Genomic DNA, 45,529 nt, shown 5'->3' with positions numbered 1-45,529 from the left:
GATTCGCGAGTTTGGCGGACAACGCGCGCATGTCGGCGCGCACGCCTTCGATGGCAGTCTTGAACAGCCCCAGCTCGGCGGTGATGTCGGTGATGGTCTTGTCCGGTACCACGTCCAGATCGGCCGGCGGCAACATGACCACCGCAGTACCGACCGCCGCACCCGGCGAGCCCGGTACGCCGACAAACTTTGCTTCCTGAATGCCTTTGCCCTGACGGCCCAGACCGCGGATCGAACCGGTGGCCTCGGCGTGGGCGATAACGCCGGCGAGCTGTGCGCTCATGGTCACGAGGAAGGCTTCTTCACCTTCATCGAACTGGCGGCGTTCTTTTTGCTGAATGACCAACACGCCGACGACGCGGCGGTGGTGAATGATCGGCGCCCCGAGGAAAGACGCGTAGCGTTCCTCACCGGTCTCGGCGAAGTAACGATAGCGCGGGTGACCCGCTGCGTTTTCCAGGTTCAGGGGTTCTTCACGGGTACCGACCAGACCGACCAGACCTTCGTTCGGCGCCATGCTGACCTTGCCGATCGAGCGCTTGTTCAGGCCCTCGGTGGCCATCAGCACGAAGCGATTGGTCTCGGGATCGAGCAGGTAGACCGAGCAGACCTGACTGCCCATTGCCTCTTTGACGCGCAGCACAATAATGCCCAACGCCGCCTTGAGATCCTTGGCGGAGTTAACTTCCTGGACGATCTTGCGCAGCGTATTGAGCATGGCTCGGGGTCGAACTCCGTCGTCAGTCGCGCGATAAAAGGCGCGGGGCAAGCTCTTTGAGAGCGCGTCGATAAACCTCGCGCTTGAATGTCACCACCTGGCCCAACGGATACCAATAACTGACCCAGCGCCAGCCATCGAATTCCGGTTTACCGGTCAAATCCATCCGCACCCGCTGCTCGTTGGAGATCAGGCGCAGGAGAAACCATTTCTGCTTCTGGCCAATGCACAGCGGTTGGCTGTGGGTGCGGACCAGACGTTGCGGCAAACGATAGCGCAACCAGCCCCGGGTGCAGGCGAGTATTTCAACATCCTCGCGCTCCAGCCCGACTTCTTCGTTCAACTCGCGGTACAAGGCGTCTTCCGGCGTCTCCTGGGGGTTGATCCCTCCCTGTGGAAACTGCCACGCATCTTGATTGATACGGCGAGCCCATAGCACCTGTCCGGCATCATTCGTGAGAATGATCCCGACATTGGGGCGGAAACCATCGGGGTCGATCACGGCAACAACCTCGCAAACGCATGTCGTCGCATTGTTCCACAAAGGTTGTGAAGGCAGCAACGAGGCTGCCTACCTTATGTGCACTCTTGTGAAAAGTCCGTATTCTGGACGCCTTTCTACAGACTTTTCAGCGAGTAACTGCAATGCGCCTGGCTTTATTCGACTTGGACAACACGCTTTTGGGCGGCGACAGTGACCACGCCTGGGGCGATTACCTGTGCGAGCGCGGCTTCCTCGACGCCGTGGCCTACAAGGCACGCAACGATGAGTTCTATCAGGATTACCTGGCCGGCAAGCTGGACAATGACGCGTATCTGAATTTTTGCCTGGAAGTGCTCGGCCGCACCGAGATGGCCACGCTGGAGCAGTGGCACCTGGATTACATGCGCGACTGCATCGAGCCGATCGTCCTGCCAAAAGCCATGGAGCTGCTGGCCAAGCACCGCGACGCCGGCGACAAACTGGTGATCATCACTGCCACCAACCGTTTTGTGACGGCGCCGATCGCGGTGCGCCTGGGCGTCGACACCCTGATCGCCACTGAATGCGAAATGGTCGATGGCCGTTATACCGGGCGCAGCACCGACGTTCCGTGCTTCCGTGAAGGCAAGGTGACCCGGCTGAATCGCTGGCTGGAGGAGACCGGGTATTCGCTGGAGGACAGTTATTTCTACAGCGACTCTATGAACGATTTGCCGTTGCTGGAACAAGTGGCGAATCCGGTGGTGGTGGATCCGGATCCGAATCTGCGCGCTGAGGCACAGAAGCGTGGCTGGCCGGTGATGACTCTGCGCGACTGACATCACCTGTAGCAGCTGCCGAGGTACGAGGCTGCGTTGCGGTCCGCAGGAACGCCCATAAGGGCCGCTTCGCAGCCCATCGCAGCCTCGTACCTCGGCAGCTGCTACAGAGTCTGTGCTAAACCGGTTTTGCGCCCATCAACCCGGCAATGGCGACAAAACAAACGAAGCTGATCAGTGCAAGGGCAAAGGTGAACTTGCCGTTCCCTCCCGTCGCCTTGCGCAACTTGTTCAGCCGCACCAACAGCCAGAACCAGCCCAGCGCCGCCACCGCGTAGAGCACGCTTGAAGCGAGCAACCACGTCTGCCCCAATGGCCAGCCCACCAAATGCACCATCCACCAACCGGTGAACGGCATGCTCAGCAAGGCAATGCCCATGAACAGCCAGGCGAACAACCGTGGACCCTGCAGCGTGCGCTGCGCAGCAGTCGCATCGCCACTACGCCGCGTTTGCCAGACCCATATACCCAGCCCCAGCGCACAGGCGAACATGATTGCCGTCGCCGCGGTGTGTGCCATTTTCAGGGCGGTTAACGTTTCCATTGTGCGATTTCCTTAAGGGCTGTCCATCAGCGTAGCCTTTCAGCCGAGAAACAGCTGATACGCCGGGTTGTCGCTTTCATCCCAAAACGGGTAGCCGATTTCCTCAAGTGCTGCAGGAACCATATGACGCTCGTCGTGAGGCACCTGCAACCCAGCCACCACGCGACCGTCCGCCGCGCCGTGATTGCGGTAATGGAACATCGAAATATTCCAGCGCCCGCCAAGTTTGTTGAGGAAATTGAACAACGCGCCCGGACGCTCCGGGAATTCGAAACGCAGCACCACCTCATCGACAACGTGCGCCGCACGCCCGCCGACCATGTGGCGAATGTGCAATTTGGCCAATTCGTTGTCGGTCAGGTCGAGCACCGGAAAACCCTGCTCGGTGAGACTGGCCAGCAATGCACTGCGCGGGTCGTTGTCCGGGTGCGTCTGCACGCCGACGAAGATGTGCGCCTCGCTGCCGGTGTTGTAGCGGTAGTTGAATTCAGTGATCTGGCGTTTGCCGATGGCTTCACAGAACGCCTTGAAGCTGCCCGGTTTTTCCGGGATGGTCACAGCGATAATGGCTTCGCGACCCTCGCCCAGTTCGGCGCGCTCAGCGACATGGCGCAGGCGGTCGAAGTTGACGTTGGCACCGGAATCGATCGCGACGAAAGTGTGGCCGGTGATCCCGTGCTGCTCGACGTATTTCTTGATACCCGCGACGCCGAGCGCGCCCGCAGGTTCGGTGATCGAACGGGTATCGTCGTAGATATCCTTGATGGCCGCACAGATTTCGTCGGTGCTGACGGTGATCACTTCATCGACATGATCTTTACAGATCTCAAACGTATATTGACCAATCTGCGCCACCGCAACGCCGTCGGCGAAGATGCCCACAGTGGGCAACACCACACGCTCGCCGGCCGCCATGGCCATCTGCAGGCAGTTGGAATCGTCCGGTTCGACGCCGATGATCTTGATCTCGGGGCGCAGGTATTTCACGTACGCCGCGATACCCGCGATCAGCCCGCCGCCGCCCACCGGAACGAAGATCGCATCCAGGCGCCCCGGGTGCTGACGCAGAATCTCCATCGCCACCGTGCCCTGCCCGGCAATGGTGTGGGGATCGTCGTAGGGGTGAATGTAGACGTAGCCTTTTTCATCGACCAGTTTCAGCGAATAGGCCAGCGCTTCCGGGAACGAATCCCCGTGCAGAACCACTTTGCCGCCGCGTGAGCGCACGCCTTCAACTTTGATTTCCGGGGTGGTCTTGGGCATGACGATGGTTGCTTTCACGCCCAACACTTTCGCTGCCAGCGCGAGGCCCTGCGCGTGATTGCCTGCAGAAGCGGTGACAACGCCACGGGCACGCTCTTCGTCGCTCAACTGAGTGAGCTTGTTGTAAGCTCCGCGAATCTTGAAGGAGAACACCGGCTGCAAGTCTTCGCGCTTGAGCCAAATGCTGTTGCCCAGCCGCTCGGAGAGCTGGCGAGCAGTCTGCAACGGGGTTTCTACGGCAACGTCATAAACGCGCGATGTGAGGATCTTTTTGACGTACTGTTCGAGCATCGGAAAGCATCACTGAGCGGGTTGGGCAGGGCCAAGGAGTCTAACCCGGCTTTCGGCCGGGCGACCACACTAAACCGGTGGTTTTAACCACAGCAGATCCCGTGTGGTGGTGGAATATCTTTGTGATGGAGGTATTTCTGTGGCGCGGGGATTTATCCCCGTTCGGCGGCGCAGCCGTCGTAAAACCGTAGAACGCGGTGCAGCCTGAAAGAATGCTGGGGAGTGCTTCGCACTCCAACGGGGATAAATCCCCTCACCACAGATAAACCCCCTCACCACAGATAAAATCCTCTCACCACAGGGTGTTTCCCCCTGCACTATGGCCAAGCCTATAATGCCGGCCTTTCCGCCCCCCTTGCCCGCCTTCGGAGCCCGCATGAACCAGGATCAACTCAAACAGGCAGTGGCTCAGGCCGCCGTCGACCTCATCCTCCCGAAACTCGATGACAAGAGCATCGTCGGGGTTGGCACTGGCTCCACCGCCAACTGTTTCATCGATGCCCTGGCGCAGCACAAAGGTGCGTTCGACGGCGCGGTCGCCAGCTCCGAAGCCACTGCCGCGCGCCTGAAGGGACACGGCATTCCGGTGTACGAGCTGAACACCGTCAGCGACCTTGAGTTCTACGTCGACGGCGCCGATGAAAGCGATGAGCATCTGAATCTGATAAAGGGCGGCGGCGCTGCGCTGACTCGCGAGAAGATCGTCGCGGCCGTGGCCAGGACTTTCATCTGCATCGCCGACGCCAGCAAACTGGTGCCCGTCCTGGGCGCGTTCCCGCTACCGGTCGAAGTGATCCCGATGGCTCGCAGCCACGTCGCTCGCGAACTGGTAAAGCTGGGCGGCGACCCGGTTTACCGTGAAGGCGTGCTGACCGATAACGGCAACATCATTCTGGATGTGTTCAACATGCAGATTACCAATCCGAAAGAGCTGGAAACACAGATCAATGCGATCGTCGGCGTGGTCACCAATGGCCTGTTCGCCGCACGTCCTGCGGATGTGCTGTTGTTGGGGACGAGTGAAGGTGTGAAGACCCTCAGGGCCTGATCGGCCGAGCACCCGTAGGAGCAAGCTTGCTCGCGATCAACGATAACGCGGTGTGCCATTTAAACCGCCATCGCGGGCAAGCTTTGCTCCCACGGATGAGAGGTGCGACTCAGGGTTGCGCAGGCTTTTTGAACACATAGAAAAGGTTCGGCTCGCTCACCAGGTACATCGTTCCGTCGTCATCCATGGCAATACCTTCCGCTTGCGGCACAGTCTTCTGCAATCCCTGACGCCCCTTGCTCAATGACATGGTGCTCAGGGGCCGCCCGTCCACATCCAGTTCCAGAATCAGCCGCGACTCATCCGACAGCGCCAGCAAATGCCCGCTGCGCTCGTCGTATTGCAGGCTGGACAGATCGCGCACGAACATTCCGGCATCGCGCTTCGGGTTGTTCACCACGTGCACCGCGTAGGATTTTTCTGGATTGTAATGAGGAAAACCCTGAACTTCATAAATCAGCATCGGGTCGCGTTCTTTGGCGACAAACAGACGCTTGCCCACCGAATCGTACGCCAGCCCTTCAAAGCCTTTATTGCCGTTCATATGCACACCCAGCGTCATCTGCTCGGCATCGGCTGCGTCCAGGAACGTCGTGTCTTCGTCCAGATGAATCTTGATCAGTCGTTGCTGATGTTCATCGGTGATTACGTAAGTATCGGCGCTGATGAACTCCACGGCCTCCGGATCGCCGAAACCGATTAAAGAAATTCGTCGGATAATCTGACCTTCCAGCGACAGCTCAACCAGTTCAGAGTCTTTGTTGGTCACGGTGAACAGGCTTTTGCGCACCGGATCGTAAGTCAGCGCCGAGACATTGTCGTTCAGCCCATCAATGACCCGCGCCTCGACCATGACCCTGTAGTGATCGAGACCGATGGACTGGGCGCTTTCCGCCTGCCAGAGCGTGTGCACATTGAACCAGGCGCGCTCGAACAGGCGCATGAACTGGCCAATCGCAATCAGCGCGATCAGGGCAATGACCCCGAACATCAGAATCAGGGGTTTGGGACGGGCAAGTCGGCGCATTCAGGGAAGCTCGGAATCAGGACGGGCGGATGAAATACCACGGCAGTCTGAATTGAAGCTTAATGGCCATTAGCCTTGGCCTACAACCAGGAGTAAGCATTCCTACACGTTAGTCGATCAGTGCTGCTTTTCGAATCGATAAAACAGGTTCGGCTCACTGACGATGTACAGTGTGCCCGCCTCGTCCATGGTCACGCCCTCGGCGCGCGGGATGGTCTTTTTCAACCCGTTGAAACCGCCAAGCAAGGTCATGAAACTGACCTGCTCGCCCGTCTCGTCAAGCTCCAGCAGCAGGTGTGAATCGGCAGACAGCACCAGCGTGTGACCCGTGCGAGGGTCGATGGCCAGCGCCGACAGGTTACGGATATCCAGTTCGTCGCTGGCGAGCTTCTGCTTGTCTCCGGTGAGCGTCTGGCTGCCGTCGCTTTTCCAGCTAAACAATGCCGGTGGACGTTCTTCGCCCAGCAGGATCTGCTGACGCCCTGCGTCCCAGGCAATCGCTTCAAACGCCTTGTTCTGGTTTTCGGATGGACCGAGGTCGTATTTCGGGAAGCTGGCGATATTCAGCTCACGGGTCGCGGCATCGACTTTGACGATGGACAAGACGTGCGCGCGTTCATCGACGATCGCCAGCAAACCGTTGCCCATCGCCGTCAGCGCTTCCGGATTGCTCCAGCCCACCAGCGGCATTTTGCGCAACACATCGCCCTGCAAAGTCAGCTCGACCAGAAACTGATTCTTGCCCATCACCGAGAACAGGGTTTTGGTTTGCGGGTTGTACGCAAGGTCGGACGCTTCGTCCTCTTCCATGCCAGGCAGTGCTTTCGCGTCGATGACCGCCTTGTAATCCGGCAGCCAGATGCTGTCCTTACGCTCCGTCTTTGATTCGAAACGCTCTTGCAACCACAACACACCACGGTCGTCCCAATGCATCGCGAAGGCCAGGCCATAGGCGGCTGCGACAATCAGCACAAACCAGACATACCAACGCATGGAGAAGCGCGGGCGGCGGGCGTTTACAAACTTTGCAGTTGGCTGGGGGGGCATGGAGAAAACGTTCCAGAAATTCAGGCCAGAGGTAATAGCACAAGCGCGAGCGCGGAAGATGTCGACCGCTGCAGAATTATCCAGACAAAATGTGAAAAAAACGGGAAACGGCGGGACTGCCCATCTCCATGATCGTTCCCATGCTCTGGACGGGAACAATCAAATGACCAATCTCTATCGCCAGCAAGCTGGCTCCTACAGAAGTTGCAGTGACTCAGCGGACGCTGCTGTTGAAGCTGCTTGCGCCCGGCAATTCGATCACCAGTTCGTCGCCGACATTCAGCGGGCCAACGCCCACCGGCGTACCCGTCAGAATCACATCACCGGCCTGCAGCGAGAAGCAACCCGCCATGTATTGGATCATCGGCACGATCGGGTTGAGCATGTCCTTGCTGTTGCCATCCTGGCGCACTTCGCCGTTGATGGTCAGGCGAATGCCGATGTCGGTCAGGTCGGCAAAATGGCTGCCGGAAACGAACGGGGCGATCACTGCGGCGCCGTCGAAGGACTTGGCGATTTCCCACGGCAGACCTTTGGATTTCAGCTCGGCCTGCTTGTCACGCAAGGTCAGGTCCAGCGCCGGAGCAAAACCGGAAATGGCGTCGAGCACTTCTTCACGGCTCGGTTTGGTCGACAACGGCTTGCCGATCAGCACCGCGATTTCCGCTTCGTAATGCACAGAGCCGCGTTCGGTCGGAATGCTGAAACCACCTTCCAGCGGCACCACGCAGCTGCCCGGCTTGATGAACAGCAGCGGTTCGGTAGGCACCGGATTGTCCAGTTCCTTGGCATGTTCGGCGTAGTTGCGGCCGATGCACACCACTTTGCCCAGCGGGAAGTGAATACGGGTACCGTCGACATACTGGTGCTGATAGCTCATTGACCGACTCCTGATTCGTTGCACTTAAGGTCGAAAATCAAACTGCGAAGATCTTGCCCGGGTTCATGATGCCGTTCGGGTCGAACACCGCTTTGACGGCTTTCATGTACTCGATCTCAACCGGCGAGCGGCTGTAGGTCAAGTAGTCACGCTTGGTCATGCCCACGCCGTGTTCGGCAGAAATTGAACCGTTGTATTTCTCGACGGTTTCAAACACCCACTTGTTGACGGTCGCGCACTTGGCGAAGAATTCGTCCTTACTGAGGTTTTCCGGCTTGAGAATATTCAGGTGCAGGTTGCCGTCGCCGATGTGGCCGAACCAGACGATTTCGAAATCCGGGTAGTGCTCGCCGACAATCGCGTCGATTTCCTTGAGGAATGCCGGGACTTTCGACACGGTGACCGAAATGTCGTTTTTGTAAGGCGTCCAGTGGGAAATGGTTTCGGAGATGTACTCGCGCAGCTTCCACAGATTCTGCAGCTGGGTTTCACTCTGGCTCATGACACCGTCCAGCACCCAGCCCTGCTCGACGCAGTGCTCGAAGGTTTCCAGCGCATGGTTGGCGACTTCTTCGGTGGTCGCCTCGAATTCCAGCAGCGCGTAGAACGGGCAATCGGTCTCGAACGGCAGCGGCACGTCACCACGGCCCATGACTTTGGCCAAGGCTTTGTCGGAGAAGAATTCGAACGCGGTCAGATCGAGTTTGCTCTGGAAGGCGTGCAGCACCGGCATGATCGCGTCGAAGTCGGCGGTGCCGAGGACCATGGCTGTGAGATTTTTCGGAGCGCGGTCCAGGCGCATGGTCGCTTCCACGACGAAACCGAGCGTCCCTTCGGCGCCGATGAACAGCTGGCGCATGTCGTAGCCGGTGGCGTTTTTGATCAGGTCGCGATTGAGTTCGAGCACATCGCCCTTGCCGGTGACCACTTTCATGCCGGCGACCCAGTTGCGGGTCATGCCATAGCGAATCACCTTGATCCCGCCGGCATTGGTGCCGATATTGCCGCCGATCTGGCTGGAACCTGCCGAAGCGAAATCCACCGGGTAATACAAGCCTTTTTCTTCAGCAACGTTTTGCAGCTGCTCGGTGACCACGCCCGACTGGCACACCGCAGTGCGATCAGTCAGGTTCACCTCGAGAATCTGGTTCATGTAGTCGAAAGACACAACGACTTCGCCATTCGCCGCGACGGCGGCGGCGGAAAGCCCGGTGCGTCCGCCCGATGGCACCAGCGCAACCTTGTGCGCGTTGGCCCAACGCACGATGGCCTGGACCTGTTCGGTGGTTTTCGGGAACACGATCGCAGACGGTGCCGGGGCGAAATGCTTGGTCCAGTCCTTGCCGTAAGCATTGAGGGAGTCGGCGTCGGTCAGCACCTTGCCAGGCTCAACCAGGGTCTTCAGCTCATCAATCAGCGCAGGATTGGTCATCGACAGAACTCTCGAACAATTCATGGTCATCCTGAGAACGCTTCACGTCGCAGGAATGAGTGTTTAGCGGGGCGCCTATGCTAGCATATCGACCCCGCAGGATAGTGCCCAACGGCTATTCTGCGGCGACGGTTTGTTGCCGTCCGGGTCAGCGTCTGCTGGCTATTTCCTGCCATTTTTCTCCGGGATACAGGTTTACGCAGATGAGCAAGACTTCTCTCGATAAGAGCAAGATCAAGTTCCTTCTTCTTGAAGGCGTCCACCAATCGGCTGTCGACGTCCTCAAGTCGGCTGGCTACACCAGCATCGAGTACCTCACCGGTTCTCTGCCGGAAGCCCAGCTGAAGGAAAAGATCGCTGATGCCCACTTCATCGGCATTCGCTCTCGCACGCAACTGACCGAAGAAATTTTCGATCACGCGAAGAAGCTCGTGGCGGTCGGCTGTTTCTGCATCGGCACCAACCAGGTCGACCTCAACGCAGCGCGCGAACGCGGCATTGCGGTGTTCAACGCGCCCTACTCCAACACCCGCTCCGTAGCGGAACTGGTGCTGGCCGAAGCGATCCTGTTGCTGCGCGGCATCCCTGAGAAAAACGCATCCTGCCACCGTGGCGGCTGGATCAAGAGCGCAGCCAATTCCTTCGAGATCCGCGGCAAGAAGCTGGGTATCGTCGGGTACGGCTCGATCGGCACGCAACTGTCGGTGCTGGCCGAAGGCCTGGGCATGCAGGTGTATTTCTACGACACCGTGACCAAGCTGCCCCTGGGTAATGCGACCCAGGTCAACAATCTGCACGAGCTGCTCGGCATGTCCGACATTGTCACCCTGCACGTGCCGGAAACCGCGGCCACCCAGTGGATGATCGGCGAGAAAGAAATTCGCGCGATCAAGAAGGGCGGCATCCTGATCAACGCCGCTCGCGGCACCGTGGTCGAGCTGCAAGCGCTGGCGGATGCGATCAAGGACAAGCACCTGATCGGCGCGGCCATCGACGTTTTCCCGGTGGAACCACGCTCCAACGACGAAGAGTTCGAAAGCCCGCTGCGTGGCCTGGACAACGTGATCCTGACCCCGCACATCGGCGGTTCCACCGCTGAAGCGCAGGCCAACATTGGTCTGGAAGTGGCGGAAAAACTGGTCAAGTACAGCGACAACGGTACCTCGGTATCGTCCGTGAACTTCCCGGAAGTGGCCCTGCCGGCTCACCCTGGCAAGCACCGTCTGCTGCACATCCACGAGAACATTCCGGGTGTGATGAGCGAGATCAACAAGGTCTTCGCCGAAAACGGCATCAACATCTCCGGTCAGTTCCTGCAGACCAACGAGAAAGTCGGCTACGTCGTGATCGACGTCGATGCCGATTACTCGGAAATCGCCCAGGAGAAGCTGCAGCACATCAATGGCACCATTCGTTGCCGCGTGTTGTTCTGATTACTGTGTGAGCAACAAAAAAGGGAGCCTTCGGGCTCCCTTTTTCATACCTGCTAAAATCTCACTTCACATTGACCGTTATCTTTTCCGACACAATCGGCGGATCGAACGGCATGTGGCCCGCATCGCCCAGTTCGAGCTGCAAGGTGTGCTTGCCCGGCGCCAGTTTGATGGTGGCTTCGGTTTGCGCCTTGCCGAAGTGCATGTGGTTGGCGTCGGTTGGAATCGGCGCGCCTGCAGGTGGCAGTTTGTCGACGTCGATCAGCAAGTGATGGTGGCCGGTGTTTTTGGTGACGTCGCCCGCTGGAGCCAACGAGATGTGTTTCACGCCGAACTTGACCTTGAACTCCTGCGGCACGGTGGCGCCATCTTCAGGGGAAACAATGAACGCTTCTGCCCCTTTGGGCGCAGGCGTCGCAGCCGTCGCCAACATCGAAGCACTCAGCAACAGGCCAGCGAAAGCGGCTCGTGACATAAAGGTTTTCATTTTCTTCTCCAGTTTTTCCGTAAAATCCGCTCGGTCATGACAACTTCATGACCATTCGTTGTCGAAGGCACGCATAACCATAGCAAAGCGAGCCTGATCCTGAGCCTCGCGATAATGAATTCAAAGGAGTGACCATGCGCTTTCTGCCTGGCCTGATCTGCCTGCTACCCCTTCTGAGCCCGCTGGCTCATGCCGAACTGATCGACGACGTCAACGACCGCGGTGAACTGCGCATTGCCCTTGAGGCTAATACACCGCCCTTCAATTACAAGGACGACGGCAAACTCGCAGGCTTTGAAGTCGAGCTGGGTCAGATGCTGGCCAGTGAACTGGATGTGCGCGCCGACTTCGTCGTCACTGATGCCAATGATCTGCTGGCCGGCGTCGAGAGCGGCAAGTACGACGTCGCCATCAATCACATAGCACTGACCCCGGATCTCAAGGATCGTTTCGACTTCAGCGAGCCTTACACAATCGCCGACGGGCAATTGATCGCGCAGAAGGAAGAACAACCGCGGCCGATGGTGCTGGTGCAGTCGCTGCAGGACGCCGCACCCAAAGCAGTGCAGAAAGTAAGCCTGGCGATACCGTTTCAGAAAGGTAACCCGGCGTTTCACGCCAGTCTGGAGAACGCGTTGCAGCGGATCAAGGCAGATGGACGCCTGGAGGCGCTGGAGCAGAAGTGGTTGAAGGCGGATGCGGGTACGGCGCAGAAACCTTGAGCCTTACGCGATCAACTGTAGGAGCCGGCTTGCTGGCGATTGCGATTTAACATTCAACCTCTCGTCGACTGTTATCAAGCTATCGCCAGCAAGCCGGCTCCTACAGGGGTATGTGGGGCTTTAGATTTTCAGTGCGGCGCCGGCTTCGGCCAGTTCCAGCTCACTGAAGACTTGCACGCCATGGCGTTTGAGCAACGCAGCGGTGACGCCTTCGCCGCTGACCTTCACGCCACTGAACGTCCCGTCATAGGTGAGCAAATTACCGCACGACGGGCTGTTGGCCTTCAGCACGGCAACTCGAATACCGTGCTCGCGCACTAACGCCAGCGCTTGGTGAGCACCGCTAAGAAACTGCGCACTGACATCTTCGCCATCCGTCGTGATTACCGCGGCCTGCCCATCCAGCACTTCACTCCCCTGCCCGCCGGGAATCTCCGCCGCCGCCCGCGGTGTCGGCAAACCGCCGGCCACTTCCGGACACAGCGGCACCACGCGGCCTTCATCAAGCCACTGCTGAAGCAGATCAAACGGCCCGCTGGCCCCGCCGTCGTAGCGAACGCGGTGCCCCAGCAGACAACGGCTTACCAGAATCTTTTGCATGATCAGAACGGCTCGTTGCCGCGACGCCGGAACCAGCCCGTCAGAGACAGGCGATCACGCGTTGCCGGCAAAACTTCGTGGGGCACTCCGCCCGAGAGGAACACCACCAGGCAGCCTCCGGTCGGCACCACATCGTATTCAACGCCATCCTTGAGGTACATGCGCAGCTGACCGCCGTGTTCCGGCAACCAGCCGTCATTGAGATAGACCACCGCCGAGACCATGCGCCGGTCATCATCGCGGAAACGGTCGACGTGCTTGAGATAAAAAGCCCCGGGCGGGTACATCGCAAAATGGCTTTCGAAGTCTTCAAGGCCCAGGTACAAACCGCGATTCATCGCCTCGCGCAGGCTGTCCATCAGCTGCAGGTAGCTATCACACGCCGGTGCCTGACCCGGCTCGATCCACTGAATGTGGTCGCCACGAATGCCTTCGCGCACTTCCGAGGTCGCCCCGCGCCCCACTGCAGCCGGGGCCAGTTCACCTTCGGCAGCACGTTTACGGCACTCGCCCGCCAGTGCTCCGGTCAGATCCAGAGGCAGGAAGATATTCTGCTGCGACCAGCCCTGTTCGGCCAGGTCGTCGACGATACGTAACAGCAGCGGGTGATCAGAGGGTATTTGCATGGCGCGCATAGTATTCCTGTGTCCGAAAATCCGACAGAGCCGCGCAGCGCCTTGATACGAATTCTCGACAAGTCCGGATGCCACACGGAGAATAGTCGCCTGCTGACAGGAGTCCCTATGCGCCGTTTGCTTTTCTCACTGCTGATATTCTGCGTAATGCCTGCCTGGGCAGACGGCTACGACCAGCTGTACAAGGTTGCCGGCTGGCCGGAACAACGCGCGCATTTCAACGACGCCCTCTCGGCGGCGCAGCAGCGCTATCAGAACAGCCTGCCGCCGGCGGTATTTCAGGCGCTGTTGAACAACAGCAACAAACGCTTTGCATCACAGGCTGTGGATCAGCGTGCCGAAGCGCAACTGCGCAAGACCCTCGCCGACCCCCAACCGGCCCTGGCATTTTTTCAGTCGCCCTTGGGCAAGAAAATCGTCGCGGCTGAATTGCTCGCGACCCGGCGCGATCAACTGGCGAAAAACGCCCAGGGTCTGCCGAAGATGCAGGTCAGCGATAACCGCCAACTGATCATCGGCCACTTGGCCCAGGCATTACCGGCGCGCGAAGCGGGTGCGGAAGTCAGTCTGGCAATCGCCGGTGTCGCGGCCGACAGCCTGAGTTCGATGATCCCCGGCCTGCTCGGTGGCGGTCAGGCGCAAGGCATGTTGAACGGGCAACGCCAGCGTTTGATGGATCAGATCGGCAGCGATGTGAATAACACGCTGCTGTACGTTTACCGCGACCTGTCGGATAACGAACTGGAAGAATTCGCCACGTTTGCCGAGTCGACTGAAGGCAAGGCTTATTACCAGGCAGCACTGGCGGCGATTCGGGCGGGGTTGGCGGTGGGGCAGAATCCTTGAGTACTACTCGGTCAACTGTGGGAGCGAGGCTTGCCCGCGATAGGGCCGAAACTGCCACTAAAGACCTCAGCCATTAATCCGCTTCGTCAAAAACCCGAAATACTCCTGCCGCATCGCCAACGTCTCGTTCGCCAGATGATGTCGCCCTTGCGGCAACATCAACACCTGCGGTCGATCGAACTTGGCTTTCAATATCTGCAGGTTATGCACCCAATCCACCGTCATGTCCGCCTGCCCCTGCACAATCAGCGGGCGCCGAGTGCTGGCCGGCGCGGCTTCAATTCGCTTGATCCACCGCGCCAATGCACCAACCCACGCCGTCGGTAAACGCCGCGGCTGTAGCGGATCGGCCTGCAGGAACGGTAAAAAATCCGGATCGTTGGAGTTTTCGCTAAAGCGCCGCGCGATGCCTTTGACGAAAGGCTTGAGCACGTAATAGCTGAGCTGCGACCAGCCCCAGGCGCGCGGTCGCACCAATGGCGACAAGAGGATCACCTGACCTTGGGCCGGACTGTCCGCACCCGCGTTCAAGACGTGATCAATCACAATCGCACCGCCGGTGCTTTGTCCGCACAGGTGCCACGGTTTCGGTAAGTCCAGCGCCTGCGCCTCGACAAACAGTCCTTGCAGCGTGTCCTGATACTCGGCGAAATCCTTGATACTCGCCCGCTCACCGCTGGAAAGCCCATGCCCCGGCAAGTCGCAGGCAAGCACCGCAAAACCCTGATCCAGCGCCCACTCGATCACATGACGATACAGCCCGGTGTGATCGTAGAAACCGTGGAACAACAGCAGCGTCGCCTTCGCCCGCGCTGGCCACCAGACCTGGCTGACCACTTGGTAACCGCCCACCTCGAAACGACCCAGACCACTGCGCAATTCCCGCCCGGGGAAATCCACACCGTAGAAGCGCTGGTAAGCCTGCGCTTCTTTCGACAGCGACTGCCACCCGGCCAAGGGCCGCAAGCTGGCACGCAGAACATCAGGGTCGAAGTTGGCAGGCATGGATGATTCCAAATCATGAAACAGACTTTATGGGCCTGCGATATTCATCTGTCGCGGCAAGCATGGCAAGCTGGGCGACCTTCGAGGACACCGACCCATGCGTTCGCCTTACCGCACCCCACTGCCCGCCACCCTGCTCGTTCTCGTGTGTGCCGGTGTTTTGTGGGCGGCGTATGACTGGTTTCAGGGCCGCTACCTGCGCGCATTCAGTTCGCATACGGCGGTGTTCTCCGGCGATCCCTTGCGCCTGCCCGATCAGCTCGCCGGCGCCGGCGCGATCCGCCTCGTGCACTTCTGGGATCCAGCCTGCCCGTGCAATGTCGGCAATCAACAACACCTCACCGAACTGGTCGCCCGCTACGCGCCGCAAGGCGTGGAATTTTATGCCGTGCAAAAAACCGGCAGCCACGGGCAATTGCCGGACAGCCTGGGCGATCTGAAAACCATTACGGTTTTACCCGGCGCAGAACAGATCCCCGCCAGCCCCGCCGTGGCAATCTGGGATCGCAGCGGCAAACTGGCGTACTTCGGCCCGTACAGCGAAGGCCTGACGTGCAATTCCAGTAACAGTTTTATCGAGCCGATTCTGCAGGCGCTTAACGAAGGTCGCGCGGTGAACGCCACGCACACGTTGGCGGTGGGGTGTTACTGCCCGTGGCAGGCCCACACCGCGAAGCGTGACAAACCCGGCAATACGAATCCCTCCTAAGGGTGATGGGCCGGGCCGGCAAGCCGTGTTAAACAGTGGCGCCAGGGAACTGCTGCCTTACATAACAAGAACAAGGAATTCTCATGAAGCGTCTGCTGACCGTACTTGCCCTGCTGATCGTCGTGCTCGCCGCCGGGGTCGGTTGGTACGTCTACAGCAAGCAGCCGACACGCCAGGGCATGGTCGAATTGCAGCATCTGCAAGGTTCGGTCACGGTGCGTTACGACGAGCGTGGCGTTCCGCATATTCGTGCTGAAAACGAACCCGATATGTACCGAGCCCTCGGCTACGTGCACGCCCAGGACCGCTTGTTCCAGATGGAAATCCTGCGCCGTCTCGCCCGCGGCGAACTGGCGGAAGTGCTCGGCCCGAAACTGCTCGACACTGACAAGCTGATGCGTAGCCTGCGCATTCGCGAACGCGCTGAAACCTACCTGGCGAATCTGGACAAGCAGTCGCCCACGTTCATCGCCATGCAGGCTTATCTCGACGGCATCAACCAGTATCAGGACAGCCACGCGAAGCCTGCCGAGTTCGATGCGCTCGGCATTTCCAAGCGCCCGTTTACCGCGCAGGACACCATCAGCATCGCCGGCTACATGGCCTACAGTTTTGCTGCAGCGTTTCGCACCGAACCGTTGTTGACCTACGTGCGCGATCAGCTCGGCCCCGAGTACCTGAAAGTCTTCGATCTGGAATGGCAGCCCAACGGCGTACTGGCGAAACACCCTGGCAGCACTGTGCGGCACCTTGCCAACGTGGACTGGCAAGACCTCAATGCCCTCGCCCGCCTGAGCGAACAGGTATTGGCCGACAACGGCCTGCCGCAGTTTGAAGGCAGCAACGCCTGGGTGGTCGCTGGTAGCCGCACCAAAAGCGGCAAACCGCTGCTGGCCGGTGATCCACACATTCGTTTCTCCGCGCCATCGGTGTGGTACGAAGCTCAGCTCTCGGCGCCGGGCTTTGATCTGTACGGCCACTATCAGGCGCTGATGCCATTCGCTTCCCTCGGGTTGAATAGCCATTTCGGCTGGAGCATCACCATGTTCCAGAACGACGATCTGGATCTGATTGCCGAGAAGGTCAATCCGGACAATCCAAACCAGGTCTGGTATCGCGGCAATTGGGTGGACATGGTTACCACCGAACAGCAGATCGCAGTCAAGGGCCAGGCACCGGTGACGCTGGTGCTGCGCCAGTCGCCGCATGGCCCGATCGTCAATGACGCACTGGGCAAGAACGCCGGCAAAACACCGATTGCCATGTGGTGGGGTTTCCTCGAAAGCCAGAACCCGATCCTTGAGGGCTTCTACCAGCTCAACCGCGCCGACACCCTGGCCAAGGCTCGCAGTGCAGCTGCCAAGGTCCAGGCGCCGGGCCTGAACATCGTTTGGGCCAATGCCAAGGGCGACATCGGCTGGTGGGCGGCAGCGCAACTGCCGAAGCGTCCGGCGGGCGTGCGGCCGTGGTTCATCCTCGATGGTGGTAGCGCTGAGGCGGACAAGGATGGTTTCTACCCGTTCAGCGCCAATCCGCAGGAAGAGAACCCGGCGCGCGGCTATATCGTCTCGGCCAATTTCCAACCGGTGTCACCGGCGGGCATCGAGATCCCGGGCTATTACAACCTGGCCGATCGCGGGCAGCAGCTCAACCGCGAACTCAGTGACAAGACCATCAAATGGGATCTGGAAGCGAGCAAGCAACTGCAATTGGGCACCACAACCGCGTACGGCCCGCGTTTGCTCGCGCCGTTGTTGCCGGTACTGCGCGACGTGACGAGCGATGCGGCCGAGCTGAAAATGATCGAGCAATTGGCGCAGTGGAAAGGCGACTATCCGCTGGATTCCACCAGCGCTACGCTGTTCAACCAGTTGCTGTTCAACCTGGCCGACGCGACGATGCACGACGAACTGGGCAATGACTTTTTCGAAACGCTGCTCTCGACCCGGGTGATCGATGCCGCGCTGCCTCGCCTGGCCGCAGATGCGAAATCGCCGTGGTGGGATAACCGCAACACCCTCGGCAAGGAAACGCGCGCCGATACGGTCAAGCTGGCGTGGCAAGCGAGCCTTGCGCACCTTCGGTCCACACTGGGTGGCGATACTGCGCAATGGCAGTGGGGCAAGGCGCACACGCTGACGCACGGCCATCCGCTGAGTCAGCAGAAGCCGCTGGACCGTGTGTTTAACGTCGGACCGTTCGCCGCGCCCGGCAGCCATGAAGTGCCGAACAACCTGTCATCGAAAATCGGCCCCGCGCCGTGGCCCGTTACTTACGGCCCCTCGACCCGCCGTCTGATCGACTTCGCCGACCCGGCGCACAGCCTGACCGTCAACCCGCTTGGCCAGAGCGGCGTGCCGCTGGACAAGCACTATGAGGATCAGGCCGAGGCGTATATCGAAGGAGTGTATTTCCAGGCGTACCTCAATGATGAGGAAGTCATGGCCAATACGCGGAGTACGTTGAAGATTTTGCCGGCGCGGTAAAACTTGTCGCCTGAGCTGCAGCAATCGTCGGATCGCCGCCCGGAGCATGCTCGCTCCCACAGGGTGGAATGCGTTCCAGATGTGGGAGCGCGCTTGCTCCGGGCGGCGATCCGACGATGAGGCACTGACGGGCACTCTAAATACCCGCTCAAACCATCGCCGAAAAATTCAGCCTGAACTGCTTCGGCGTTATCCCGAGTCGGCGGTTGAAGACACTGCGCATGTGCTGGGCATCGCGAAAACCGCATTGGTAGGCCACGGTTTTCAATGGCGACCGGGTGCTCTCAAGCAGCACCCGCGCCGCATCCACCCTCGCCCGCTCGACAAACTCCGCCGGGGTGATTTTCACGTCCTTGGCAAACACCCGGGAAAAGTTGCGCGCGCTCATGTTGGCCGCATTGGCCAGGTCGGCAATTGTCAGATCGCCGGTGAGATTGGCCAGCACGTAATGCTGGACCATCGCCACCGCCGACGTCGGTTCGGCATGGGGCGTGAGGAATGGACTGAACTGCGATTGTCCACCCGAGCGCTGCGTGAACACTACTAGCCGTTTTGCCACGCTCAGCGCAACTTCCGCTCCGTGATCGCGGGCCAGCAGGTACAGCGACAAATCAATGCCTGCCGTGACCCCGGCCGAGGTGTACAGCTCGCCGTCCTGCACGTACAGCCGATCCGCTTCAACCTGCGTGCCAAGGCACAACGCCGCCAACGCCGCTGCATCGCCCCAATGAGTAGTCACCGTCCTGCCCTGCAGCAACCCGGCCCGGGCGAGCGTGAAAGCGCCGTTGCAGATCGAGCCGAAACGCTGCGCCCGGGCGCAAGCCTCGCGTAGCCAGGCATCGAAGGCCATTCCGAAGTCCATGAAAGGCAACTGCGGGCCACCCGCAACCAGCAACAAGTCATACGCATCGAGCGCTTCGCTGAAATGCCGATGGGCATTGAGCGACAAACCGTTGGAACAGGCCATGACTCCGCGCTCGACGCCGATCACTTCCAGGCGATAGTGATCCTGCGAGGGAAGGAAACGATTGGCTTCGGAAAACACATCCATGGGGCCGGTGACATCCAGCGACTGGACGCCTGCGAAGACCACGATGGCGATGGTTTTGGTCATTTGACTCGCCTCAATGGATCGGTATGCACCCTACACCTGTAGCAGCTGCCGAGCCTGCGAGGCTGCGTCCGGCTGCGAAGCAGTCGTAAATTCTGCACGCACGGTTTAATGGAGAGACCGCTGGGTAAGATTTAACGACTGCTTCGCAGCCGGACGCAGCCTCGAAGGCTCGGCAGCTGCTACAGGGCGCGCTTAATCTGGGTTCCAACTTAGCCAATTCAAGCCTCACAAGCGAGGCTGGCGCGATATGCAGGTTGATTGGCATGGATCGCCGCCATGGTCCGATTGTCCGCGTTGAGGGTGAAGAACAGACTGATTCCATCAGCGCCGTTATGGCGTTTTTCACGAGGTAAGGCCCATGAACAACACCATCGCCGGCATTAAAATTCCCGACAGCGCTTTGGCCAAGGCCACCACCGAATACATACGCGACGTCGAATCCGACCTGCTCTACCACCACTCTCGCAGGGTATTTCTGTTCGGCGCGTTGAGCGGTGAACGCAAGCAGCTGACCTACAACCCGGAGCTTTTGTATGTGGGGGCAATGTTCCATGACTTGGGTCTGATGGAAGGCCATCGTTCAGCAGGCGAGCGCTTTGAAGTCGACAGTGCCAATGCCGCCAAAGCGTTTCTCACACCTTATGGATTGAGTGATGACGACATCGAGCAGGTGTGGCTGTCGATCGCTTTGCACACAACGCCGGGCGTGCCGCAACACCTGCGCCCGAACGTAGCTCTGGTGACTGCCGGGGTGGAGATGGATGTGCTGGGCATCGATTACGCCGCGTTCCCTGACGATCAGCGTAACGCTGTCGTGCATGCGCACCCACGCGGTGACGGGTTCAAGGAATGCATTTTGTGTGCGTTCGCCAATGGCTTCAAACACAAGCCTGATACCACGTTTGGTACGGTCAACGCCGATGTCCTGGTGGACAGCGAGCCGGGGTTCAAGTCGATGAACTTTGTCGAGATCATCCGCACATCACCTTGGTTGGCCTAGAACCCTTGTAGGAGCCGGCTTGCTGGCGATGGTGGATCAGCAACATTTTTGTCGACTGACACACCATCGCCAGCAAGCCGGCTCCTACAGGGGATGGGGGTTGATCACAAAGATGTGGCAACCATCAGGTTCAAACTGCTTCCGGCGCCTGCTGCGCCCGACGCACATCCGGCTGCTTCCACGAATCCGCCGCGCTTTCTTCGATCGCTTGCTGAATCGCGCGCTTGCGCGCTTCTTCGGCACGGCGGCTGAAGAACCACACCAAAAACGTCATCAGCGACACCGCCAGCAGAATCAGGCTGGCCACAGCGTTGATCTCCGGCTTCACGCCCAGACGCACCGCCGAGAACACTTCCATCGGCAGCGTGGTCGAGCCCGGCCCGGAGACGAAGCTCGCCAACACCAGGTCATCCAGCGACAGGGCGAACGACATCATGGCGCCCGCACCCAGCGACGGCGCGATCATCGGAATGGTGATCAGGAAAAACACTTTCCACGGGCGCGCGCCAAGGTCCATGGCCGCCTCTTCGATGGACAGGTCCAGCTCACGCAAACGTGCCGATACCACCACCGCCACATACGCAGAACAGAACGTGGTGTGGGCAATCCAGATAGTGATGATGCCGCGTTCCTGTGGCCAACCGATCATCTGCGCCATCGCCACGAACAGCAGCAACAGCGACAGACCGGTGATCACTTCCGGCATCACCAGCGGCGCGGTCACCAGGCCACCGAACAGCGTGCGCCCCTTGAAGTGGCTGATCCGCGTCAGCACGAATGCCGCCAGGGTGCCCAGCGCAACCGCCGCCACCGCCGTGTAGCAGGCGATTTCCAGCGAACGCAGCACCGAACCCATCAGCTGCGAGTTGTCCATCAAGCCGACGTACCACTTGATCGACCAGCCGCCCCACACCGTGACCAGTTTCGAGGCGTTGAACGAGTAGATCACCAGGATCAGCATCGGCAGATAGATGAACAGCAAACCCACGACCAGCATGAAACTCGAGAAACGGAAGCGCTTCATTATTTGCCCTCCATTTCTTTGGCCTGACTACGGTTGAACAGAATGATCGGCACGATCAGGATCGCCAGCATCACCACCGCCAGGGCAGAGGCCACCGGCCAGTCACGGTTGTTGAAGAATTCCTGCCAGAGCACTTTACCGATCATCAACGTTTCCGGCCCGCCGAGCAGTTCCGGGATTACGAACTCACCCACAACCGGAATGAACACCAGCATGCAGCCGGCGATGATGCCGTTCTTGGACAGCGGAATGGTGATTTTCCAGAAGCTGTTGAAGGTACTCGAACCCAGGTCGGACGCGGCTTCCAGCAAGCTGTTGTCGTGTTTCACCAGGTTGGCATAAAGCGGCAGGATCATGAACGGTAGATAGGAATACACAACGCCGATGTAGACCGCCAGGTTGGTATTGAGGATCTGCAGCGGCTCGTCGATCCAGCCCATGGTCATCAGGAAACCGTTGAGCAAACCGTTGTTGCTGAGGATGCCCATCCACGCATAAACGCGGATCAGGATTGCGGTCCAGGTCGGCATCATGATCAGCAGCACCAGCACCGTCTGCATCTCTTTACGTGCGCTGGCGATGGCGTAGGCCATCGGGTAACCGATCAGCAGGCAAAGCACGGTGCTGATCAGCGCCATCTTCAGCGAGCCGAGGTAAGCGGCGATGTACAAATCGTCGCCGGCCAGCAAGGCGTAGTTGCCAAGGTTCAACAGCAACTGCAGTTTTTGCTCGGCGAATGTGTAAATTTCGGTGTACGGCGGAATGGCGACATCGGCTTCAGCAAAGCTGATCTTCAACACAATGAAGAACGGCAGCATGAAGAACAGAAACAGCCAGATGAACGGAACCCCGATGACCAGCTGACGGCCACCGGGAATTATTCGGTTGAGTCGGCGTTTGAACTTGCGCATGTTCATGAGCGAAGCACCACGCCGCTATCGTCTTCCCACCAGACGAACACTTGATCGCCCCAGGTCGGGCGCTGGCCGCGACGTTCGGCGTTGGCGACGAACGACTGCACGACTTTGCCGCTCGGCAATTCAACGTAGAACACCGAATGGCCGCCGAGGTAGGCGATGTCGTGGACCTTGCCGCTGGACCAGTTGTATTCACAGGTAGGCATGTCGGCGGTGACCAGCAGCTTTTCCGGCCGAATCGCGTAAGTGACCGACTTGTCCTGCACCGAGGTACTGATGCCGTGACCAACGAAAATGTTGCGGTCCAGATCCTTGCAGGTGATCACCGCATGGCCCTCGGCATCGTCCACCACTTCGCCTTCGAAAATGTTGACGTTGCCGATGAATTCGCAGACCAGGCGACTGGTCGGCGTTTCGTAAATGTCGATCGGGCTGCCAATCTGCGCGATCCAGCCCAGGTGCATGATCGCGATGCGCTCGGCCATGGTCATGGCCTCTTCCTGATCGTGCGTCACCATCACGCAGGTGACGCCAACGCGCTCGATGATCTCGACCAGTTCCAGCTGCATCTGCGAACGCAGTTTTTTATCCAGTGCGCCCATCGGTTCGTCGAGCAGCAACAGCTTCGGCCGCTTGGCCAGCGAGCGGGCCAGCGCGACACGCTGACGCTGACCGCCAGACAGTTGATGCGGCTTGCGCTTGGCGTATTGGCTCATCTGCACCAGCTTGAGCATTTCGGCCACACGCGCGTCGACTTCAGCGGCGGAAATCTTGTCCTGCTTGAGGCCGAACGCGATGTTCTGCGCCACGGTCATGTGCGGGAACAAGGCGTAGGACTGAAACATCATGTTGATCGGCCGCTCGTACGGCGGCATGTCGGTGATGTCTACGCCATCGAGGAAAATGCGCCCCTCCGTGGGCCGCTCGAAGCCTGCGAGCATGCGCAGCAACGTGGATTTGCCCGATCCCGAGCCGCCGAGCAAGGCGAAGATTTCGCCTTTCTTGATCTCCAGGGACACATCGTCCACCGCAATCGTCTCGTCGAACTTCTTCGTGACCCGGTCGATTTTGACCAGCACCTGCTTCGGTGTCTGGTCGCCCTCGAGGGCTTTCTTGTAGGCGCCGGAGGCAACTGCCATTTACGAAACTCCCAACAAAATTGCAGTTCGCCTCAAGCGGGCGAACCTTGGATAGTTTGAGCCTTGAAGCTATTTGCCCGACTTGACCTTGGTCCAGCTGCGGGTCATCAAGCGTTGAATGTTCGGCGGCAACTCGGTCGACACGTAGGTCTTGTCGAGCACGGCTTGCGGCGGATAAATCGATTCGTCAGTGCGGATGGACTGCTCCATCAATGCGTCCGAAGCCGGGTTGGGGTTGGCATAACCGACGTAGTCACTGACCTGAGCGATCACCTCGGGTTTCAACAGATAGTTGATGAACGCGTGGGCTTCCTTGACGTTGCTCGAGTCTTTCGGGATCGCCAGCATGTCGAACCAGAGCGCGCCGCCCTCTTTGGGAATCGAGTAAGCGATGTCCACGCCTTTGCCCGCTTCGGCCGCACGGGCCTTGGCCTGGAAGATGTCGCCGGAGAAGCCGATGGCGACGCAGATATCACCGTTGGCCAGGTCGGCAATGTATTTGGAGGAGTGGAAATACGTCACGTACGGACGCACTTTCAAAAGCTTGGCCTCGGCCTTTTTGTAATCTTCAGGGTTGGTGCTGTTGGCGTTGAGGCCCATGTAGTTGAGCACGGTGGGCATCATTTCATCGGCGGAGTCGAGGAACGCTACACCGCAGCTTTGCAGCTTCTTGATGTTCTGCGGCTCGAAGACCACGTCCCACGAGTCGATCTTGTCGAGGCCAAGCACTGCCTTGACCTTTTCGACGTTGTAACCGATGCCGTTGGTGCCCCACAGATAAGGCACGGCGTATTGATTGCCCGGGTCATTCTGCTCCAGGCGCTTGAGCAGCACCGGGTCAAGGTTGGCGTAGTTGGGCAGTTGTTTCCTGTCGAGCTTCTGGAAAGCGCCGGCCTTGATCTGCTTGCCAAGGAAGTGGTTCGACGGTACAACCACGTCGTAACCGGTGCGCCCTGCCAGCAGCTTGCCTTCGAGGGTTTCGTTGGAGTCGAAGACGTCGTAAACCGGTTTGATGCCGGTCTCTTTTTCGAAGTCGGCCAGGGTGGTCTCGCCGACGTAGTCCGACCAGTTATAAATATGCACGGTACCGGCAGCTTGAACGTTGACCGCCAGGGTCAGCCCGGCGCCGACCAGCAATGCATTGCGTAACAGAGAAAAAATTGGCAAGTGGAGGTCCTCTAAAATTAGTTGGGCCCAAGTTGCCCGCGTTACATGACAGCCATGGCTGCCCGGCAACAAACCGGCGCGCAACTTACCCTCGATAAACCATTCCAGCAAACTTTATGACGATGTAGCAGCTGCCGAAGGCTGCGTTCAACTGCGGAGCAGTTGTGCTGTTGAAATCGCGGAGGTCCTTCGGACCTCAACGCCGCCTTCGGCAGCTGCTACAGGGTTTTACTGATTACTTACCGGATTTAATTTTGGTCCAGCTGCGCGTCATGATCCGCTGGGTCGCGGCCGGCAGGTCGGCAATCGCATACAGCTTGGCCAGCACGTCCGCAGGCGGGTAGACGCCCGGGTCTTCGGTAATGTCTTTTTCCACCAACGGCGTGGCGGCCGAGTTGCCGTTCGGGAAGCGCACGGCGTTGGTGATTTCAGCCATGATTTCCGGCTTCATCAGGAAGGTCATGAACTTGTAGGCGCCTTCGACGTTTTCGGCATCTTTAGGGATGGCGACCATGTCGTAGAAGCTGCCTGCACCTTCTTTCGGAATGTTGTAGCTGACTTTGACCTTGTCACCGGCTTCAGCGGCACGCGCTTTGGCCTGGTAGATGTCACCCGAGTAACCGACGGCTACGCAGATGTTGCCGTTGGCCAGATCGGAGATGTACTTGGAGGAATGGAAATAGCCCACCGAAGGACGAATCTTCAGGAACAGTGCTTCGGCTTCGGCCAGTTGTTTTTTGTCCTGGCTGTCGGTTGGATAGCCCAGGTAGTGCAACGCCACCGGAAGCATCTCGGTTGGCGAATCGAGGAAACTGATACCGCAGGATTTCAACTTCGCAGCGTTTTCAGGTTTGAACAGCAAGTCCCAGGAATTGGTCGGCGCGTCGGCACCCAGTGCAGCCTTGACCTTCTCGGCGTTGAAACCAATGCCGATCGAACCCCACATGTACGGGAAAGCGTGTTCGTTGCCCGGGTCACTCACCGAGACCGCTTTGAGCAGGTCAGTGTTGAGGTTTTTCCAGTTGGGCAGCTTGGACTTGTCCAGTTTCTGGTAGACGCCAGCCTTGATCTGCTTGGCCAGGAAGTTGTTCGACGGCACGACGATGTCGTAGCCGGACTTGCCTGCCAGCAACTTGGCCTCCAGGGTTTCGTTGCTGTCGAAAACGTCGTAAACGACTTTGATCCCCGACTCGGCTTCGAATTTCTTGACGGTATCCGGTGCGATGTAATCAGACCAGTTGTACACGTGCAGGACTTTGTCATCCGCCTGAACTGCGCCTGCCATCACGCCCATCAGGGACATGGCGAGGAGGGTCTTGCCAGCTATCTTCATACCTAATGCCTTCATGGGTAATGCTCCAGTTTTTCTTTTTAGCCGCATGCTCGGCAGCCTTTCCCGGTCATCCGAACGGTGGGTAGTCTGGCAAGATCCAAGGCAGGCTTTCAAGGAAAGACCCAGCCTTTGTTTGCTCCGAGCGAAATGCGCGCATCGCACTTCGCTCAGAGCCTAGCACTTAGCCCTGCAACGCACTTAGCGTCAGGTCCAGACACTTGCGTGCCTTGGTCACCAGTTCATCGATTTCAGCCTTGGTAATCACCAGCGGCGGAGCAATGATCATGGTGTCGCCGACGGCGCGCATGATCAGGCCGTTTTCAAAGCAGAACGTGCGGCAAATCATGCCGACACCCTTGCCTTCGTAACGCTTGCGCGTGGCCTTGTCCTGAACCAGTTCAATGGCCCCCAGCAGGCCGACCCCGCGCACTTCCCCCACCAACGGGTGATCGTTCAGCTCCCGCAGACGCTTTTGCAAATAGGGTGCCGACTCCGTATTAACGCGCTCGATAATTTTCTCATCGCGCATGATGCGGATGTTTTCCAGCGCCACTGCTGCAGCGACGGGATGGCCGGAGTACGTGAAACCGTGGTTGAAATCGCCGCCCTCGTTGAGCACCGCGACCACCTCGTCGCGCACGATCAGGCCACCCATCGGGATGTAACCGGAAGTCAGGCCTTTGGCGATGGTCATCATGTCGGGCTTGAGGTCGTAGAAATCGGTACCAAACCACTCACCGGTGCGACCGAAACCACAAATCACTTCGTCGGCGACAAACAGGATGTCGTACTTGGCGAGGATTTCCTTGATGCGCGGCCAGTAGGTGTCTGGCGGAATGATCACGCCGCCGGCACCCTGGATCGGCTCGGCAATAAAGGCACCGACGTTATCCACGCCGACTTCGAGAATCTTCTCTTCCAGCTGATTGGCCGCCCACACGCCGAATTCTTCCGGCGTCATGTCGCCGCCTTCGGCGAACCAGTACGGCTGCGCGATGTGAACGATGCCAGGGATCGGCAAATCGCCCTGCTCGTGCATGTACGTCATGCCACCCAGGCTCGCGCCGGCCACGGTGGAACCGTGATAACCGTTCTTGCGGCTGATGATGACTTTCTTGTTCGGCTGGCCCTTGATCGCCCAGTAGTGGCGAACCATGCGCAGCATGGTGTCGTTGCCTTCGGAACCGGAGCCGGTGAAGAACACGTGGTTCATGCCTTGCGGCGCGATGTCGGCAATGGCTTTGGCCAATTCCAGCACCGGCGGGTGAGCAGTCTGGAAGAACAGGTTGTAGTAAGGCAATTCACGCATCTGCTTGCTGGCGGCATCGGCCAGTTCGTCGCGACCGTAACCGATCGCCACACACCACAGGCCGGCCATACCGTCGAGAATCTTGTTGCCCTCGCTGTCCCAGAGGTACACACCTTTGGCGCTGGTGATGATGCGCGGGCCTTTTTCTTTCAGCTGCTTGAAATCGCTGAACGGCGCCAGGTGGTGATCGTTACTCAGGGTCTGCCATTCACGGGTTTGCGGATTATTGCTGGTCATGCGAATTCTCCTAAAAAGATCAGGTGAAAGCGCCGCCCGACAGCGGCGGCGCCCGGTGTGTCAGACGGCGAAGAGCAGGAATTCCCGCTCCCACGAACTGATCACGCGCTTGAAGTTTTCATGCTCGGCCCGCTTGACCGCGACATAGCCAGTGATGAATTTCTTGCCCAGGTACTTCTCGACAGTCGCGCTGTTTTCCATCCGTTCCAGTGCGTCTTCGATGGTCAACGGCAGGCGCAGATTGCGGCGCTCGTAGCCACGACCCACCACCGGTGCGCTTGGGTTCAGCCCTTCGACCATGCCGATGTAGCCGCAGAGCAAGCTCGCGGCAATCGCCAGGTACGGGTTGGCGTCGGCGCCCGGCAGGCGGTTTTCCACGCGACGATTCTGCGGCCCGGCATCCGGGACCCGGAGGCCCACGGTACGGTTTTCTTCGCCCCATTCGACGTTCACCGGTGCCGAGGTGTCCGGCAGGAAGCGGCGGAACGAGTTGACGTTGGGCGCGAACAGCGGCAGCAGTTCCGGGATCAGTTTCTGCAAGCCACCAATGTGGTGCAGGAACAGCTGACTCATGGTCCCGTCTTCGTTGGAGAACACGTTTTTGCCGGTCTCCATGCTGATGATGCTCTGGTGCAGATGCATCGCGCTGCCCGGCTCGCCGGTCATGGGTTTGGCCATGAACGTCGCCGCGACGTTATGCTTGAGCGCCGCTTCGCGCATGGTGCGTTTGAAGATCAGGATCTGGTCGGCCAGGGACAGGGCATCGCCGTGACGGAAGTTGATTTCCATCTGCGCCGTGCCGTCCTCGTGGATCAGTGTGTCGAGATCCAGCTCCTGCAATTCGCACCAGTCATAGACATCTTCGAACAGCGGGTCGAACTCGTTCGCCGCCTCGATCGAGAACGACTGGCGGCCCGTTTCCGGACGACCGGAACGGCCAATCGGCGGCTGCAGCGGGTAGTCCGGGTCGTCACTGCGTTTGGTCAGGTAAAACTCCATTTCCGGCGCCACGATGGGCTGCCAGCCTTTGTCGGCATAGAGTTTCAGGACTTTCTTCAAGACGTTGCGCGGCGACAGCTCGATCGGGTTGCCCTGCTTGTCGTAAGCGTCGTGGATCACCTGCGCGGTCGGCTCGATGGACCAGGGCACCATGTACACTGCGTTCTGGTCGGGGCGGCAGATCATGTCGATGTCGGCCGGGTCGAGCAGTTCGTAATAGATGTCGTCTTCGACATAGTCGCCGGTCACGGTCTGCAACAGAACGCTCTCGGGCAGGCGCATGCCTTTCTCGGCAATGAATTTGTTGGTCGGCGAAATCTTGCCCCGGGTGATCCCGGTCAAGTCGGCGATCATGCATTCGACTTCTGTGATCTTGCGGTCTTTCAACCAATCGGTGAGCTGGTCGAGGTTGTTACTCATAAATGCCTCTTAGGCTGAGTTTCCTGACTCTTGGGAGTCAGGCGTTGTTTGACGCGTGGGCGTCGCATGGTCCAGATTGCCACTGTCGTTGCCGCGCACGAATACCCGCCTCGACAGTGGCGTGGGCAGGCATTGTAGGCTTTGCGCGTGCAGAATCATGAGCGGCACACGACGCATTGGCCGAGCCGCACTCAAGAAAGAGTTCTATATTGGAAGAAGCGCCGGTCAACAGACTGCCATAGAGCCCGTCCAGAATATCGGACGCTGCCGGCAGAAAGGTCTGCGGCGGGCAGGTGGTGACGCCGATTAACGGCAGGCGAGACATGAAGCACCCCGGTATTATTGCTGTTATGGGTTTGAATCGGAGCTTAGCCTTGTTCATTTTTTTACACAACACCCCCGTAAAAAATACAACACGGCCCGCTCAAGCCCGCGGCCGGCAAAGCGCTCAAGGGCATAAAAACGCCCCAAAGTGCCTCAAAAAAGCCTCGTGAGCGCTTTTTTAGGGCAAAAACGGCCTCGCTTGACTTCGGCATGCCGTTCGGGTTGACTGAAACCCGAAGAGATCAATGATTGATATTTTTAACAACAAAGGTGTTGCATCATGTCGGTACCCCCGCGTGCCGTTCAGCTTAACGAAGCGAACGCGTTCCTTAAGGAACATCCTGAGGTTCTGTACGTTGACCTTCTGATTGCGGATATGAATGGTGTGGTGCGCGGCAAGCGCATCGAACGCACCAGTCTCCACAAGGTTTACGAGAAAGGCATCAACCTGCCGGCCTCCCTATTTGCTCTGGATATCAATGGCTCGACGGTGGAAAGCACCGGCCTGGGTCTGGACATCGGCGATGCTGACCGAATCTGCTATCCAATCCCGGACACCCTCTGCAATGAGCCTTGGCAGAAGCGCCCTACCGCGCAACTGTTGATGACCATGCACGAACTCGAAGGCCAGCCGTTCTTTGCTGACCCGCGGGAAGTGCTGGCCAATGTAGTCCGCAAGTTCGACGAGATGGGCCTGACCATCTGCGCTGCGTTCGAGCTGGAGTTTTACCTGATCGACCAGGAAAACGTGAACGGTCGTCCGCAGCCGCCACGCTCGCCTGTATCCGGAAAACGCCCGCATTCGACACAGGTCTACCTGATCGACGACCTCGACGAATACGTCGACTGCCTCCAGGACATCCTGGAAGGTGCGAAAGAGCAAGGCATCCCGGCGGACGCGATCGTCAAGGAAAGTGCCCCGGCGCAGTTCGAAGTGAACCTGCACCACGTCGCCGACCCGATCAAGGCGTGCGACTACGCGGTACTGCTCAAGCGTCTGATCAAGAACATTGCCTACGACCATGAAATGGATACCACTTTCATGGCCAAGCCGTACCCGGGCCAGGCCGGCAATGGTCTGCACGTACACATTTCGATTCTTGATAAAGAAGGCAAAAATATTTTTGCCAGCGAGGATCCCGAGCAGAACGCCGCGCTGCGTCACGCGATCGGCGGTGTGCTCGAGACCCTGCCCGCGCAGATGGCTTTCCTCTGCCCTAACGTCAACTCCTACCGTCGTTTCGGCGCACAGTTCTACGTGCCGAACTCGCCGTGCTGGGGTCTGGACAACCGCACTGTGGCGATCCGCGTGCCGACCGGTTCCTCGGACGCTGTGCGTATCGAGCACCGTGTGGCCGGCGCTGACGCCAACCCGTATCTGCTGATGGCTTCGGTTCTGGCAGGCGTGCACCACGGCTTGACCAACAAGATCGAGCCGGGCGCACCGGTGGAAGGCAACAGCTACGAGCAGAACGAGCAAAGCCTGCCGAACAACCTGCGCGATGCACTGCGCGAGCTGGACGACAGCGAAGTCATGGCCAAATACATCGATCCGAAATACATCGATATCTTTGTGGCCTGCAAGGAAAGTGAGCTGGAGGAGTTCGAGCACTCCATCTCCGACCTTGAGTACAACTGGTACCTGCATACCGTGTAAGCGGGTGCAGTAAAAAAAACGCCGCCGGCCTCACAGCCTGCGGCGTTTTTTATGGCTGGCTGATTTTCCGTGTTCTTACGGTTGGCACGAACCCTGTGGTGAGGGGGTTTATCGGAATGCCGCACCACCCCGCTGGAGGCCGAAGGACTCCCTTTTATGCCCAATACAGTCGGGTCAGGCATACCTCATTGACTGGCTTTGGGGCTGCTGCGCAGCCAAACGGGGGTAAACCCCCTCGCCACAGGTAAACCCCCTCGCCACAGGTGGACCCCCTCACCACAAAGACCACCCTCGGCACAGGGGATGTGGAACATCTCTGCGCTCTGCGTACAATGCCCGCTGCCCCCGCAGGAGTCTCCAATGACGCGCATCGCCACCGTTCGCAAACCCCGCGCCCGCAGTCAGGCGCGGATCGATTCGATACTCGACGCCGCGCGCACGCTGCTGGCAACCGAGGGCGTAGCCAGCCTGTCGATCTACAGCGTCGCCGAGCGCGCGGAGATTCCGCCCTCCTCCGTCTACCACTTCTTCGCCAGCGTTCCAGCCCTGCTCGAAGCGCTGACCGCCGACGTCCATGGCGCTTTCCGCGCCTGCCTGCAAGCGCCCATCGACCACGATGCCCTGCGCAACTGGCACGACCTGTCGCGCCTGGTCGAACAGCGCATGCTGGCGATCTACGACGAAGATGCCGCCGCCCGCCAGTTGATCCTCGCCCAGCACGGCTTGACCGAAGTGACCCAGGCCGACCGTCAGCACGACATTGAACTGGGTGATTTGATGCACAAGCTGTTCGATCACCATTTCGAACTGCCGAAACTGCCGACCGATGTCGATGTGTTCGCGCTGGCCATGGAACTGGGCGATCGGGTGTATGCACGTTCGGTGCAACAGCGCGGGCAGATTACGCCACGCATGGCTGAAGAAGGGATGCGGGTGTTTGATGCTTACCTTGGGCTCTACCTGCCGCCGTATCTGCCAAAGCGCACGGTTTCAACCTGATCTGCGTGGCGGCTCCTACGGCCTCATCGCGAGCAGGCTCGCTCCCACAGTGGATCTTCGGCGAACAAAGCATTTGAGTACGACAAAAAACCCTGTGGGAGCGAGCCTGCTCGCGATGGCCGCACCGCTGACATGACCTGTTCACACGCATAAAAAAACCCCGAAAGGCTTGTGCCGTTCGGGGCTATAGGCGGCGCATGAATCACAACTTGGCGATCGACACCTCGGTGGATTTCACAAACGCAATCACCTCACTCCCGACCACCAAATCCAGCTCCTTCACCGAGCGCGTGGTGATCACCGAAGTGACGATGCCGGAGGCGGTCTGCACGTCGATTTCCGAGAGCACGTCACCCAGCACGATTTCCTTGATGTGGCCTTTGAACTGGTTCCGAACGTTAATGGCTTTGATCGTCATGATGTTGATTCCCGTCGTTGGATGATTGAGTTATTGCGCCCAACGCAACTGCGTGGGCAAGGGTGAAACAGGTTCCGGTTCCGGCGGTTGGCCAGGTAATGCGAGGACGCGGTTGAGGACTTCGGTTTCCAGCGTCGCCAGTCGATGAGAGCCACGCGCTCGGGGGCGCGGCAGTTCCACCTGCAAGTCGAGGCCGACTTCGCCCTCTTCGATCAGGATTACCCGATCGGCAATCGCCACCGCTTCACTGACGTCGTGGGTCACCAGCAACACGGTAAAACCGTGCTTTTGCCAGAGCCGCTCGATCAGCTGCTGCATTTCAATTCGGGTCAGCGCATCCAGCGCGCCCAAGGGCTCGTCCAGCAGTAGCAAACGCGGCTGATGAATCAGTGCGCGGGCCAGCGCCACTCGTTGCTTCTGCCCACCGGAGAGTGCGGCCGGCCACTCGTTGGCGCGATCCGCCAAACCTACCGATTCCAGCGCTTCCAGCGCTTGCGGCCGCCAGTTACCGGACAAGCCGAGACCGACGTTGTCGATGACTTTTTTCCACGGCAGTAGCCGCGCTTCCTGAAACATCAGCCGCGTGTCTTCGCGTGCTTCGGTCAACGCTGCAGAGCCCGCCAGCAATTCACCGCCAGTCGGTGTATCGAGCCCCGCGAGCAAACGCAGCAAAGTGCTTTTGCCGCAACCGCTGCGGCCGACCACGGCCACGAATTGGCCAGCCGGAATGTGCAGGTCGATGCCGCGCAACACCTGCCGCGAGCCAAAGGTTTTCTGCAGTTTGCGTACCGCCAGCGGTATTCCGCGCAACAGGCGTGGAGGTTGTTGAGCCGTCATGCGACACCTCCTTTGGCAACCTGATACGCCGGATGCCAGCGCAACCAGACACGCTCCAGACCACGGGCCGCGAGGTCGGCCAGCTTGCCGAGCACCGCGTACAGAAGAATCGCCAGCACCACCACATCCGTCTGTAGAAACTCTCGGGCATTCATGGCCAGATAGCCGATGCCTGAACTCGCGGAAATGGTTTCCGCGACGATCAACGTCAACCACATAAAGCCCAAGGCGAAACGTACACCGACCAGGATCGACGGCAGCGCACCCGGCAAAATCACTTGGCGGAACAGGCTGTATCCGGACAAGCCGTAACTGCGGGCCATCTCCACCAGCGCCGGATCAACATTGCGAATGCCGTGATAGGTGTTGAGGTAGATCGGAAACAACGTGCCCAGCGCCACCAGAAAAATCTTCGCCGACTCGTCGATGCCGAACCACAAAATCACCAGCGGAATCAGCGCCAGGTGCGGCACATTGCGGATCATCTGCACTGAACTGTCGAGCAGGCGCTCGCCCCATTTCGACAGGCCGGTGATGAAACCCAGCACCAGGCCGATGCTGCCGCCAATGACGAAACCCAGCGCCGCACGCCAGCCACTGATCGCCAGATGCGTCCAGATTTCACCGCTCTGTACCAGGCTGAGGCCGGCTTCAATCACGGCGATCGGCGCCGGCAGAATCCGTGTCGACAGCCAGCCCGCCGACACCGACAGCTGCCACACCGCCAACAGCAAAACCGGCAACGCCCAGGGCGCAAGGCTGTGAGTGATTTTCTTCATGACGCGCCTCAGCTCTGCGACGCGGCTTTGGGAAGAATGTCGTTGGCGACCATCTCACCGAACGGGCTGACGTAGTTGGCGCCTTCGGGCAACTGCGGGCGCTCGATGTCGAGGTGCGGAAACAGCAGCTCGGCGACCCGGTAAGACTCTTCCAGGTGTGGATAACCGGAGAAGATGAAGGTGTCGATGCCCAGGTCTGCGTATTCCTTCACGCGAGCGGCCACAGTCGGGCCATCGCCGACCAATGCCGTACCAGCCCCACCGCGCACCAGGCCGACACCGGCCCACAAGTTGGGGCTGACTTCGAGGTTGTCGCGGCTGCCACCATGCAGCGCCGCCATGCGCTGCTGGCCGACCGAATCGAAACGCGCCAGCGAAGCCTGGGCGCGGGCGATGGTGTCGTCATCCAGATGTGAGATCAGCCGATCCGCCGCTTGCCAGGCTTCGGCATTGGTTTCACGAACGATCACGTGCAGACGAATCCCGAAGCGCACGGTGCGACCGAGCCTGGCGGCTTTGGCACGCACCTGTTGGATTTTCTCCGCGACGGCGGCGGGCGGTTCGCCCCAGGTGAGGACCATTTCCACTTGTTCCGCCGCCAGATCCTGCGCCGCTTCCGAAGAGCCGCCAAAGTACAGCGGCGGACGCGGTTGCTGGATCGGCGGATAGAGCAGCTTGGCGCCTTTCACGCTGATGTGCTGCCCGTCATAATCGACGGTTTCACCTTCGAGCACGCGGCGCCAGATGCGGGTGAATTCCACCGAGGCTTGATAACGTTCTTCGTGAGTCAGAAACAAACCGTCGCCGGCCAGTTCTTCCGGATCACCACCGGTGACCAGGTTGAACAGTGCGCGGCCACCGGACAGGCGATCCAGCGTGGCCGCTTGCCGCGCAGCGACCGTCGGGGAAATGATCCCGGGACGCAACGCGACCAGAAACTTCAAGCGCTGGGTCACCGGGATCAGCGACGCGGCAACCAGCCACGAGTCTTCGCAGGAGCGGCCCGTGGGAATCAACACCCCGCCAAAACCGAGGCGATCCGCCGCTTGCGCGATCTGTTGCAGGTAACCGTGGTCGACGGCGCGCGCGCCCTCTGATGTACCGAGGTAATGGCCATCACCGTGGGTAGGCAGAAACCAGAAAATATTGAGGCTCATGGAGTGGTCTCCTTGGGAAATCGAATGTCGGGGCTTTGGTTACGGAGCTTTGGTTACTGAGCTTTGGTTACTGAGCTTTGGTTGCTGAGCTTTGGGCAACGGCGGCCGGTGGCGACCAGATCACGTCTTTGATGCTGAGCGGCTTGGGAATCAGCTTGAGCTGGTAGAAGCTGTCAGCGATTTTCTGCTGCGCGGCGACTACTTCCGGGGTCAGGAACAAGGCACCGAAGGCCTGGCGTTTCACCGAGGTCCGGGTGATGTCTACTGGCAGGCCGAGTAGTGGCGCGACCTGTTGGGTCACATCTTCGGGATTGGCCTGGGACCACTCGCCGACGGCGCGCACTTCTTCCACGAGAGCCTTGATCACCTGAGGATTTTTCTGCGCGTAGGGTTTGGTCGCGAGGTAGAACTGATGGTTATCGACGATGCCTTTGCCATCGCGCAGGGTGTGCGCTTGCAGCTGCTGTTCGGCAGCCGCCTGGTATGGGTCCCAGATGACCCAGGCGTCTACGCTGCCACGTTCAAAGGCAGCACGCGCGTCGGCGGGTGGCAGGAAAACGGTCTGGATGTCGCTGTATTTGAGGCCGGCCTGTTCCAGCGCCCGCACCAGCAGGTAATGCACGTTGGAGCCTTTGTTCAGGACGACTTTTTTGCCTTTGAGGTCTTGCACCGATTTGATCGGTGAATCCTTCGGCACCAGGATCGCTTCACTGTGCGGCGCCGGCGGTTCGTAAGCGACGTAGAGCAGATCGGCGCCAGCCGCCTGGGCAAACACCGGAGGCGTTTCGCCGGTGACGCCAAAATCGATGGAGCCGACGTTCAGGCCTTCAAGCAACTGCGGGCCGCCGGGGAACTCTGTCCATTTGACGTCCACGCCTTGCGCGGCGAGACGTTTTTCCAGCGTGCCTTTGGCTTTGAGCAGTACCAGGGTGCCGTACTTCTGATAACCGATTCGCAACGTCTCGGCCTGAGCTTGAGTAATGACGCCGAAGGACACAGCCGCAGCAAACAGAGCGACCAGACCACGACGCAAAATGACAGTGCGCATAGCGCTCTCCTTTTTGCAGTTGGGTATTGGCTGCACCTGCTTGCCCGTTAGCGAGCGAGTAAGGTGAGTATTTCAAATTCGGGTGTGGCTTGAATGCTGGCTCAAATACTCCAGCGGGCACTCAACAAACGTTCGTTCAACACATTCGGATCAAGCGGTTTCGGGCGTCGGGCCATGGCGCTGAAGAACAGCTCCAGGTATTCATTCAGGCGCTGTTCCAGCTCCGGCGCCAGTTGCGCCTGGGCACTGCCTTCGCCATAAGCGATCTGGCTGTCGACGGCGAAAATTCCTTGGAGCATTTCCTGAGCTTTCAACGCCGACAGCACCGGTTTGAGCGCGTAATCGACTGCCAGCATGTGGGCGATGCTGCCGCCAGTGGCGATGGGCAAAACCACTTTGTGCGCCAGAGCGCGTTCAGGCAGCAAGTCCAGCAAAGTCTTCAGAGCACCGGAGAACGAGGCCTTGTAGACCGGCGTGGCAATCACCACGCCGTCGGCATTTTCGATCTGTTGCAGCAGGTCGATGACTTTCGGGCTGTCGAAGCGTGCGTGCAGCAAGTCTTCGGCCGGGAAGTCCCGTATCCGGTAACTGACCACTTCCACACCTTGCTCCTGCAACCAGCGTTGCGAGCGCTCCAGCAGCACCCCGGAGCGGGAGCGTTGACTGGGACTGCCACCGAGTGAGACGACCAGCATTCAGATATTCCTTGAACGGTGCAGGCGATTCGCAGTGTGCGATCTCGCTTTGATGGGAAGACCTTAACAGGGGATTAATATATCTATAAATCATATTTATTCATTTGGTTATTCGTTTATGGACTATGCGTTTTACTGTATTCCGCTCATAAAAAAGGCCGTCGAAGCGGCGACTTGCAGCATTCCGTGGCGTTGCGCCCGGCGTGGTCAGGCCTTCAGGGAAGATCCAGCAGTGCGTTTATCGCGGCGCAGATAGCAAAAAGCCCCGCCAGGCTTATGCCGGGCGGGGCTTTCTACAGCGGTACGCGAGTGCTGTTACAACAGCGGGATCGAGTAGCTGAGGATCAGGCGGTTTTCATCCTGGTCGCGTTGACCTGGAATGTCGTTGCGCCATGTAGCGTTCTTCCACATGAAGCCGACGTTCTTCAACGGACCTGCTGGAACGACGTAAGCTACCGTCAGGTCGCGCTCCCACTCGGAACGACCGGAACCATTCTCGGCGCCGTTGCTACCCACAGTGTCGATATTGTCGCCACGCAGGTACACCATACCGGCGGTCAAACCTGGCAGGCCGACCTTGGCGAAGTCATACGAGTAACGTGCTTGCCAGGTGCGCTCGCCCGCACGGCCGAACTTCTGGATTTGCATGTCGGTGATGGTGTAGTTCGACGAACCGTCGCCCTGGTTCAACCAAGGGAAGTCGCTGCTGCCATTGCTGACCTGATAACCACCACCAAAGGTGTGACCGGCAACGGTGTACAGGAATAGGCCGCTGTACAGATTGTTGTCGACCTTGCCTTTACCACTCTGCATACCGGTGTAGTTACCGTTGCTGTAATAGGCGGGCGTATTGCCGTTAGCCCCGTCATCGGAGCTGTTGAAGTAACGAAGACCAGACTTCAGCACGCCCGGACCGATTGCCCAGTTGTGCACCAGACCCAGGAAGTGTTGCTTGTAGAAATCTTCCAGGTTGCCGTAGTAGTACTGAGCCGTCAGGTCTTTAGTGATTTTGTAGTCACCACCGGCGTACATGAACTTGTTGCTGTTGGCTATACGCGGGTTTGCACCACCGATAGACAGTTGCTCGTTGTTGCTGGAGTTACGTCCCTTCACGTGTTCGATCTGACCACCGACCAGCGTAAGGTCCTTGATCTCCCCGGAAGTGATCTGGCCACCCTGCCAGGTTTGTGGCAGCAGACGACCGTCATTGGTTGCGATTACCGGATTTTTCGGCTGCAAGGTACCCAGTTTCAGTTCGGTCTGGGAGATCTTGGCTTTTGCCGTCAGGCCCAGGCTGGAGAAGTTATCAACTGCTTCACCGTTGGACTCGCTAGGGAAAACAATGCCGCCATAAGAAGTTGCGGTGGCCCCGTTTGTACCGCCACCTGAATCCAGGCGCACGCCCAGCAGGCCAATCGCGTCGATACCGAAACCGACGGTGCCTTGTGTGTAACCCGAAGTGAACCGCAGGTCAAAGCCTTGGCCCCATTCTTCGCTTTTGCTCTGGACACCATTTGTCCGGCTGGCAGGAGTGCCCGCCGCGCCATCACGGTTATCGGAATTGATGTAGAAGTTACGCAACCCCAACGTGGCCTTGCTGTCTTCGATAAAACCGGCGGCGCTTGCCTGCTGCGCCATAACCCCTACGGCCACAGCCAGGGCCAAGGTGGACTTGTTCATGTGTTTCGCTCCTATCGTTTTCTAATTCTTGAGTAACCGGTCCGGGGTCGAGTGCCCCGAATCCTGATTCGCGCAATGAGCGCACAGCCCCTGTGCCCATGTAGCCAAGGGCCAGCCATCTGAGTGGGCGCGCATAATAAACCCAAAAAAATCTATGTCAGCATTTTTCATTTCCTTTCGGAATACCGGGTTGCACCGCTCTAGCACGCCCGGACAGGGGTATCGGCCTTGGTGTCAGTTTCTGAACCATGAAAAGTGAAAGGTGTGGATATTGAGTCGTGGACTCACTCCTGAGCCGCGGACGAGGCTCACTTTAGAATTGTCCGCGACAAACTAAAAAGAATAAAAAATTAGACATTCCTCTATTCTGGATATATGGAATTGCAGGCGAAAAAAAGCCCCACCGGCGGGCGGGGCTTCTCTTGTGGTATTTACAGGAAGCTGTAGGTGTAGTTGAAGATCAGACGGGTCTGATCCGCATCGGCGATGCCGACAGCGTCGCCGCGATAGGTGCCGTGACGGACCGTGGTCCCGAAGCCTTTCAATGCGCCTGTCTGAATCACGTAATCCACACGCAGGTCACGTTCCCACTCGGTGGCATCCGGACCGCCAACAGTCCGCGATTTGATATCGTCGCCGCGCAAGTAAGCGGCCGATGCCTTCAGGCCTGGAACACCCAAAGCTGCGAAGTCGTAAGTGTATTGACCGAAAGTAGTGTTCTCACCGGCACGAACGAAGCCGTTGATCATGGCGTCAGTGAACAGGTAGAAGCTCGCACCGCCCGCTTCCTCACTACGACCACCATCGTTGGTCACACTGCCTTGGTTCATATAAACGAATCCGCCATCATCCCCGACCTGTTGGTGGCCCAACAGGAAAGCACTTCCGCCGAGCGTGTACGTGAAGATCGCACTCCAGGTTTTGTTGTCGACTTCGCCGGTGTTCTTCGCATACCCACCGTTGTTGCTGAACGCGTAGCCAGCGTCGCCGTTTTTGCCATCGGAACTGCTGTCGAAATAGCGCAGGTCAGTCTTGAAGGACTGATTGGCAGCAATCGGGTAAACGTGAGTCAAACCGAGGAAGGTCTGCTTGTAGAAATTTTCCAGGTTGGAGTGGTAGGCCTGCAGCGTAAGTTCTTTAGTAACCTTCCAGTCAGCACCCGCGTAACGGAACTGATTGCTTTCTTGAGTTGCACCCGCCACCGACAGACCCGTCGAGTTGGAGGAAGCGCGACCCGATGCATGCTCCAACTGACCAACGTTGAATGTCACGTTGTCAATTTCCTTCGAGGTGATGGTGCCACCTTCAAAGGTCTGCGGCAGCAAACGGCTGTCATTCGCTACCAGGATCGGCATATTAGGCTGCAGAGCGCCGCCATAGTGGGCTTCAGTCTTGGAGAAGCGCGCCTTGACGTTACCGTTCACTCGGCTCCATGAATCGGCAGCTGAATTGCCGGACTCACTCGGGAAGAATGAACTCGGGTACGTATGCTTGTTATCGCCACCCAGGTAAATCCCAACCAGCGCCTGTGCGTCAAAACCGAAACCAACGACACCTTGGGTGAAGCCGGACAGGTAATCGAATTTGAAACCCTGCGCAGTCTCACGCTGATCCGCCCCGCCATCACGGTTATCAGCGTTGAAATACATGGTCCGCGAACTGACTGTCGCCTTACTGTCTTCGATGAAACCGGCGGCGCCTGCCTGCTGCGCCATAACCCCTACGGCCACGGCCAGGGCCAAGGTGGACTTATTCATTATCAAGCTCCTCTCGTTTCTAATTCTTGTGTTCTTGGTCCGGAGTCATGCGCCCCGGATTCCTAAGATGTTTGATTAGCGCCGCACCGTGACTCGTAAGTCAATCGTAACTATGTACGTCTACGACCATAGTCTAATCCCCGGATTTGGGGGCAGCTGCTGACTGGTTTTATCGAATCTGCACCAAATGATTTGGCCGTTTGGTTTTTCATACCGTTTCGGAATAGACCCGGTGGATTCGCCAGGGGGCGCCTCACTCGAAAGCTAATTCCTAAGGGGTATTACTGGTCTTTTTTTAGATCGATTTGCTTTAGGCGAAATTAATCCAGGGACAGGCTCCATGACCACCAGACGCGCACTATCCAGACCAATTGTTACAGTTTTTGTATCGCTCTCACTGTCATTTCCTGCGCGCGCGGCGAACCACACCGGGGGCTAACAGAGGCACAGGAAAACCAGCGCTTTGCTGGAGGGTGGCACGGGAGAGGCGGCGATTGGCGAGACGTCGAAGTTTTTGAGGGAGCAGGGAAAGATGGAGGCAGGATGAACACCTACGGCGAGGGAGCTTGCCCCCTGCTGGGTTCTGCAGGCTTCAGGGCTGCTACGCAGCCCGACGGGGGCAAGCCCCCTCACCACAGATCACAAAACAAAGGCCACAAGCCCACAAACTAAAGCGTCTTTTCGAAGATCTTCGAATTACGCTGATAGTTGTACAGCGACGCCCGTGCCGACGGCAGACGCTCGACGCTGCTCGGCACGAAACCGCGCTCGCGGAACCAGTGAGCGGTGCGCGTCGTCAGCACGAACAAGGTGTTCAAGCCTTGCGCCCGGGCACGGCTTTCGATGCGCTCGAGCAACACATCACCCCGCGCGCCGTGCCGGTATTCCGGATTCACCGCCAGGCACGCCAGCTCGCCGGCATCCGAATCGGCAATCTGATACAGCGCCGCGCAGGCAATGATCATGCCTTCACGTTCGACCACACTGAACTGCTCGATCTCACGTTCCAGCACCTCGCGGGACCGTCGCACCAGAATGCCCTGCTCTTCCAGCGGGCTGATCAGATCGAGCAATCCGCCGACGTCTTCAATCGCCGCTTCCCGGACCACTTCAAACTGCTCCTGCGCCACCAGCGTACCGCCGCCGTCGCGCGTGAACAGCTCGGTCAGCAGCGCCCCGTCTTCGGCGTAACTAACGATATGACTGCGCGCCACGCCCCCACGGCAGGCCTCGGCAGCCGCATCCAGCAGCTCGGCCTGATAGTTGCTGCCCAGACGCTGCAGATGCGCCGGCACCTGCTGCGGACGCAGCTCGCGAACCAGACGACCGTTTTCGTCGATCAGGCCCGGATCAGCGCCGAACAGCAGCAGCTTGTCCGCGCCCAGATCAATAGCTGCACGTGTGGCGACGTCCTCGCAGGCGAGGTTGAAAATCTCGCCGGTCGGCGAGTAACCCAGCGGCGACAAGAGGACGATGGAGCGCTCGTCGAGCAGACGATTGATGCCCTTGCGGTCGACCCGGCGCACTTCGCCGGTGTGGTGATAATCCACGCCTTCCAGCACACCGATCGGCCGCGCCGTCACCAGGTTGCCGCTGGCCACCCGCAGTCGTGAGCCCTGCATGGGCGATGCAGCCATGTCCATCGACAGGCGCGCCTCGATAGCGATGCGCAGTTGCCCGACCGCATCGATCACGCACTCAAGCGTCGCGGCATCGGTGATGCGCATGCCGTGGTGGTAATGCGGGGTCAGCCCGCGCGCGGCGAGGCGGGTTTCAATCTGCGGGCGGGAACCGTGCACCAGCACCAGCCGCACGCCCAGACTGTGCAGCAGCACGAGATCGTGGACGATGTTGCCAAAATTGGGATGCTCGACACCATCGCCGGGCAGCATGACGACGAAGGTGCAATCGCGGTGAGCGTTGATGTAGGGCGAAGCGTGACGAAGCCAGTTAACGTATTCGGGCATGAACCAGGGCCTGTAATAAATAGCAGCCAAAAAATGGGCGAAACGGGAAACGCACAGCGGGCTGATGGTTATCGTCGGAACAGGCTTGGCGACACGCGCGCTCTCCTCATGAATACGGGTTGGGACGTCTGCAATTTATACCTGTAGGAGCCGGCTTGCTGGCGATGCAAACGCTGCAGATCATCAGATAGGCCGCGTCATCGTTCATCGCCAGCAAGCCGGCTCCTACAGGTTGTGTCGCGTTGTTGCCGGCGTCAGGCAGTAATGTTCAATCAGTTGCCGTAGTAGATGCACCGTAGGCTGCAAACGTGACATTTCGAGGTATTCCCCCGGCTGGTGAGCACAGGCGATATCGCCGGGGCCGAGCACCAGGGTTTCGCAGCCAAGGCTCTGAAGATAAGGCGCTTCGGTGCCGAACGCCACTGCTTCGGCGCGATGGCCGGTGAGCTTTTCCGCGACCCGCACCAGTTCGGCGTCCTCGGCCTGCTCGAACGGCGGCACTTCGGGGAACAGCGGTGCGTAATCGATCTTCACCTGATGCCGTTCGGCAACCGGTTTGAGCTTCTGCAGAATCTCGGCGCGCAAGGCATTCGGATCCATGCCCGGCAAAGGTCGCAGATCAAACTCCAGCGAGCATTGCCCGCAGATACGGTTAGGGTTGTCACCACCATGAATGCAGCCAAAATTCATCGTCGGCATCGGCACGCCGAACTGTGGATTGCGAAATTCGCGTTGCCACAACAGCCGCAAGCCGCGCAGCTCTCCGATGGCATCGTGCATGGCTTCGAGCGCGCTGTGGCCCAGGCGCGGATCGGAGGAATGGCCGCTCTGACCGAGGATGTCGATGCGCTCCATCATGATGCCTTTGTGCATGCGGATCGGCTTGAGCCCGGTCGGCTCGCCGATTACCGCCGCTCGACCCAGCGGCCGGCCAGCCTCGGCCAATGCACGAGCACCGGACATCGAGCTCTCTTCGTCACACGTCGCGAGAATCAGCAGCGGCTGCTTGAAAGGTTGATCGAGCAGAGGCAGGACAGCTTCGATCGCCAGCGCAAAAAAACCCTTCATGTCGCAACTGCCCAGACCGACCCAGCGGCCGTCCACCTCGGTCAGCTTCAGCGGATCGGTTTGCCACAAGGCGCCATCGAACGGCACGGTGTCACTGTGACCGGCCAGCACCAGCCCGCCGGGGCCGGAGCCATAACTGGCGAGCAGATTGAATTTACCGGGGCTGACCTGCTGGATATCGCAGGCAAAACCGAGGTCACCCAGCCAGCTCGCCAGCAGATCGATCACCGGCCGGTTGCTCTGATCGAGGCTGGCCTGTGTACAGCTGACGGACGGTGCGGCGATCAGCGCAGCGAACTGATCTTTCATGGATGGCAAAGGCATCGCTGACTCCAACTCCCGAATTGAAGACCATCATAGAACCATCCGGCGACAGGAATAAACCGCCGCAGAGCTGGTCAGGCCTGTTGACACCGGGTGAGGGCCTCGACGGAGCCGTGGTTGTCACCAAGCGTCAACAGACCCTACCTTCTCTCAGTCCTGTACACTGCACGGCCTTGGCAGCCACACATTCCCCTGGCTGCGCTCCCGATTCTGGATTTTCCGGCCATGCAAAAAGAAACTGAAATCAAACTCCGCGTCAGCCGCGAAACCCTCGCCGCCCTGCGCGAGCATCCATTGCTGAAAAAACGCAACAAAAGTGGCTGGGAACGCCGTGAACTGATGAACCAGTACTTCGACACGCCTGAGCGCGACCTGGCCCGCGCCAAGGTTGCCTTGCGCCTGCGCCGCGATGGCGAAGAAGTGATTCAGACGTTGAAAACCCGTGGCCAGAGCGTTGCCGGTTTGTCCGAGCGTAACGAATACGACTGGAACCTGCCCAAAGCCAAGCTCGACGTGAAAAAACTCGACGGCGAATGCTGGCCGGAAGAATTGGCCGAGCTCGACAAGAAAACCCTGAAGCCGATCTTCACCACCGATTTCGTCCGCGAACGCGCTGAAATCGCCTGGGGCCGTGGCAAGACCAAAGTGGTCATCGAAGCCGCGCTGGACCTGGGCCACGTGATTGTCGGCAAACAAAAAGAAGAAATCTGCGAGCTGGAGCTGGAGCTGCGCGAAGGCGAGCCGGCCGCCCTGCTGGAACTGGCCGCCGAACTGGCCGCGACCCTGGCGCTGATGCCATGTGACATCAGCAAGGCCGAGCGCGGTTATCGCTTGTACGACGCCAACAGCTATTCCTTGAGCCTGCCAGCGCCACAGATCACTGCCGAAACACCGCTGGACGACGCGTTCGCCGCGCTGAGCTGGCACTTGCTCAGCAGCAGCCAGCGACTGGCCGAGCAGTACCGCTTCAACGGCCACTGGCGCCTGTTGCAGGATTGGGTAGAAAACCTCGCCGAATTGCGCGCCCTGCTGAGCAGCCTCGGCCAGGCCGCGCCGCGTCAGTCGACGCACGATCTGCGGGTTGCACTCGACGCCTTGCTCGAAGACTGGCGCCCGCTGGTGCTGGCCGGTCTGGATGACGAAGACGTGCGCAAAGCAGCGCCGGAGCAGTTCCTCGAAGAACTCGAAGATCCGCGCTGGGGCCTGTTTTCCCTGAACACTTCGCGCTGGTTGCTGGCCCGCACCTGGGCTGCCGATCGTAACGTGCGTGGCAATCGCCAGGGCGCTGCACAGTTGGGCAGCTGGTTACCGCGCTTGCTCGGCGAGGAAGCCACGTCCTTGCAACTGCAGCGCTATCAGCAACAGCCGGAAGACCTGGCCGAGCAATTGCCGCGCATCGAGCGCATCCAGTCCTGGCTGCACCACGCCCGTGGCGTGCTGGAGATCCCGGAAATCGATCGCCTGTATGGTGAGCTCAAGCAGCTTGCTCAATTGGCAAACGAGCCGATCACCGAAGAGTCGCTGGATGCACGCAAGCAGCAGGCGATTGCGGTGTATCAGAACCGTGCGTGGAAGATGTTGCTGCGTATGTAAATTGTCTTTGTGGCGATGGAGCTTGCTCCCGCTGGGCAGCGAAGCGGCCCCAAAGAGGTCTGCTGTGCAGCCCAGCGGGAGCAAGCTCCCTC

At 59.1% G+C, this 45,529-nt stretch carries 41 protein-coding genes; 11 read left to right on the top strand and 30 right to left on the bottom strand.

The annotated features are described in order from the left end of the window. Both DU29_RS01000000130330 and DU29_RS0122300 read right to left on the bottom strand, forming a co-directional pair. Positions 1–718 (bottom strand): GAF domain-containing protein (locus DU29_RS01000000130330; protein WP_033050788.1); only part of this gene is annotated, 718 nt, incomplete at its 3' end. 22 nt (positions 719–740) lie between these two features. Next, positions 741–1,220 carry an RNA pyrophosphohydrolase gene (locus DU29_RS0122300; protein WP_028623697.1) on the bottom strand — a complete coding sequence of 160 codons (480 nt, stop codon included), beginning with the start codon at positions 1,218–1,220 and terminating at the stop codon, positions 741–743. A 143-nt stretch (positions 1,221–1,363) separates the two neighbouring features. Here DU29_RS0122300 and DU29_RS0122295 point away from each other — a divergent pair, with 143 nt between their 5' ends. Beyond that, complete coding sequence (locus DU29_RS0122295; protein ID WP_028623696.1) at positions 1,364–2,020, top strand: HAD family hydrolase; 657 nt, start codon at positions 1,364–1,366, stop codon at positions 2,018–2,020. Positions 2,021–2,138: 118 nt separating this feature from the next. Here the strand turns inward: DU29_RS0122295 and DU29_RS0122290 are convergent, their stop codons facing one another. Together DU29_RS0122290 and ilvA are read right to left on the bottom strand one after the other, a co-directional pair. Then, complete coding sequence (locus tag DU29_RS0122290; RefSeq protein WP_028623695.1) at positions 2,139–2,564, bottom strand: DUF2269 domain-containing protein; 426 nt, start codon at positions 2,562–2,564, stop codon at positions 2,139–2,141. A gap of 39 nt (positions 2,565–2,603) precedes the next feature. Continuing rightward, positions 2,604–4,118, bottom strand: a complete 1,515-nt coding sequence (gene ilvA, locus DU29_RS0122285) for a threonine ammonia-lyase, biosynthetic (RefSeq protein ID WP_028623694.1) — start codon at positions 4,116–4,118, stop codon at positions 2,604–2,606. Positions 4,119–4,494: 376 nt separating this feature from the next. Here ilvA and rpiA point away from each other — a divergent pair, with 376 nt between their 5' ends. Next, a complete protein-coding gene (gene rpiA, locus DU29_RS0122280; RefSeq protein WP_028623693.1) occupies positions 4,495–5,166 on the top strand; it encodes a ribose-5-phosphate isomerase RpiA in 672 nt (223 codons plus the stop codon). A gap of 109 nt (positions 5,167–5,275) precedes the next feature. Here rpiA and DU29_RS0122275 read toward each other — a convergent pair whose 3' ends face one another. The 4 genes from DU29_RS0122275 to DU29_RS0122260 form a co-directional block, all read right to left on the bottom strand. Further along, positions 5,276–6,193, bottom strand: a complete 918-nt coding sequence (locus tag DU29_RS0122275; RefSeq protein WP_028623692.1) for an SdiA-regulated domain-containing protein — start codon at positions 6,191–6,193, stop codon at positions 5,276–5,278. 117 nt (positions 6,194–6,310) lie between these two features. Next, the gene (locus tag DU29_RS0122270; protein ID WP_028623691.1) at positions 6,311–7,240 is read right to left on the bottom strand and encodes an SdiA-regulated domain-containing protein; all 930 of its coding nucleotides are present in this window, start codon (positions 7,238–7,240) and stop codon (positions 6,311–6,313) included. A 214-nt stretch (positions 7,241–7,454) separates the two neighbouring features. Continuing rightward, positions 7,455–8,120 (bottom strand): fumarylacetoacetate hydrolase family protein, encoded by a 666-nt coding sequence (locus DU29_RS0122265; protein WP_028623690.1) that lies wholly within the window; start codon positions 8,118–8,120, stop codon positions 7,455–7,457. A gap of 37 nt (positions 8,121–8,157) precedes the next feature. Further along, positions 8,158–9,552, bottom strand: coding sequence for an FAD-binding oxidoreductase (locus DU29_RS0122260; RefSeq protein ID WP_028623689.1), 1,395 nt, complete (start codon positions 9,550–9,552; stop codon positions 8,158–8,160). A gap of 203 nt (positions 9,553–9,755) precedes the next feature. On the opposite strand from DU29_RS0122260, the gene serA reads away from it, so the two are divergent. After that, positions 9,756–10,985 carry a phosphoglycerate dehydrogenase gene (gene serA, locus DU29_RS0122255; protein WP_028623688.1) on the top strand — a complete coding sequence of 410 codons (1,230 nt, stop codon included), beginning with the start codon at positions 9,756–9,758 and terminating at the stop codon, positions 10,983–10,985. 61 nt (positions 10,986–11,046) lie between these two features. Here serA and DU29_RS0122250 read toward each other — a convergent pair whose 3' ends face one another. Continuing rightward, the gene (locus tag DU29_RS0122250; protein ID WP_028623687.1) at positions 11,047–11,472 is read right to left on the bottom strand and encodes a DUF4399 domain-containing protein; all 426 of its coding nucleotides are present in this window, start codon (positions 11,470–11,472) and stop codon (positions 11,047–11,049) included. Between the two features lie 134 nt (positions 11,473–11,606). Here DU29_RS0122250 and DU29_RS0122245 point away from each other — a divergent pair, with 134 nt between their 5' ends. After that, positions 11,607–12,194: a transporter substrate-binding domain-containing protein gene (locus tag DU29_RS0122245; RefSeq protein ID WP_028623686.1), complete on the top strand. Its 588-nt coding sequence runs from the start codon at positions 11,607–11,609 to the stop codon at positions 12,192–12,194. 120 nt (positions 12,195–12,314) lie between these two features. Here the strand turns inward: DU29_RS0122245 and DU29_RS0122240 are convergent, their stop codons facing one another. Further along, positions 12,315–12,794 (bottom strand): DUF523 domain-containing protein, encoded by a 480-nt coding sequence (locus DU29_RS0122240; protein ID WP_028623685.1) that lies wholly within the window; start codon positions 12,792–12,794, stop codon positions 12,315–12,317. 2 nt (positions 12,795–12,796) lie between these two features. Beyond that, complete coding sequence (locus tag DU29_RS0122235; RefSeq protein WP_028623684.1) at positions 12,797–13,429, bottom strand: 2OG-Fe(II) oxygenase; 633 nt, start codon at positions 13,427–13,429, stop codon at positions 12,797–12,799. A gap of 108 nt (positions 13,430–13,537) precedes the next feature. Between DU29_RS0122235 and DU29_RS0122230 the strand changes: the two genes are divergently transcribed. Next, positions 13,538–14,275, top strand: coding sequence for a DUF2059 domain-containing protein (locus DU29_RS0122230; protein ID WP_028623683.1), 738 nt, complete (start codon positions 13,538–13,540; stop codon positions 14,273–14,275). A gap of 66 nt (positions 14,276–14,341) precedes the next feature. Here the strand turns inward: DU29_RS0122230 and DU29_RS0122225 are convergent, their stop codons facing one another. After that, positions 14,342–15,280 carry an alpha/beta hydrolase gene (locus tag DU29_RS0122225; protein ID WP_028623682.1) on the bottom strand — a complete coding sequence of 313 codons (939 nt, stop codon included), beginning with the start codon at positions 15,278–15,280 and terminating at the stop codon, positions 14,342–14,344. 97 nt (positions 15,281–15,377) lie between these two features. Here DU29_RS0122225 and DU29_RS0122220 point away from each other — a divergent pair, with 97 nt between their 5' ends. Together DU29_RS0122220 and DU29_RS0122215 are read left to right on the top strand one after the other, a co-directional pair. Beyond that, entirely contained in the window at positions 15,378–15,989 is a 612-nt protein-coding gene (locus DU29_RS0122220; RefSeq protein WP_028623681.1) for a DUF6436 domain-containing protein, read from the top strand. A gap of 83 nt (positions 15,990–16,072) precedes the next feature. Continuing rightward, complete coding sequence (locus DU29_RS0122215) at positions 16,073–18,475, top strand: penicillin acylase family protein (protein WP_028623680.1); 2,403 nt, start codon at positions 16,073–16,075, stop codon at positions 18,473–18,475. 148 nt (positions 18,476–18,623) lie between these two features. Here DU29_RS0122215 and DU29_RS0122210 read toward each other — a convergent pair whose 3' ends face one another. After that, positions 18,624–19,589, bottom strand: a complete 966-nt coding sequence (locus DU29_RS0122210; protein ID WP_028623679.1) for a GlxA family transcriptional regulator — start codon at positions 19,587–19,589, stop codon at positions 18,624–18,626. 358 nt (positions 19,590–19,947) lie between these two features. Between DU29_RS0122210 and DU29_RS0122205 the strand changes: the two genes are divergently transcribed. Continuing rightward, on the top strand, positions 19,948–20,589 hold the full coding sequence (locus tag DU29_RS0122205) for an HD domain-containing protein (RefSeq protein ID WP_028623678.1): 642 nt from the start codon (positions 19,948–19,950) through the stop codon (positions 20,587–20,589). A 130-nt stretch (positions 20,590–20,719) separates the two neighbouring features. On the opposite strand, the gene DU29_RS0122200 is transcribed toward DU29_RS0122205, so the two are convergent. The 7 genes from DU29_RS0122200 to DU29_RS0122170 form a co-directional block, all read right to left on the bottom strand. Then, positions 20,720–21,613 (bottom strand): ABC transporter permease subunit, encoded by an 894-nt coding sequence (locus DU29_RS0122200; RefSeq protein ID WP_028623677.1) that lies wholly within the window; start codon positions 21,611–21,613, stop codon positions 20,720–20,722. After that, complete coding sequence (locus tag DU29_RS0122195; RefSeq protein ID WP_236645641.1) at positions 21,613–22,491, bottom strand: ABC transporter permease subunit; 879 nt, start codon at positions 22,489–22,491, stop codon at positions 21,613–21,615. Before DU29_RS0122195 ends, DU29_RS0122200 begins: the two co-directional genes overlap by 1 nt. Before the next feature lie 35 nt (positions 22,492–22,526). Next, complete coding sequence (locus tag DU29_RS0122190) at positions 22,527–23,669, bottom strand: ABC transporter ATP-binding protein (RefSeq protein WP_028623675.1); 1,143 nt, start codon at positions 23,667–23,669, stop codon at positions 22,527–22,529. Between the two features lie 69 nt (positions 23,670–23,738). After that, the gene (locus DU29_RS0122185) at positions 23,739–24,836 is read right to left on the bottom strand and encodes a polyamine ABC transporter substrate-binding protein (RefSeq protein ID WP_028623674.1); all 1,098 of its coding nucleotides are present in this window, start codon (positions 24,834–24,836) and stop codon (positions 23,739–23,741) included. A gap of 235 nt (positions 24,837–25,071) precedes the next feature. Beyond that, entirely contained in the window at positions 25,072–26,169 is a 1,098-nt protein-coding gene (locus tag DU29_RS0122180; protein WP_028623673.1) for a polyamine ABC transporter substrate-binding protein, read from the bottom strand. Positions 26,170–26,350: 181 nt separating this feature from the next. Continuing rightward, on the bottom strand, positions 26,351–27,715 hold the full coding sequence (locus DU29_RS0122175) for an aspartate aminotransferase family protein (protein ID WP_028623672.1): 1,365 nt from the start codon (positions 27,713–27,715) through the stop codon (positions 26,351–26,353). A 60-nt stretch (positions 27,716–27,775) separates the two neighbouring features. Then, entirely contained in the window at positions 27,776–29,134 is a 1,359-nt protein-coding gene (locus DU29_RS0122170; protein WP_028623671.1) for a glutamine synthetase family protein, read from the bottom strand. A gap of 604 nt (positions 29,135–29,738) precedes the next feature. Between DU29_RS0122170 and DU29_RS0122165 the strand changes: the two genes are divergently transcribed. Together DU29_RS0122165 and DU29_RS0122160 are read left to right on the top strand one after the other, a co-directional pair. Further along, positions 29,739–31,115, top strand: coding sequence for a glutamine synthetase family protein (locus DU29_RS0122165; protein WP_028623670.1), 1,377 nt, complete (start codon positions 29,739–29,741; stop codon positions 31,113–31,115). A 360-nt stretch (positions 31,116–31,475) separates the two neighbouring features. Next, positions 31,476–32,114 (top strand): TetR/AcrR family transcriptional regulator, encoded by a 639-nt coding sequence (locus DU29_RS0122160; RefSeq protein ID WP_028623669.1) that lies wholly within the window; start codon positions 31,476–31,478, stop codon positions 32,112–32,114. Between the two features lie 202 nt (positions 32,115–32,316). On the opposite strand, the gene DU29_RS0122155 is transcribed toward DU29_RS0122160, so the two are convergent. From DU29_RS0122155 to argE, 10 genes are all read right to left on the bottom strand, one after another. After that, positions 32,317–32,532 (bottom strand): TOBE domain-containing protein, encoded by a 216-nt coding sequence (locus DU29_RS0122155; RefSeq protein ID WP_028623668.1) that lies wholly within the window; start codon positions 32,530–32,532, stop codon positions 32,317–32,319. 30 nt (positions 32,533–32,562) lie between these two features. Further along, the gene (ssuB, locus tag DU29_RS0122150) at positions 32,563–33,369 is read right to left on the bottom strand and encodes an aliphatic sulfonates ABC transporter ATP-binding protein (protein WP_028623667.1); all 807 of its coding nucleotides are present in this window, start codon (positions 33,367–33,369) and stop codon (positions 32,563–32,565) included. Continuing rightward, positions 33,366–34,148 (bottom strand): aliphatic sulfonate ABC transporter permease SsuC, encoded by a 783-nt coding sequence (ssuC, locus tag DU29_RS0122145; protein WP_028623666.1) that lies wholly within the window; start codon positions 34,146–34,148, stop codon positions 33,366–33,368. Before ssuC ends, ssuB begins: the two co-directional genes overlap by 4 nt. Before the next feature lie 8 nt (positions 34,149–34,156). Further along, positions 34,157–35,305, bottom strand: coding sequence for an FMNH2-dependent alkanesulfonate monooxygenase (ssuD, locus tag DU29_RS0122140; RefSeq protein WP_028623665.1), 1,149 nt, complete (start codon positions 35,303–35,305; stop codon positions 34,157–34,159). 67 nt (positions 35,306–35,372) lie between these two features. Further along, positions 35,373–36,353, bottom strand: coding sequence for a sulfonate ABC transporter substrate-binding protein (locus DU29_RS0122135; protein ID WP_028623664.1), 981 nt, complete (start codon positions 36,351–36,353; stop codon positions 35,373–35,375). Positions 36,354–36,454: 101 nt separating this feature from the next. Next, positions 36,455–37,048 carry an NADPH-dependent FMN reductase gene (gene ssuE, locus DU29_RS0122130; RefSeq protein ID WP_028623663.1) on the bottom strand — a complete coding sequence of 198 codons (594 nt, stop codon included), beginning with the start codon at positions 37,046–37,048 and terminating at the stop codon, positions 36,455–36,457. Between the two features lie 315 nt (positions 37,049–37,363). Continuing rightward, on the bottom strand, positions 37,364–38,728 hold the full coding sequence (locus tag DU29_RS0122125) for an OprD family porin (RefSeq protein WP_028623662.1): 1,365 nt from the start codon (positions 38,726–38,728) through the stop codon (positions 37,364–37,366). 431 nt (positions 38,729–39,159) lie between these two features. After that, the gene (locus DU29_RS0122120; RefSeq protein WP_028623661.1) at positions 39,160–40,485 is read right to left on the bottom strand and encodes an OprD family outer membrane porin; all 1,326 of its coding nucleotides are present in this window, start codon (positions 40,483–40,485) and stop codon (positions 39,160–39,162) included. Positions 40,486–41,153: 668 nt separating this feature from the next. Next, positions 41,154–42,452, bottom strand: a complete 1,299-nt coding sequence (argA, locus tag DU29_RS0122115) for an amino-acid N-acetyltransferase (protein ID WP_028623660.1) — start codon at positions 42,450–42,452, stop codon at positions 41,154–41,156. 225 nt (positions 42,453–42,677) lie between these two features. Continuing rightward, positions 42,678–43,844: an acetylornithine deacetylase gene (gene argE / locus DU29_RS0122110; RefSeq protein WP_028623659.1), complete on the bottom strand. Its 1,167-nt coding sequence runs from the start codon at positions 43,842–43,844 to the stop codon at positions 42,678–42,680. A gap of 225 nt (positions 43,845–44,069) precedes the next feature. Between argE and DU29_RS0122105 the strand changes: the two genes are divergently transcribed. Continuing rightward, on the top strand, positions 44,070–45,437 hold the full coding sequence (locus tag DU29_RS0122105; protein WP_028623658.1) for a CYTH domain-containing protein: 1,368 nt from the start codon (positions 44,070–44,072) through the stop codon (positions 45,435–45,437). Positions 45,438–45,529 lie beyond the last annotated feature (92 nt).

This window comes from Pseudomonas sp. Ant30-3 (assembly GCF_000690905.1).
GTDB lineage: Bacteria > Pseudomonadota > Gammaproteobacteria > Pseudomonadales > Pseudomonadaceae > Aquipseudomonas.
Note: the sequence above shows the minus strand (reverse complement) of the source record. Positions and strands in the feature narration are given on the sequence as shown.

Bases quoted from the DNA above. Each gene is read 5' to 3' on its own strand.
- DU29_RS0122155 (WP_028623668.1), bottom strand. From the start codon at position 32,532: ATGACGATCAAAGCCATTAACGTTCGGAACCAGTTCAAAGGCCACATC.
- ilvA (WP_028623694.1), bottom strand. From the start codon at position 4,118: ATGCTCGAACAGTACGTCAAAAAGATCCTCACATCGCGCGTTTATGAC.
- DU29_RS0122275 (WP_028623692.1), bottom strand. From the start codon at position 6,193: ATGCGCCGACTTGCCCGTCCCAAACCCCTGATTCTGATGTTCGGGGTC.
- DU29_RS0122125 (WP_028623662.1), bottom strand. From the start codon at position 38,728: ATGAACAAGTCCACCTTGGCCCTGGCTGTGGCCGTAGGGGTTATGGCG.
- DU29_RS0122120 (WP_028623661.1), bottom strand. From the start codon at position 40,485: ATGAATAAGTCCACCTTGGCCCTGGCCGTGGCCGTAGGGGTTATGGCG.
- DU29_RS0122220 (WP_028623681.1), top strand. From the start codon at position 15,378: ATGCGTTCGCCTTACCGCACCCCACTGCCCGCCACCCTGCTCGTTCTC.
- rpiA (WP_028623693.1), top strand. From the start codon at position 4,495: ATGAACCAGGATCAACTCAAACAGGCAGTGGCTCAGGCCGCCGTCGAC.
- argE (WP_028623659.1), bottom strand. From the start codon at position 43,844: ATGCCTTTGCCATCCATGAAAGATCAGTTCGCTGCGCTGATCGCCGCA.
- ssuD (WP_028623665.1), bottom strand. From the start codon at position 35,305: ATGAGCCTCAATATTTTCTGGTTTCTGCCTACCCACGGTGATGGCCAT.
- DU29_RS0122260 (WP_028623689.1), bottom strand. From the start codon at position 9,552: ATGACCAATCCTGCGCTGATTGATGAGCTGAAGACCCTGGTTGAGCCT.
- DU29_RS0122265 (WP_028623690.1), bottom strand. From the start codon at position 8,120: ATGAGCTATCAGCACCAGTATGTCGACGGTACCCGTATTCACTTCCCG.
- DU29_RS0122270 (WP_028623691.1), bottom strand. From the start codon at position 7,240: ATGCCCCCCCAGCCAACTGCAAAGTTTGTAAACGCCCGCCGCCCGCGC.
- DU29_RS0122205 (WP_028623678.1), top strand. From the start codon at position 19,948: ATGAACAACACCATCGCCGGCATTAAAATTCCCGACAGCGCTTTGGCC.
- DU29_RS0122225 (WP_028623682.1), bottom strand. From the start codon at position 15,280: ATGCCTGCCAACTTCGACCCTGATGTTCTGCGTGCCAGCTTGCGGCCC.
- DU29_RS0122190 (WP_028623675.1), bottom strand. From the start codon at position 23,669: ATGGCAGTTGCCTCCGGCGCCTACAAGAAAGCCCTCGAGGGCGACCAG.
- DU29_RS0122295 (WP_028623696.1), top strand. From the start codon at position 1,364: ATGCGCCTGGCTTTATTCGACTTGGACAACACGCTTTTGGGCGGCGAC.
- DU29_RS0122135 (WP_028623664.1), bottom strand. From the start codon at position 36,353: ATGCGCACTGTCATTTTGCGTCGTGGTCTGGTCGCTCTGTTTGCTGCG.
- DU29_RS0122250 (WP_028623687.1), bottom strand. From the start codon at position 11,472: ATGAAAACCTTTATGTCACGAGCCGCTTTCGCTGGCCTGTTGCTGAGT.
- DU29_RS0122240 (WP_028623685.1), bottom strand. From the start codon at position 12,794: ATGCAAAAGATTCTGGTAAGCCGTTGTCTGCTGGGGCACCGCGTTCGC.
- DU29_RS0122245 (WP_028623686.1), top strand. From the start codon at position 11,607: ATGCGCTTTCTGCCTGGCCTGATCTGCCTGCTACCCCTTCTGAGCCCG.
- ssuC (WP_028623666.1), bottom strand. From the start codon at position 34,148: ATGAAGAAAATCACTCACAGCCTTGCGCCCTGGGCGTTGCCGGTTTTG.
- DU29_RS0122175 (WP_028623672.1), bottom strand. From the start codon at position 27,715: ATGACCAGCAATAATCCGCAAACCCGTGAATGGCAGACCCTGAGTAAC.
- serA (WP_028623688.1), top strand. From the start codon at position 9,756: ATGAGCAAGACTTCTCTCGATAAGAGCAAGATCAAGTTCCTTCTTCTT.
- ssuB (WP_028623667.1), bottom strand. From the start codon at position 33,369: ATGACGGCTCAACAACCTCCACGCCTGTTGCGCGGAATACCGCTGGCG.
- DU29_RS0122180 (WP_028623673.1), bottom strand. From the start codon at position 26,169: ATGAAGATAGCTGGCAAGACCCTCCTCGCCATGTCCCTGATGGGCGTG.
- DU29_RS0122235 (WP_028623684.1), bottom strand. From the start codon at position 13,429: ATGCGCGCCATGCAAATACCCTCTGATCACCCGCTGCTGTTACGTATC.
- argA (WP_028623660.1), bottom strand. From the start codon at position 42,452: ATGCCCGAATACGTTAACTGGCTTCGTCACGCTTCGCCCTACATCAAC.
- DU29_RS0122290 (WP_028623695.1), bottom strand. From the start codon at position 2,564: ATGGAAACGTTAACCGCCCTGAAAATGGCACACACCGCGGCGACGGCA.
- DU29_RS0122215 (WP_028623680.1), top strand. From the start codon at position 16,073: ATGAAGCGTCTGCTGACCGTACTTGCCCTGCTGATCGTCGTGCTCGCC.
- DU29_RS0122200 (WP_028623677.1), bottom strand. From the start codon at position 21,613: ATGAAGCGCTTCCGTTTCTCGAGTTTCATGCTGGTCGTGGGTTTGCTG.
- DU29_RS0122105 (WP_028623658.1), top strand. From the start codon at position 44,070: ATGCAAAAAGAAACTGAAATCAAACTCCGCGTCAGCCGCGAAACCCTC.
- DU29_RS0122210 (WP_028623679.1), bottom strand. From the start codon at position 19,589: ATGACCAAAACCATCGCCATCGTGGTCTTCGCAGGCGTCCAGTCGCTG.
- DU29_RS0122160 (WP_028623669.1), top strand. From the start codon at position 31,476: ATGACGCGCATCGCCACCGTTCGCAAACCCCGCGCCCGCAGTCAGGCG.
- ssuE (WP_028623663.1), bottom strand. From the start codon at position 37,048: ATGCTGGTCGTCTCACTCGGTGGCAGTCCCAGTCAACGCTCCCGCTCC.
- DU29_RS0122170 (WP_028623671.1), bottom strand. From the start codon at position 29,134: ATGAGTAACAACCTCGACCAGCTCACCGATTGGTTGAAAGACCGCAAG.
- DU29_RS0122165 (WP_028623670.1), top strand. From the start codon at position 29,739: ATGTCGGTACCCCCGCGTGCCGTTCAGCTTAACGAAGCGAACGCGTTC.
- DU29_RS0122230 (WP_028623683.1), top strand. From the start codon at position 13,538: ATGCGCCGTTTGCTTTTCTCACTGCTGATATTCTGCGTAATGCCTGCC.